Annotated in this window: 59 protein-coding genes (2 of these 59 running past the window's edge); 41 read left to right on the top strand and 18 right to left on the bottom strand. The window is 48.9% G+C overall.

Translation table 11 applies throughout. The features are described from left to right. Positions 1–765 carry the 5' portion of a methyltransferase gene (locus tag EA26_RS17010; RefSeq protein ID WP_039430327.1) on the bottom strand. The gene continues 366 nt to the left of window position 1, outside the view, so only the first 765 of its 1,131 coding nucleotides appear in the window; the start codon lies at positions 763–765; the stop codon falls past the left edge of the window. Positions 766–970: 205 nt separating this feature from the next. Here EA26_RS17010 and bolA point away from each other — a divergent pair, with 205 nt between their 5' ends. The 11 genes from bolA to dinB all read left to right on the top strand — a co-directional run bounded on the left by bolA (position 971) and on the right by dinB (position 10,533). Next, entirely contained in the window at positions 971–1,282 is a 312-nt protein-coding gene (bolA, locus tag EA26_RS17005) for a transcriptional regulator BolA (RefSeq protein ID WP_039430326.1), read from the top strand. Between the two features lie 484 nt (positions 1,283–1,766). After that, positions 1,767–3,107: a Na(+)-translocating NADH-quinone reductase subunit A gene (locus EA26_RS17000; protein WP_052079175.1), complete on the top strand. Its 1,341-nt coding sequence runs from the start codon at positions 1,767–1,769 to the stop codon at positions 3,105–3,107. Between the two features lie 5 nt (positions 3,108–3,112). Then, positions 3,113–4,357 (top strand): NADH:ubiquinone reductase (Na(+)-transporting) subunit B, encoded by a 1,245-nt coding sequence (locus tag EA26_RS16995; RefSeq protein ID WP_039430324.1) that lies wholly within the window; start codon positions 3,113–3,115, stop codon positions 4,355–4,357. Next, positions 4,347–5,114, top strand: coding sequence for a Na(+)-translocating NADH-quinone reductase subunit C (locus tag EA26_RS16990; RefSeq protein WP_039430323.1), 768 nt, complete (start codon positions 4,347–4,349; stop codon positions 5,112–5,114). The genes EA26_RS16995 and EA26_RS16990 overlap by 11 nt, the downstream gene beginning before the upstream one ends. Continuing rightward, positions 5,114–5,746, top strand: coding sequence for an NADH:ubiquinone reductase (Na(+)-transporting) subunit D (locus tag EA26_RS16985; protein WP_039430322.1), 633 nt, complete (start codon positions 5,114–5,116; stop codon positions 5,744–5,746). Before EA26_RS16990 ends, EA26_RS16985 begins: the two co-directional genes overlap by 1 nt. A 7-nt stretch (positions 5,747–5,753) precedes the next feature. Next, positions 5,754–6,350 (top strand): NADH:ubiquinone reductase (Na(+)-transporting) subunit E, encoded by a 597-nt coding sequence (gene nqrE, locus EA26_RS16980; RefSeq protein WP_039430321.1) that lies wholly within the window; start codon positions 5,754–5,756, stop codon positions 6,348–6,350. Positions 6,351–6,383: 33 nt separating this feature from the next. After that, on the top strand, positions 6,384–7,607 hold the full coding sequence (gene nqrF, locus EA26_RS16975) for an NADH:ubiquinone reductase (Na(+)-transporting) subunit F (protein WP_039430320.1): 1,224 nt from the start codon (positions 6,384–6,386) through the stop codon (positions 7,605–7,607). 153 nt (positions 7,608–7,760) lie between these two features. Further along, positions 7,761–8,765, top strand: coding sequence for an FAD:protein FMN transferase (locus EA26_RS16970; protein ID WP_039430319.1), 1,005 nt, complete (start codon positions 7,761–7,763; stop codon positions 8,763–8,765). A gap of 19 nt (positions 8,766–8,784) precedes the next feature. Beyond that, a complete protein-coding gene (gene nqrM, locus EA26_RS16965) occupies positions 8,785–9,018 on the top strand; it encodes a (Na+)-NQR maturation NqrM (RefSeq protein ID WP_039430318.1) in 234 nt (77 codons plus the stop codon). 121 nt (positions 9,019–9,139) lie between these two features. After that, positions 9,140–9,373: a DUF2789 domain-containing protein gene (locus tag EA26_RS16960; protein ID WP_039430317.1), complete on the top strand. Its 234-nt coding sequence runs from the start codon at positions 9,140–9,142 to the stop codon at positions 9,371–9,373. Between the two features lie 95 nt (positions 9,374–9,468). Beyond that, entirely contained in the window at positions 9,469–10,533 is a 1,065-nt protein-coding gene (dinB, locus tag EA26_RS16955; protein ID WP_039430316.1) for a DNA polymerase IV, read from the top strand. Here the strand turns inward: dinB and EA26_RS16950 are convergent. Continuing rightward, on the bottom strand, positions 10,520–12,439 hold the full coding sequence (locus EA26_RS16950) for a RecQ family ATP-dependent DNA helicase (protein WP_404975778.1): 1,920 nt from the start codon (positions 12,437–12,439) through the stop codon (positions 10,520–10,522). The two genes, dinB and EA26_RS16950, sit on opposite strands and share 14 nt — an antisense overlap. 213 nt (positions 12,440–12,652) lie before the next feature. On the opposite strand from EA26_RS16950, the gene EA26_RS16945 reads away from it, so the two are divergent. Together EA26_RS16945 and EA26_RS16940 are read left to right on the top strand one after the other, a co-directional pair. Then, positions 12,653–13,396, top strand: coding sequence for a YggN family protein (locus tag EA26_RS16945; RefSeq protein ID WP_039430314.1), 744 nt, complete (start codon positions 12,653–12,655; stop codon positions 13,394–13,396). A gap of 201 nt (positions 13,397–13,597) precedes the next feature. Then, positions 13,598–14,962 carry a sodium-dependent transporter gene (locus EA26_RS16940; RefSeq protein ID WP_039430313.1) on the top strand — a complete coding sequence of 455 codons (1,365 nt, stop codon included), beginning with the start codon at positions 13,598–13,600 and terminating at the stop codon, positions 14,960–14,962. A 114-nt stretch (positions 14,963–15,076) separates the two neighbouring features. Here EA26_RS16940 and EA26_RS16935 read toward each other — a convergent pair whose 3' ends face one another. The 5 genes from EA26_RS16935 to tsaA form a co-directional block, all read right to left on the bottom strand. Continuing rightward, a complete protein-coding gene (locus tag EA26_RS16935) occupies positions 15,077–15,268 on the bottom strand; it encodes a DUF4250 domain-containing protein (protein WP_011079741.1) in 192 nt (63 codons plus the stop codon). Between the two features lie 3 nt (positions 15,269–15,271). Continuing rightward, the gene (locus EA26_RS16930; protein ID WP_011079742.1) at positions 15,272–15,475 is read right to left on the bottom strand and encodes a YaeP family protein; all 204 of its coding nucleotides are present in this window, start codon (positions 15,473–15,475) and stop codon (positions 15,272–15,274) included. A gap of 120 nt (positions 15,476–15,595) precedes the next feature. Continuing rightward, a complete protein-coding gene (locus EA26_RS16925; protein WP_039430312.1) occupies positions 15,596–16,264 on the bottom strand; it encodes a tellurite resistance TerB family protein in 669 nt (222 codons plus the stop codon). Positions 16,265–16,383: 119 nt separating this feature from the next. Then, a complete protein-coding gene (locus EA26_RS16920; protein WP_039430311.1) occupies positions 16,384–18,099 on the bottom strand; it encodes a proline--tRNA ligase in 1,716 nt (571 codons plus the stop codon). An 89-nt stretch (positions 18,100–18,188) separates the two neighbouring features. Continuing rightward, positions 18,189–18,884: a tRNA (N6-threonylcarbamoyladenosine(37)-N6)-methyltransferase TrmO gene (gene tsaA, locus EA26_RS16915; protein WP_039430310.1), complete on the bottom strand. Its 696-nt coding sequence runs from the start codon at positions 18,882–18,884 to the stop codon at positions 18,189–18,191. A 124-nt stretch (positions 18,885–19,008) separates the two neighbouring features. On the opposite strand from tsaA, the gene EA26_RS16910 reads away from it, so the two are divergent. The 3 genes from EA26_RS16910 (at position 19,009) to EA26_RS16900 (ending at position 21,238) form a co-directional block, all read left to right on the top strand. Then, positions 19,009–19,272 (top strand): type B 50S ribosomal protein L31, encoded by a 264-nt coding sequence (locus EA26_RS16910; protein WP_039430309.1) that lies wholly within the window; start codon positions 19,009–19,011, stop codon positions 19,270–19,272. Between the two features lies 1 nt (position 19,273). Then, entirely contained in the window at positions 19,274–19,399 is a 126-nt protein-coding gene (gene ykgO / locus EA26_RS16905) for a type B 50S ribosomal protein L36 (protein WP_039430308.1), read from the top strand. A gap of 252 nt (positions 19,400–19,651) precedes the next feature. Continuing rightward, positions 19,652–21,238, top strand: a complete 1,587-nt coding sequence (locus tag EA26_RS16900; protein WP_039430307.1) for an AbgT family transporter — start codon at positions 19,652–19,654, stop codon at positions 21,236–21,238. Between the two features lie 76 nt (positions 21,239–21,314). Here EA26_RS16900 and EA26_RS16895 read toward each other — a convergent pair whose 3' ends face one another. Further along, positions 21,315–21,758, bottom strand: coding sequence for a YaiI/YqxD family protein (locus tag EA26_RS16895; protein WP_039430306.1), 444 nt, complete (start codon positions 21,756–21,758; stop codon positions 21,315–21,317). After that, the gene (locus tag EA26_RS16890) at positions 21,755–22,057 is read right to left on the bottom strand and encodes a hypothetical protein (RefSeq protein WP_039430305.1); all 303 of its coding nucleotides are present in this window, start codon (positions 22,055–22,057) and stop codon (positions 21,755–21,757) included. Before EA26_RS16890 ends, EA26_RS16895 begins: the two co-directional genes overlap by 4 nt. An 836-nt stretch (positions 22,058–22,893) precedes the next feature. Between EA26_RS16890 and EA26_RS16885 the strand changes: the two genes are divergently transcribed. After that, positions 22,894–23,397, top strand: a complete 504-nt coding sequence (locus tag EA26_RS16885; protein ID WP_039430304.1) for a GNAT family N-acetyltransferase — start codon at positions 22,894–22,896, stop codon at positions 23,395–23,397. On the opposite strand, the gene EA26_RS16880 is transcribed toward EA26_RS16885, so the two are convergent. Beyond that, positions 23,357–23,656, bottom strand: a complete 300-nt coding sequence (locus EA26_RS16880) for a DUF3301 domain-containing protein (protein ID WP_039430303.1) — start codon at positions 23,654–23,656, stop codon at positions 23,357–23,359. The two genes, EA26_RS16885 and EA26_RS16880, sit on opposite strands and share 41 nt — an antisense overlap. Before the next feature lie 6 nt (positions 23,657–23,662). Then, positions 23,663–24,700, bottom strand: a complete 1,038-nt coding sequence (locus EA26_RS16875; RefSeq protein ID WP_039430302.1) for a DUF3549 family protein — start codon at positions 24,698–24,700, stop codon at positions 23,663–23,665. A gap of 78 nt (positions 24,701–24,778) precedes the next feature. On the opposite strand from EA26_RS16875, the gene EA26_RS16870 reads away from it, so the two are divergent. Then, a complete protein-coding gene (locus EA26_RS16870) occupies positions 24,779–25,093 on the top strand; it encodes a YqcC family protein (protein WP_039430301.1) in 315 nt (104 codons plus the stop codon). After that, positions 25,093–25,821: a tRNA pseudouridine(65) synthase TruC gene (truC, locus tag EA26_RS16865; RefSeq protein ID WP_039430300.1), complete on the top strand. Its 729-nt coding sequence runs from the start codon at positions 25,093–25,095 to the stop codon at positions 25,819–25,821. Before EA26_RS16870 ends, truC begins: the two co-directional genes overlap by 1 nt. 50 nt (positions 25,822–25,871) lie before the next feature. Here truC and EA26_RS16860 read toward each other — a convergent pair whose 3' ends face one another. From EA26_RS16860 to map, 3 genes are all read right to left on the bottom strand, one after another. Next, positions 25,872–26,255 (bottom strand): DUF3461 family protein, encoded by a 384-nt coding sequence (locus EA26_RS16860; protein ID WP_039430299.1) that lies wholly within the window; start codon positions 26,253–26,255, stop codon positions 25,872–25,874. Between the two features lie 168 nt (positions 26,256–26,423). After that, complete coding sequence (glnD, locus tag EA26_RS16855; protein ID WP_039430298.1) at positions 26,424–29,045, bottom strand: bifunctional uridylyltransferase/uridylyl-removing protein GlnD; 2,622 nt, start codon at positions 29,043–29,045, stop codon at positions 26,424–26,426. Between the two features lie 92 nt (positions 29,046–29,137). Beyond that, positions 29,138–30,016 (bottom strand): type I methionyl aminopeptidase, encoded by an 879-nt coding sequence (map, locus tag EA26_RS16850; RefSeq protein WP_039430297.1) that lies wholly within the window; start codon positions 30,014–30,016, stop codon positions 29,138–29,140. 379 nt (positions 30,017–30,395) lie between these two features. On the opposite strand from map, the gene rpsB reads away from it, so the two are divergent. From rpsB to EA26_RS16745, 21 genes are all read left to right on the top strand, one after another. Next, complete coding sequence (gene rpsB / locus EA26_RS16845) at positions 30,396–31,124, top strand: 30S ribosomal protein S2 (protein ID WP_039430295.1); 729 nt, start codon at positions 30,396–30,398, stop codon at positions 31,122–31,124. 130 nt (positions 31,125–31,254) lie between these two features. Next, positions 31,255–32,097: a translation elongation factor Ts gene (gene tsf, locus EA26_RS16840; RefSeq protein WP_039430293.1), complete on the top strand. Its 843-nt coding sequence runs from the start codon at positions 31,255–31,257 to the stop codon at positions 32,095–32,097. Positions 32,098–32,306: 209 nt separating this feature from the next. Next, positions 32,307–33,029 carry a UMP kinase gene (gene pyrH, locus EA26_RS16835; RefSeq protein WP_039430292.1) on the top strand — a complete coding sequence of 241 codons (723 nt, stop codon included), beginning with the start codon at positions 32,307–32,309 and terminating at the stop codon, positions 33,027–33,029. Positions 33,030–33,129: 100 nt separating this feature from the next. Continuing rightward, positions 33,130–33,687, top strand: coding sequence for a ribosome recycling factor (frr, locus tag EA26_RS16830; protein ID WP_039430291.1), 558 nt, complete (start codon positions 33,130–33,132; stop codon positions 33,685–33,687). 96 nt (positions 33,688–33,783) lie between these two features. Beyond that, on the top strand, positions 33,784–34,539 hold the full coding sequence (gene uppS / locus EA26_RS16825; RefSeq protein ID WP_039430290.1) for an undecaprenyl pyrophosphate synthase: 756 nt from the start codon (positions 33,784–33,786) through the stop codon (positions 34,537–34,539). Positions 34,540–34,551: 12 nt separating this feature from the next. Then, a complete protein-coding gene (locus EA26_RS16820) occupies positions 34,552–35,394 on the top strand; it encodes a phosphatidate cytidylyltransferase (protein WP_039430289.1) in 843 nt (280 codons plus the stop codon). Positions 35,395–35,449: 55 nt separating this feature from the next. After that, positions 35,450–36,658: a 1-deoxy-D-xylulose-5-phosphate reductoisomerase gene (gene ispC / locus EA26_RS16815; protein WP_039430288.1), complete on the top strand. Its 1,209-nt coding sequence runs from the start codon at positions 35,450–35,452 to the stop codon at positions 36,656–36,658. Beyond that, positions 36,655–38,013 carry a sigma E protease regulator RseP gene (gene rseP, locus EA26_RS16810; RefSeq protein ID WP_039430286.1) on the top strand — a complete coding sequence of 453 codons (1,359 nt, stop codon included), beginning with the start codon at positions 36,655–36,657 and terminating at the stop codon, positions 38,011–38,013. Before ispC ends, rseP begins: the two co-directional genes overlap by 4 nt. Before the next feature lie 45 nt (positions 38,014–38,058). Continuing rightward, complete coding sequence (gene bamA, locus EA26_RS16805) at positions 38,059–40,473, top strand: outer membrane protein assembly factor BamA (protein ID WP_039430284.1); 2,415 nt, start codon at positions 38,059–38,061, stop codon at positions 40,471–40,473. 15 nt (positions 40,474–40,488) lie between these two features. After that, positions 40,489–40,998 carry an OmpH family outer membrane protein gene (locus EA26_RS16800; protein ID WP_039430283.1) on the top strand — a complete coding sequence of 170 codons (510 nt, stop codon included), beginning with the start codon at positions 40,489–40,491 and terminating at the stop codon, positions 40,996–40,998. An 8-nt stretch (positions 40,999–41,006) separates the two neighbouring features. After that, the gene (gene lpxD / locus EA26_RS16795) at positions 41,007–42,041 is read left to right on the top strand and encodes a UDP-3-O-(3-hydroxymyristoyl)glucosamine N-acyltransferase (protein WP_039430281.1); all 1,035 of its coding nucleotides are present in this window, start codon (positions 41,007–41,009) and stop codon (positions 42,039–42,041) included. 93 nt (positions 42,042–42,134) lie between these two features. Further along, the gene (gene fabZ / locus EA26_RS16790; protein WP_039430280.1) at positions 42,135–42,587 is read left to right on the top strand and encodes a 3-hydroxyacyl-ACP dehydratase FabZ; all 453 of its coding nucleotides are present in this window, start codon (positions 42,135–42,137) and stop codon (positions 42,585–42,587) included. Position 42,588: 1 nt separating this feature from the next. Further along, on the top strand, positions 42,589–43,377 hold the full coding sequence (gene lpxA / locus EA26_RS16785) for an acyl-ACP--UDP-N-acetylglucosamine O-acyltransferase (protein ID WP_039430278.1): 789 nt from the start codon (positions 42,589–42,591) through the stop codon (positions 43,375–43,377). Positions 43,378–43,470: 93 nt separating this feature from the next. Then, the gene (gene lpxB / locus EA26_RS16780; RefSeq protein WP_039430276.1) at positions 43,471–44,619 is read left to right on the top strand and encodes a lipid-A-disaccharide synthase; all 1,149 of its coding nucleotides are present in this window, start codon (positions 43,471–43,473) and stop codon (positions 44,617–44,619) included. 2 nt (positions 44,620–44,621) lie between these two features. Continuing rightward, positions 44,622–45,260, top strand: coding sequence for a ribonuclease HII (gene rnhB, locus EA26_RS16775; RefSeq protein WP_039430275.1), 639 nt, complete (start codon positions 44,622–44,624; stop codon positions 45,258–45,260). 75 nt (positions 45,261–45,335) lie between these two features. Beyond that, positions 45,336–48,815, top strand: a complete 3,480-nt coding sequence (dnaE, locus tag EA26_RS16770; RefSeq protein ID WP_039430273.1) for a DNA polymerase III subunit alpha — start codon at positions 45,336–45,338, stop codon at positions 48,813–48,815. 37 nt (positions 48,816–48,852) lie between these two features. Next, complete coding sequence (gene accA / locus EA26_RS16765; RefSeq protein WP_039430271.1) at positions 48,853–49,812, top strand: acetyl-CoA carboxylase carboxyl transferase subunit alpha; 960 nt, start codon at positions 48,853–48,855, stop codon at positions 49,810–49,812. 77 nt (positions 49,813–49,889) lie between these two features. Further along, a complete protein-coding gene (gene tilS, locus EA26_RS16760; RefSeq protein WP_039430270.1) occupies positions 49,890–51,200 on the top strand; it encodes a tRNA lysidine(34) synthetase TilS in 1,311 nt (436 codons plus the stop codon). Between the two features lie 109 nt (positions 51,201–51,309). Next, entirely contained in the window at positions 51,310–51,621 is a 312-nt protein-coding gene (locus tag EA26_RS16755) for a c-type cytochrome (protein ID WP_039430268.1), read from the top strand. Positions 51,622–51,760: 139 nt separating this feature from the next. Then, positions 51,761–52,099, top strand: a complete 339-nt coding sequence (gene glnB / locus EA26_RS16750; RefSeq protein WP_039431618.1) for a nitrogen regulatory protein P-II — start codon at positions 51,761–51,763, stop codon at positions 52,097–52,099. A gap of 67 nt (positions 52,100–52,166) precedes the next feature. Then, positions 52,167–53,030, top strand: coding sequence for an endonuclease/exonuclease/phosphatase family protein (locus tag EA26_RS16745; RefSeq protein ID WP_039430267.1), 864 nt, complete (start codon positions 52,167–52,169; stop codon positions 53,028–53,030). Here the strand turns inward: EA26_RS16745 and EA26_RS16740 are convergent. The 3 genes from EA26_RS16740 to gloB all read right to left on the bottom strand — a co-directional run bounded on the left by EA26_RS16740 (position 52,999) and on the right by gloB (position 56,101). After that, on the bottom strand, positions 52,999–53,688 hold the full coding sequence (locus EA26_RS16740) for a YIP1 family protein (RefSeq protein ID WP_039430265.1): 690 nt from the start codon (positions 53,686–53,688) through the stop codon (positions 52,999–53,001). The genes EA26_RS16745 and EA26_RS16740 overlap by 32 nt on opposite strands. Beyond that, complete coding sequence (locus tag EA26_RS16735; RefSeq protein ID WP_039430263.1) at positions 53,685–55,271, bottom strand: LysM peptidoglycan-binding domain-containing protein; 1,587 nt, start codon at positions 55,269–55,271, stop codon at positions 53,685–53,687. Before EA26_RS16735 ends, EA26_RS16740 begins: the two co-directional genes overlap by 4 nt. 71 nt (positions 55,272–55,342) lie before the next feature. Beyond that, positions 55,343–56,101 carry a hydroxyacylglutathione hydrolase gene (gene gloB / locus EA26_RS16730; protein WP_039430261.1) on the bottom strand — a complete coding sequence of 253 codons (759 nt, stop codon included), beginning with the start codon at positions 56,099–56,101 and terminating at the stop codon, positions 55,343–55,345. A gap of 40 nt (positions 56,102–56,141) precedes the next feature. On the opposite strand from gloB, the gene EA26_RS16725 reads away from it, so the two are divergent. Next, positions 56,142–56,903: a class I SAM-dependent methyltransferase gene (locus EA26_RS16725; RefSeq protein WP_039430259.1), complete on the top strand. Its 762-nt coding sequence runs from the start codon at positions 56,142–56,144 to the stop codon at positions 56,901–56,903. On the opposite strand, the gene rnhA is transcribed toward EA26_RS16725, so the two are convergent. After that, a protein-coding gene (rnhA, locus tag EA26_RS16720; RefSeq protein WP_039430257.1) for a ribonuclease HI crosses the window boundary here: on the bottom strand, positions 56,900–57,299 show its 3' portion. Its footprint extends 62 nt past the window's final position; 400 of the gene's 462 nt are visible here — the last part of the coding sequence; its start codon lies beyond the right edge, outside the window — the gene reads right to left on this strand; it ends in the stop codon at positions 56,900–56,902. The genes EA26_RS16725 and rnhA overlap by 4 nt on opposite strands.

Here is a 57,299-nt window from a genome sequence, read left to right as displayed (position 1 = left end):
AGCCTGTGGGTTGAGCCGCGCAGCTTTGACCGACAACACCCCGTTGCCGCAGCCTAAGTCAATGATGTGTTTGAGTTTCTCATCGCTTGGAATATGCTCCAGCATAAAGCGAGCGCCTAAGTCTAAACTTTCACCAGAATAGACATTTGGCAGGTTTTGCAGCGTCATGTGATGCTCTGGCACATCCCAACTGACGATCGCAGCAGGTGAGTCTGGTTGTGAACAGTTGGCGTGACAAAAGACAAGGCGATGTTTTTTCCACGCCAGTGAGGTCGTAGTGGTACCGAGATGTTTTTCAAACAGCTTGAGCGTGGAAGTGTGAATGTCTCTGGCCTTGTTGACCGCAATGACGGGCACATTGCTTGGGAGGGTTTGGCGAAGTTGGCTGAGTTGCCACACCAGATGGCGATTGCTTTTGGACAATTGCATCACCACCACGTGGGTGTCATTGGGTATGGCGTCCATTGACGTCAGGATAGTGACATTATGGCATTGATTCAATTGCAAATTGTGCACTGCTCCTTGATGAGAAATATAGGAATCGCTCATCAAGGTCACTTTATGTTTGGCTGAGAACCAGCAGGAAAGCGCCCCAAAATGGTCGTTCAACACCAGAATGTTCTGCCGCGGATTTAAGTCGAGCGCTTCGATATGATTGATCAGATACTCATCTCCGGCGTCCCACGCTTGCAGTGTTTCATTGGCTAATTTTGGATATCTGAAGAGGGTGAGGTTTCTGTCGTGAAGAGAAAGATCGGTTTTCATAAAATGGTGCGTGTCATATTGAGTTCTAACAATATTCTCGCAGATGGCTGACAAACAAGATAGGCGGAGCCTACAAAAAAACACAACGGATCTTCTTCTGTAGCGGTTGATGTTGATAGAATGTTCAGTCCTATTCTATTCATCAGATCAATGTCGGTGAAATAGGGTATATACTTGTAGGGTTCGTGAGCATAGGGGATGAAATATGATCCAAGAAGTCATAGAAACGAAGCTGCACAATACGTTTGAGCCAGATTATCTGAGCGTCGTGAACGAAAGTTACATGCACAACGTACCACCAGGCTCAGAAAGTCACTTCAAAGTCATTGTGGTGAGTAATAAGTTTGAAGGGCAGAGACTGCTTGCCCGTCATCGTCAAGTGAATCAAGCATTGGCCGATGAGCTGAATAATCATATCCATGCGTTGGCGATTCACACCTACACTGAAAAAGAGTGGCGATTAGAACGCGGCGGCGCACCAGACAGCCCAATGTGTATGGGCGGCAGCCGTGTTTAAAATCGGACGTTGTACCAAGGGCGGTTTGTTTGATGATTGAGGGAAAGATGGTGTAAGCCATCTTTTTTTATGTACATCAATAGTTCGCTTTCTTAGCGATACTGATTAAAAAATGTATTAACAGCGTTTCAACAAATGAGTGTAACAAATGATAGGTCGATATCGATAGTTTCTGCCTATGCCTGAAGTTTGCAATCCGGTTACCATTTGTGCGACGTGTCAAAGTTATGAACAATAGTTAGCCTATATCTCTCAATTCATTCGAAATAAAACGGCTAATGCGTTTATTGGTCATGGCATCAAGTTCGCAAAAGGTGCTAAAATATCGCACCTGATAAATCTCTCCAATTTCATGTGAAGAGATTTTTAAAAGGATGTTGCGATTTTGGCGTTTAAAACGACGTCAAAACCGGACACAAATGTCGTGTCTAAAAGTTACGCAATCAAAAGAATCTTTTTCCCGATAAAAGTAGTGCAAGTGCGTATGATTACAATAAAAAAGGGTTTGGACCTTCCTATCGCAGGAGCTCCTACCCAGGTGATTAATGATGGCAAAGCCATCAAAAAAGTCGCCTTGCTTGGCGAAGAGTACGTTGGCATGCGTCCTACGATGCATGTACGCGTAGGTGATGAAGTGAAGAAAGCCCAAATTCTTTTTGAAGACAAAAAGAACCCAGGCGTGAAATTTACTTCTCCAGTGAGTGGTAAAGTTATCGAAGTCAATCGTGGCGCGAAACGTGTCCTTCAATCTGTTGTGGTTGAAGTGGCAGGTGACGAGCAGATTACTTTCGATAAGTTTGAAGCTAGCCAACTGGCAGGTCTTGATCGCGCAGCGATCAAAACTCAACTGGTTGAGTCTGGACTTTGGACTGCTCTGCGTACTCGTCCGTTCAGTAAGGTTCCGGCAATCGAGTCTTCAACGAAGGCAATTTTCGTTACGGCAATGGATACCAATCCTTTGGCAGCGAAACCTGAGTTGATTATCAATGAACAAGCTGAAGCTTTCGTTGCTGGATTGGATGTGCTTTCCGCTTTGACTGAAGGCAAGGTTTACGTGTGTAAATCTGGCTCTAGCCTGCCACGCAGCGCGCAGTCTAATGTCGAAGAGCATGTATTTGATGGCCCGCATCCAGCTGGTCTAGCTGGCACCCACATGCATTTCCTTTACCCTGTAAATGCACAACACGTGGCTTGGAGCATTAACTATCAGGACGTTATCGCTTTCGGTAAACTGTTCCTGACTGGTGAACTGTATGCAGAGCGCGTCATTTCTCTGGCTGGTCCGGTTGTCAACAATCCTCGCTTGGTTCGTACCGTTATCGGTGCAAGCCTAGATGAAGTGACCGATAACGAGATCATGCCTGGTGAAGTGCGTGTCATCTCTGGCTCAGTACTTTCTGGCGTTCATGCAACGGGTCCTCACGCTTATCTGGGTCGTTACCACCTGCAGGTTTCTGTTCTGCGTGAAGGTCGTGACAAAGAGTTCCTTGGTTGGGCAATGCCTGGCAAGAACAAGTTCTCTGTTACCCGTTCATTCCTTGGTCACCTATTCAAAGGTCAGTTGTTCAATATGACAACTTCGACTAACGGTAGTGATCGTTCAATGGTACCGATTGGCAACTACGAAAAAGTACTGCCGCTCGACATGGAGCCCACGCTGTTGCTTCGTGATCTTTGTGCCGGTGATTCTGACAGTGCGCAAAGCCTAGGTGCTTTGGAGCTGGATGAAGAAGATCTCGCACTATGTACCTTTGTATGTCCAGGCAAATACGAGTACGGTCAGCTACTGCGTGAATGCCTCGACAAGATTGAGAAGGAAGGGTAATTTTCATGGGCCTCAAAAAGTTTCTTGAAGATATCGAGCATCACTTTGAGCCGGGTGGTAAACATGAAAAATGGTTTGCCCTGTATGAAGCTGTCGCAACAGTTTTCTACACACCGGGTCTGGTGACGAAAAAAAGCTCACACGTTCGTGATAGCGTTGACCTAAAACGTATCATGATCATGGTTTGGCTAGCCGTGTTCCCAGCGATGTTCTGGGGGATGTACAACGCGGGTGGTCAAGCAATTGCCGCGCTCAATCATATGTACGCTGGCGATCAACTTGCCGCAATCATTGCTGGCAACTGGCATTACTGGTTGACAGAAATGTTCGGTGGCACACTGGCCGCTGATGCAGGTTGGGGCAGCAAAATGCTGTTGGGTGCGACTTACTTCCTACCTATCTACGCGACGGTATTCATCGTTGGTGGCTTCTGGGAAGTGCTGTTCTGTATGGTGCGTAAACACGAAGTAAACGAAGGTTTCTTTGTGACTTCTATCTTGTTCGCACTGATTGTTCCGCCAACGCTTCCACTATGGCAAGCTGCACTGGGTATTACCTTCGGTGTGGTTGTTGCGAAAGAAGTCTTCGGTGGTACGGGTCGTAACTTCCTGAACCCAGCTCTCGCGGGCCGTGCATTCCTATTCTTCGCCTACCCAGCGCAAATCTCGGGTGACTTAGTTTGGACTGCTGCGGACGGTTTCTCTGGTGCAACTGCTCTGAGCCAATGGGCGCAAGGCGGTAACGGTGCGCTAGTTAATGCCGCAACTGGTCAAGCGATCACTTGGATGGATGCCTTCATTGGTAACATTCCTGGTTCAATCGGTGAAGTATCGACTCTGGCTCTAGCGATCGGCGCTGCGTTTATCGTTTACATGGGTATCGCTTCATGGCGCATCATCGCAGGTGTGATGATCGGTATGATTGCTCTGTCTACCTTGTTCAATGTGATTGGTTCAGACAGCAATGCGATGTTCAACATGCCTTGGCACTGGCATTTAGTTTTAGGTGGTTTTGCATTCGGTATGTTCTTCATGGCGACAGATCCAGTATCAGCTTCGTTTACCAACAATGCGAAATGGGCCTATGGCATTCTTATTGGCATCATGTGTGTGCTGATTCGTGTGGTCAACCCTGCATATCCAGAAGGCATGATGCTAGCGATTCTGTTCGCTAACCTCTTTGCCCCTCTGTTCGACCACATCGTTGTGGAGAAAAACATCAAGCGGAGACTAGCACGCTATGGCAAGTAATAACGATAGCATTAAAAAGACGCTGTTTGTTGTTATCGCGTTGAGCCTAGTGTGCTCAATCATCGTATCGGCAGCGGCGGTTGGCTTGCGTAGCAAGCAAAAAGCAAACGCAGTCCTAGATAAACAAAGTAAGATTGTCGAAGTAGCTGGCATTACAGAAAAAGGTTCTGTCCCTGAACTGTTTGCCAAATACATCGAACCACGTTTGGTTGATTTTAAATCTGGCGACTTTGTTGAAGGTGACGCATCCACATTTGACCAACGTAAAGCAGCGAAAGATCCTGCGGAATCGATCAAGCTATCAGCCGATCAGGATGCCGCAAAAATCCTTCGTCGTGCAAATACAGGTATTGTTTATCTTGTAAAAGATGGCGACCAAGTATCTAAAGTGATCATTCCGGTTCACGGTAACGGTCTGTGGTCAATGATGTACGCGTTTGTTGCAGTGGAAACTGACGGCAATACCGTATCTGGTATCACTTATTACCAACAAGGTGAGACTCCGGGATTGGGCGGCGAAGTAGAAAACCCTTCTTGGCGTGCGCAATGGGTTGGTAAGAAACTGTTTGATGAAAACCACCAGCCAGCGATCAAAATCGTCAAAGGTGGCGCTCCTGCAGGTTCTGAGCATGGTGTTGACGCTCTCTCAGGCGCAACATTGACCAGTAACGGCGTTCAACACACATTCGACTTCTGGTTAGGTGACATGGGCTTTGGTCCGTTCCTAGCTAAAGTTCGTGACGGAGGTCTGAACTAATGTCTAGCGCAAAAGAGCTGAAAAAGAGCGTGCTAGCGCCAGTATTGGACAACAACCCAATCGCGCTACAAGTTCTTGGTGTTTGTTCTGCACTTGCAGTGACCACCAAACTAGAAACGGCGTTTGTAATGACGTTGGCAGTAATGTTCGTTACTGCACTGTCTAACTTCTTCGTTTCCCTGATCCGTAACCACATTCCGAACAGCGTGCGTATCATCGTGCAGATGGCGATCATCGCATCTTTGGTTATCGTGGTTGACCAAATCCTGAAAGCGTACCTGTACGATATCTCGAAACAGCTGTCTGTATTCGTAGGTCTGATCATTACGAACTGTATCGTAATGGGCCGTGCAGAAGCGTTTGCGATGAAGTCTGCACCAATCCCATCGTTTATCGACGGTATTGGTAATGGTCTAGGTTATGGCTTCGTTTTGATCACCGTTGGTTTCTTCCGCGAGCTTTTAGGCTCAGGCAAACTGTTCGGTATGGAAGTGATGCCACTGATCAGCAATGGTGGTTGGTATCAACCAAACGGCCTAATGTTGCTGGCACCTTCAGCGTTCTTCCTGATCGGCTTCATGATTTGGGCGATTCGTACGTTCAAGCCTGAACAAGTAGAAGCGAAGGAGTAAGGTCGTCATGGAACATTATATTAGTTTGCTGGTTAAATCGATTTTCATCGAGAACATGGCACTGTCTTTCTTCCTTGGTATGTGTACCTTCTTGGCTGTATCGAAGAAAGTGAAGACATCGTTTGGTCTGGGTGTTGCGGTTGTGGTGGTTCTGACCATTTCCGTACCGGTTAACAACTTGGTGTACAACCTAGTGCTGAAGCCAGATGCATTGGCTCCGGGAGTGGATTTAAGCTTCCTGAACTTTATTACCTTTATCGGTGTAATTGCGGCACTGGTACAGATTCTGGAAATGATCCTCGATCGCTTCTTCCCGCCTCTGTACAACGCGCTGGGCATCTTCCTACCGCTGATCACAGTAAACTGTGCGATCTTCGGTGGTGTATCTTTCATGGTACAACGTGACTACAACTTTGCTGAATCTGTCGTGTACGGTTTCGGTTCTGGTGTGGGCTGGATGCTAGCTATCGTCGCTCTTGCAGGTATCCGTGAGAAAATGAAGTACTCTGACGTACCTCCTGGTCTGCGTGGTTTGGGTATTACCTTCATCACCGCGGGCTTGATGGCGCTAGGCTTCATGTCTTTCTCTGGTGTTCAACTGTAAGTCGGGTAAACCGCAACAATAAAGGAATAGTCAATGGACATTATTCTTGGTGTAGTGATGTTTACTCTGATTGTTCTAGCTCTAGTGCTGGTGATTCTGTTCGCCAAGTCTAAGCTGGTACCAACAGGTGACATTACAATCTCTATCAATGGCGATCCTGCAAAAGCGATCGTAACGCAACCAGGCGGTAAACTGCTGAGTGCGCTGGCTGGTGCTGGTGTGTTCGTTTCGTCTGCTTGTGGTGGTGGTGGCTCATGTGGTCAGTGCCGCGTAAAAATCAAATCTGGCGGTGGTGACATTCTGCCTACCGAGCTTGACCACATTACTAAAGGTGAAGCACGTGAAGGTGAGCGTCTGGCTTGTCAGGTAGCCGTGAAGAACGATCTGGATCTGGAACTGCCAGAAGAGATCTTCGGCGTTAAGAAATGGGAATGTACGGTTATCTCTAATGATAACAAAGCGACATTCATCAAAGAGCTTAAGCTGCAGATCCCTGATGGTGAGTCTGTGCCATTCCGTGCGGGTGGTTACATCCAGATTGAAGCGCCTGCTCATCATATCAAATACTCAGATTTTGATGTGCCGGAGAAGTTCCGTGGTGATTGGGACAAATTCAACCTGTTCCGCTATGAGTCTAAAGTGGATGAGCCAATCATTCGTGCATACTCAATGGCGAACTATCCGGAAGAATTTGGCATCATCATGCTGAACGTACGTATCGCAACGCCACCACCAAACAATCCAAACGTACCACCGGGTCAGATGTCTTCTTACATCTGGTCGCTAAAAGCGGGTGATAAGTGTACGATTTCCGGTCCATTTGGTGAGTTCTTCGCCAAAGATACCGATGCAGAAATGGTCTTCATTGGTGGTGGTGCAGGTATGGCACCAATGCGTTCACACATTTTCGACCAGCTAAAACGTCTGCAGTCTAAACGTAAGATGTCTTTCTGGTATGGTGCGCGTTCTAAGCGTGAAATGTTCTACGTAGAAGATTTTGATGGCCTAGCGGCGGAAAACGAAAACTTCGTGTGGCACTGTGCGCTGTCTGATCCGCAACCAGAAGATAACTGGGATGGTTACACTGGCTTCATCCACAACGTACTGTACGAAAACTATCTGCGCGATCACGATGCGCCAGAAGATTGTGAATACTACATGTGTGGTCCACCAATGATGAACGCTGCTGTTATCGGCATGCTGAAAGATCTTGGTGTTGAAGACGAAAACATCCTACTGGATGACTTCGGTGGTTAATTCCGCTAAGTGACTGAAACTATGGCTGGCCCTTGTGGGTCAGCCATTCTTTTTTCTTATTAAATGATTTTGACGCAACAGAGTTGATATAGAAAATGGAGGTCAAATATTGCACCTATTTTCTATATCCATTCCACAATAGGAGTTAAACAAGTGAAAAAGTGGCTTGTTGCATTTGCTTCTCTATTGATTCTCGCTGGTTGTGAAAAGCCTGCAGAACAAGTTCATCTTAGCGGCCCAACCATGGGCACCACGTATAATATAAAATACATCGTTCAACCCGACATCCCGAGCGCAGAAGCGATCCAAACCGAAGTGGATCGCTTGTTGGAAGAAGTTAACGATCAGATGTCGACTTATCGCAAAGATTCAGAGCTGAGCCGTTTTAACCAATACCAAGGTTCAGAGCCGTTTACTGTTTCTGAGCAAACCGCAACGGTAGTGAAAGAAGCCATTCGTCTTAATCAGTTGACCGAAGGTGCGTTGGATGTCACGGTTGGGCCGTTGGTCAATCTGTGGGGATTTGGCCCAGAAGCACGCCCAGAAGTGGTGCCGAGCGATGCGGAACTCGCCGAACGTAAAGCTAACACTGGCATTCATCATCTGAGTGTTGATGGCAATAAACTGAGTAAAGACCTGCCGCATCTGTATGTGGATCTTTCGACCATTGCTAAAGGTTGGGGGGTGGATGTGGTGGCCGATTACATTCAGTCGCAAGGCATTAACAACTACATGGTTGAAGTGGGCGGGGAGATTCGCCTAAAAGGCGTCAACCGTGAGGGTATTCCTTGGCGCATTGCTGTCGAGAAACCTTCTGTTGAAGAACGTGTGATTCAAGAAATTATTGAGCCGGGTGACATGGCGATTGCCACTTCTGGTGATTATCGTAACTACTTTGAGCGTGATGGGGTCCGTTATTCACATATTATTGACCCGACGACCGGTAAACCAATTGCCAATAAAGTGGTATCGGTGACGGTGCTGGATAAGTCGTCCATGACCGCCGATGGCTTAGCGACGGGGCTGATGGTGCTTGGCGATATCAAAGGAATGGAAGTAGCCAACCAAAACAACATCCCCGTACTGATGATTGTAAAAACGGATGACGGTTTTAAAGAGCTGGTTTCTAAAGCCTACCAACCATTTGTGAAAAAATGACAGGATTGAGTTTAAGCGTATGAGTACATTTCTAATTACCTTTGCGGTGTTTGTCGCGGTGATCGCCGCGATGGCTGTGGGTTATATCTTCCAGAAAAAAGTGGTGAAAGGAAGCTGTGGCGGTTTGGGCGCGGTTGGGATTGAGAAAGTCTGCAACTGCCCAGAACCGTGTGATGCGCGTAAAAAGCGTGAAGCACGAGAAGCGGCCCGGGCACAAAAACTCTCAGAGTGGGAAAAAGACCGCATAGCATAACCTTGTCATTACTCAACCCAGCTTCGGCTGGGTTGTTTTTTCGTTGCAGGGGTATGTGCTGGCACTTGGTTCTATACTTAGGAAATTGGACTTGAAAACCGTTGTGATGTCAGGAGGTACTATGCAACTTCATCAACACGGCATGGCTGATCTGTTTGAACAGTTAGGGCTTGGCAGTTCACCTAGGGAGATAGATGAGTTTATCGATGCTCACCGCCATCCACGCGACACCACACCACTGCACCAGGCCAGTTTTTGGACCCAAGCTCAAGCGAGTTTTCTGCGTGAAGCGATTGAAGAAGATGCCGATTGGGCGGAGTTAGTCGACCAGTTAGACGTGATGCTGCGCAAATAATGTTAGCCCATGGCGTGACATCAGCGACGTCTTGCTTTGCAAAATCGATCACCGTTATTATACTGTGTTTTTAAACAGTATTGTCTGGGCGCAAAATGTCAGAACGCGTGAGAAAAATCATTCACGTTGATATGGATTGTTTCTATGCCGCAGTAGAAATGCGTGACAATCCCGATTATCGTGGCCGCCCTTTGGCGGTCGGTGGACATGAAAAGCAGCGAGGGGTACTCAGTACCTGTAATTACGAGGCGCGTAAATTTGGCGTGCGCAGTGCTATGCCAACCGCGCAAGCACTCAAGCTTTGCCCATCATTACTGGTGGTGCCGGGAAGGATGCAGGTGTATGTCCAGGTCTCGCGGCACATCAGGGAAATCTTCTCCCGCTATACCGACCTTATCGAACCGCTTTCGTTGGATGAAGCGTACCTAGACGTCAGCGACTCAACCCAATGTCATGGTTCTGCCACGTTAATCGCACAAGCGATTCGGCGTGATATCTGGCAGGAACTGCAACTGACAGCATCAGCCGGAGTCGCGCCAATTAAGTTTCTGGCTAAAGTGGCTTCGGATATGAACAAACCCAACGGACAATTTGTGATTCCGCCAGAGAAAGTGCAGGAGGTGGTGGATAAACTGCCGCTGGAAAAGATCCCTGGGGTTGGCAAAGTGAGCCTAGAAAAACTCCATCAAGCAGGTCTCTATCGTTGTGAAGACATTAAAAACAGTGATTATCGCGAGCTGCTACGCCACTTTGGCCGTTTAGGGGGATCGTTGTGGAAACGCAGTCACGGCATTGATGAACGCGAAGTGGTGGTTGAACGTGAACGAAAATCCGTTGGCGTTGAGCGCACTTTTAGTCAGAACATTTCCAGTTATCAAGAGTGCTGGCAAGTGATTGAAGAAAAGCTCTATCCCGAGTTGGAAAAGCGTTTGCAAAAAGCCAACCCAGACAAAGCGATTATCAAGCAAGGGATCAAAATGAAATTTGCCGACTTCCAACTCACCACCATTGAACATGTGCACAGTGAGCTGGATTTGGCCTATTTTCGTCAGTTGCTACAAGATGTTCTGCAACGGCAAAAAGGGCGCGAGATTCGCCTGCTTGGATTGAGCGTGATGCTAAAACCGCAAGAACAAACGCGGCAACTTAGCTTTTTCTAAGCTGCTCTACTTGTTGGTAAACCTTGCTGTATGGCACGCTCTCAAGCTTGGCGAAACCCGTCAGCTTCTTGGCTTTCAGTTTGGTCAGCAATGGCGTATTGATGCCACAGAGAAAACGAGTGATCAACTCCGCGCTCAATGGCGTTGCACTTTGCGCTTGTAACTCATCGATCCAACCCTGCGCCTTGTCGTTTGGAAAAGTTTGCTCCATTTCAAGCGGCAGATGCGCCACTTGACCTCGGCACACCGAACAGTGTCCGCAGTGCTTTGGCGCTTGGCTGTCGGCAAAATAGCTGGCAAGGGTGTAGCTTAGGCAGGAATCTGCTTGGAAAAAGTCGAGCATCTGATGTATGCGAGCGACATCACTCCGCTCTTTCTCTTTGAACAGTTGATACAAGCGCTCAGCTAGCGTGCTGAGTGGCTCTTGAAACGGAAACACCCGATAGACATCGGTCATCTGTTTGCTTTCCAGTTCGATCCAACCTTGCTGATGAAAATACTCTAAGGCGGCCACGATGCGCTGCCTTTCGGCGCGGTAGGTGAGCCAAAGTGCTTCGAAATCGGTTTGACACCATACTCTGGATTGTGCAGAGCAGTGGAAAATGGCCTCCACAAACTGGCGTCTTTCACCGGAAAAGCGCTGCAAAATCGCATTGGCGCTGTCGATAAATTTGAAACGATAATCAGCAAAATAAGCAAACTGCGCTTCGATTTGCCCAGCCAGTTCGAGATAAACCAACAGCGTTTTTAGCGGCAGTTGACGGATATTAGCCTCATTTGCCAACCTATTTAGCATCACTTCCCATCGCTCACCCGCATTGGCAATTTGCCTCAGAACGTGTTCAATGTCGGCCAGCTCTGGGGTATCGCCGTAGACAAAGTTTTCCAGCACGCTCAAGCCATTTTGATTGGCGAGCAGAATGCACTGAGACGCCTTTCCATCACGTCCGGCACGGCCAATTTCTTGCGCATAATTTTCAATCGATTTGGGCAAGTCAAAGTGGATTACGCGGCGAATATCGGCTTTATCGACGCCCATGCCAAAGGCGATGGTAGCGACAATGCAATCGAGTTCGCCTTGCATAAACTGCCTCTGAATGGCGTCACGCACGCTGTGTTCGAGCCCTGCGTGGTAAGCCGCCACTTTCACACCCGCAGTTTGTAGCATTTGAGCGACAACTTCAGCCGTGTGCTGCAAAGTAACGTATACAATGGTTGGCGCATGAGGGTCTTGCGCCAGCAAACTTAACAAGGCCTCGCCTTTATTCTCCTCGCGACAAGGCGAGACACAGAGATCCAAGTTGGGGCGATAAAAGCCAGTAATCGTGACATGCTGTGGCGCGATGGCGAATTTATCCTGCATATCCTTGACCACTGCTTGAGTAGCCGTTGCGGTAAGCAGCAGCACTTGGGGAATGTTCAATGCGCGTTGGTATTGAGGCAGTTTGAGATAATCTGGGCGAAAATTGTGGCCCCATTCCGAGATACAGTGCGCCTCATCGACCACCATGAGCGAGATCGCCACTTCTGAGATAAATTGACGAAAGCGTTCGTTCTTCAGCCGCTCAACCGAGATCATCAACACCTTTATTTGCCCCTGTTTAACGGCGTTCATCACCGCCTGAGTCTCTTCTTTGGCTTGACCCGATTCAATCGCCGCAGCGGCAATGCCTTTGCTGTGGAGAAAGGCGAGTTGATCTTTCATCAAAGCAATCAGTGGGGAAACGACCAAAGTTAAGTGAGGTAGGCACAGGGCCGGAAGCTGATAGCAGAGTGACTTGCCAGAACCTGTGGGGAATATGGCCGCGGCCGAGTGTCCCGACAGTACGTTGTCTATCACGCTTTGTTGTCCGTGGCGCAAACGGTCAAAGCCAAATACTGATTTGAGTGTTGCTTCGAGGTTCATCTCGCTCATGTTCCATTCTCTCCAGTTACGTTCTTGATTATCATAACCGGAAAGCCAGCAAATCTCATGGTGTAGAAGAAGGACAATAGTATGAATCAAGGGGAGAAATCCGTCAGTTTACGGCCTTGATGTGTACGATAAGTTGTGACAATTTACTGACAAAATACCTATTACGAGCTGTTATAGTTTGGCGAAAATCGTTAAGGAAGCGTAATGAAAAAGCTAGCTGTTTTAATCTCCATGCTGACCACGTTCTCGGTTTCTGCGACGCAGTGCCGTGTTGATATAAAAAATGAGATCCGTCTTGATGGCGAAGCGGTGGAAATTCATCAACAAAATGGCGACAAAGCTCGTGTCGATAGCCAAAACAACCTCTATATTCACGGGGAAAAGATCGAACTCAGCCAAGATCAACAAGCCGCTATCGAATCTTATCGTGAAAACCTCAACGCCTATCTGCCAAAAGCAAAGCAATTAGCTGCCGATGGATTAGCGTTTGCCAATGATGTGATTGATGACGTCGCAGCCAGTTTGGACGCGCCTGGCGCTTTTGATAACGTCAAACAGGCGGTGGGCAAGTTCTTTGCCGAGGTTGAATCGCGTTATTACCAAGAGGGTGAATTGGTTCTGCCGGCGGAAAGTTTCTCTTCGATGACCCAATCTTGGCGAGAGGATTTTCAGCGCGCTCAAGAGATTTTCAATAAAGAGTTGTTTGCCAGCGCCTTTGAGGCTCTTTCGAGCAAAATGAAAGGCGAGGGTGGTTTTAACCTCTCAGCGCTCTCTGACAGCATGGCCGAGCTGAAGAAAAAGGTCGAAGAGAAGATAAAAGCGCATAGCAAAGAGGTGGAAAAGCAGACACAAGATTTCTGTGACTCACTGGATGACATGGCGGCGCAAGAGCAAGAGATACTGAAAAAAATCCCAGAACTGAAGAACTATCAAGTCTTTACTATTTAAAGCCAAGATTGGCTTAGCGAAGAAGCCACCATGAGAGCGCCACAGAGCGCTCTTTCTTTATTCTGCTGTACTGTTATTTTTACAAAGCGAATTGCTGCTTATTTTTCTATTTGCCGAAGATTTAACCAGCTGTGAATGGTTTGGCCGAAGAGCTTCTGATATTGTACTTGTTAACTAGTTCATGAGTGCAATTTTGATCGTATGTCACAGCAAACATCTTCTCAACCGCGGGAGCTTTTTGGCTCTCGTCTTGGTTTTATTCTTGCCGCCGCTGGTGCAGCGGTTGGTCTTGGCAATATCTGGGGCTTTCCTACACAAGCCGCGTCAAATGGTGGCGGTGCTTTCCTTTTAGTCTATTTAGTGATGATTTTGATCGTCGCTTTCCCGATGCTGGTGGTGGAGATGGCGATTGGTCGGCATGGTCAGGCCAACCCGGTCGACAGTATGCGTGCACTTACCAATCATCCTGTAGGTAAGAAAGTCGGTGGGCTGGTTGGTTGGATTGGTCTTAGCGTGCCCAGTGCCGTACTGGCGTTTTATTCCATCGTCGGTGGTTGGATCATCTGTTTTATGCTGGGAGCCATCACCGATCTGCTCAGTCTCGACGCAGCCAGTACGTGGTTTAAAGGCTTTAGCGTTGAGCGTAACCTGTTTGGTACCTTGGTTTTCTACGTATTGACGATTTTGATCGTGCAAGGTGGTGTTAAACAAGGGATCGAAAAGTGGTCAACCCGCTTGATGCCAGCGCTCTTTGTGCTGTTCGCTGTGCTGTTTATCTATATCATGACGCAAAAAGGCGCGATGGAAGGGTTAAAACACTATCTCGTGCCCGATTTCAGCAAAGTATGGGATAGAAAACTGCTCCTTGCGGCAATGGGGCAAGGCTTCTTCTCGCTTACCATCGGTGGCTGTTCGATGCTGATCTACGGCTCCTACCTGAGTAAGAAAGAGAACCTACCAAAAATGGCGATGAACGTTACCTTAGTCGACACCGCCGTGGCTTTTATCGCTGGCTTAGTTGTGTTGCCCGCGATGTTTGTCGCAATGCAAAAAGGGGTGCAAATTTATGCGGAAGATGGATCGCTACTTAGCTCAGATACGCTAGTGTTTACCGTGCTGCCACTGATGTTTGATAGCTTGGGGCTTCTCGGTCAGATATTTGCCGTGATATTTTTCTTGCTGCTGACGATTGCCGCCCTCACTTCTTCAATCTCCATGCTGGAGTGCCCTGTGGCGCTTGTAGGCGAACGTTTTAATACCAAACGCAGCACCACGAGCTGGGTCTTGGGGGGGCTAATTGCCCTGTTCAGTGTGGTAATTGTGTACAACTTCGGTGCGCTGTTTGGGCTGGTGGCAACCGTCGCGACACAATATCTGCAACCAACGGCCGCTCTGCTGTTCTGCTTGTTTGGTGGTTGGGTGTGGAGTCGTCACAGCAAAATCAAAGAGCTTGAACAGGGCAACCCTGAGTTCACTTTGGGTTGGTTTGGTAAAGTTTGGCCTTCGTATGTGAAGTTCGTTTGCCCGGTGCTGGTGGCAACGGTGATTTGGGCTTCCTTTGGTTAACGCCAGAGAGCAGTAGATAAAAAAGCTTGATGCGGTGGCATCAAGCTTTTTAATTAATCGAACCTCGAACCTCGAACCTCGAACCTCGAACCTATCGAACCTCGAACCTCGAACCTATCGAAACTGCCCAGCATCGGGCAAAAACTCAAAACCCGCGGTGGCCAATTTGGCTTCTAATGCTGCACGATCAATATCGAAATAACGCACGAGTTTATCGAGGTCACCGGCAAAATCGTCACGTAGCTTCATGTTGACGATGCTCATCAACATGATCGGATCCATGGATGCAAAGTTTGCCAAGTTCATCAGTCAGTCCTCAAAGTCTGAAATGAGTAAGTTGGCGGCGGCAAAAGCAGCTTTCTCACGTGTTTCTTTAGGTAGTGATTCATCTGCCGCAATATCATTCAGCGCTTTGACTGCACACGAGATTGCCTGTGGAATGTACCCTTGGTCACCACTACCAATTTGAGCATAAAGCTCACGAACTAACTCACAACAGCCGTATACTTGCATGGCGTTTTCCTTGAACTTAAACAAATGATAACTGCTCTCAAATATACACAGTGTGGTTTTGAAACTCAAAGCTCAGAGTTGTTTTGGCGCAAGTTAATGATCACCCTGAGCAAAGATTCATCAACGCAATTGCAGTTCAAGTTGTTCGATGACTTCAGGAGCCAGCTGTAGCTGCTTAGCCAGTTCTTGCAAATACGCTTTTTCCATAAAGCTTTGTTCGTCTGCGATGATCAGCGAGGCAAGGTAAATTTCACTTGCTTGCTGTGGTGATGTCGCCAACTTGGCAATGTCGGTTGGGTCGAGTGGTTTTTGCAGCTCTTGTTGAACGAGTTGTCGCACCTGTTCATCGGCGTTCATCTCACTGAGTGCTTGCTCAATCTGCGCCATTTCCTGCTGGTCAATATGACCATCTGCTTTGGCCATCGCAATCATCGCTTTGATGATCAGCAACGAGTGATGGTTGTTTTGTGGGTCGTAAGCTTCCGTCACGCCAGTGTTTGGTTGAGTTCCTTGCCAGTCGTTGTAAACCTTATAAGCCAACGCGCCTAAGGCCGCGGCGCCACCAATTTTGAGCGCATTCTTGCCAAGCTTCTTGGCCATCTTTGCGCTTTTTTTCGAACCCATCAGCATGCCGATGAGGCCGCCACCCAATGCGCCTGCACCGAGTGTTTTGAGTTGGCTAGCGTTGGTGTTGTTTTTGAGGTTTTGGGTTTGTTTGTTCAATGCCTCTGAACCTTGTTTTAAAAGATCAGAGTTGAGGGCTTGATTGAGAAGGCTTTTTAGATCCATGTCGACTCTCCTAACTAAACATGAAGCAAGCATAAAGAGGGGAATCTGAACCAAAGATTAATAGAAAAGGGATTGGTCTTGACCAATCCCCTTTAACTGTTGTTATAAAAGAGCTCGGGTTATTTCAGTTGCGCTTTGATGTGCTCAACGATATCCGCCATCGCGACAGGTGTTTTTTCACCAGAACGACGGTTCTTGTACTCAAAGTGACCTTCGTCCATGCTACGGTCGCCAATCACGATAGTGTGAGGGATGCCGATCAGTTCCATATCAGAGAACATTACGCCTGGGCGCTCTTTACGATCATCAAACAGCACTTCGATGCCCGCTGCGGTCAGTTCTGCATACAGTTTTTCTGCCGCTTCTTGAACGCGCTCAGATTTATGCATGTTCATTGGCACGATAGCCACTTGGAACGGAGCAATCGCATCAGGCCAGATGATGCCGTACTTATCGTTGTTTTGTTCAATTGCGGCTGCCACTACACGTGAAACACCGATACCGTAGCAACCCATCTCTAGGATGACGTTTTTGCCGTTTGAATCGAGAACGCCACAGTTCATCGCTTCCGAGTACACATTGCCTAGTTGGAAGATGTGACCCACTTCGATACCACGTTTCAGCATCAATGTGCCTTTGCCGCATGGACTTGGATCGCCTTCCACCACGTTACGTAGGTCAGCAACTTGGCCAAGCTCCACATCACGACCCCAGTTGATACCGAAGTAGTGTTTGCCGTCGATGTTGGCACCAGCGCCGAAATCGCTCATGACAGCAACCGAGCGGTCAACGATAAATGGTAACTTAAGGCCAACAGGGCCCAGAGAACCTGCACCAGCACCAATGAGTTCGCGCATCTCTTCTTCTGTTGCCATCTCTAAAGGCGTTGCAACTTCAGCAAGGTTTTCTGCTTTGATTTCGTTGAGTTCGTGGTCGCCACGGATGATCAGCGCCACGATAGGTGCATCAATGGCGTCCGACGCTTTAACGAATAGCGTCTTAACGGTTTTCTCGATTGCGATACCGTGCTGTTCAACCAGTTCAGCGATGGTTTTCGCGTTTGGCGTATCTACCAGTGTCATCTCTTGCGTTGGCGCTGCACGCTCAACCGCAGGAGCAACGGCTTCTGCTTTCTCGATGTTAGCGGCGTAATCTGATTCAGTCGAGAAGGCGATGAGGTCTTCACCACTTTCAGCCAGTACGTGGAACTCTTGAGAGCCGTTACCACCGATCGCACCTGAGTCTGCGAGTACTGGACGGTACTCAAGGCCCATGCGGTCGAATGCTTTACAGTAAGCATCGTGCATCGCTTGGTAAGATTTTTCTAAGCCAGCTTTGTCGATATCGAAGCTGTACGCATCCATCATGCAGAATTCACGTGCACGCATCACACCAAAACGAGGGCGACGCTCGTCACGGAATTTGGTCTGGATCTGGTACAGGTTGAGGGGAAGCTGCTTGTACGAGCTCACTTCGTTGCGAACCAACGCGGTAATCACTTCTTCTGCGGTCGGGCTTAGAACAAATGGACGAACGTGGCGGTCAGTAAAGCGAAGCAGTTCCGGGCCCATCTTTTCAGAGCGGCCTGTCTCTTCCCATAGTTCAAACGGCTGTACAACGGGCATCAAGGTTTCGATTGCACCTGCATTGTCGATCTCTTGACGAACGATGTTTTCGACTTTACGCAGTACACGCAGACCGGTAGGCAGCCAAGTATATAGACCTGAAGCCAGCTTACGGATCATACCTGCACGTAGCATGAGCTGGTGGCTCACTACTTCTGCGTCGTTTGGAGTCTCCTTCAGAGTTGAAAGAAGATATTTACTGGTACGCATTCTATGGTATCCGTTTCATCATGTTTAAAAGCCCCTCAGCAAAGAGGGAGTAAAATTAAGCCGTCTATGATATCAGCCATTACTCAATGTCAAAAGCGTTCAATAGAGGTAACCGTCACTAACTTGTCGGTTACGATAAATTTCACGTTCAAATCGAACAAATTTACCGCGTATTGCTTCTCATCGGCGCGACTTTTCTTATAAGCCGGGCGCGGATCTTGCGCTAACACCTGAGCGATAACCTCACGCTCGTGTGCGCCAGTGGCTCTCTTTTGCAGCGCCTGTTCGGCCTGATTGCTAAATTGCACCAAAGCCTGTTCGGGCGCTTGTTCTGCGTACCCACCTTGTGCCTCGGGAATGGAATCGGAGTAGGGGATGTAGGGTTTGATATCGATAATCGGCGTGCCATCAACCAGATCGACACTCCCCAACTCAAGATAGATCTGCTCACCCTGTTTGCTCACGCCTTTAAGCTCGACGGCTGACATACCGATGCCATTGGGGCGAAACGTTGAGCGCGAAGCAAACACGCCAACCCGCTCATTGCCCCCTAAACGCGGTGGACGCACGGTTGGCTTCCAGCCAGCATCAAGGTTTTGATCAAACAGAAACAGCAGCCAAAGGTGTGAGAACTGTTCTATCCCTCTGACCGCTTCTGGGCTATTGGTTGCGCCACTCAGCTTGACTCTGGCACTGGCAGCAGGCACCAACCTTGGCTGACGAGGGACGGCAAATTTTTCTTTATACGGACTTTGGATAATACCGATGGGTTCGATGGCGTACATAGCGTTTGTGGAGGCTGAATAAAGAATGCAGCAAAGCTACCACACTTTTTTACTTGCAACTCTTTTTGATAATAACTATCATTTGTTATGTTATATTGTAACACTTAATTGCGAAGGAAATTAAATGAAACCGGGAATCCATCCTCTATACCGCCAAGTGGTGTTTCATGACACCAGCGTCGATAAATATTTCTTGATCGGATCAACATTGCAAACCGATCGCACCATTGAGTGGGAAGATGGCCAGACATACCCTTATTTCACCATTGAGGTGTCATCGGAATCGCATCCGTTTTACACCGGCAAACAGCGTGTGGTGCAAAAAGAGGGGCGAGTGGCGAATTTCAACCGCCGTTTTGGCCAATTTAACAAAGAAACGGAGCAGTAACATGAAAGTATTATCGTCGCTAAAAAGTGCCAAAAGCCGCCACCCTGATTGCCAAATCGTCAAACGTAGAGGGCGCTTGTATGTGATTTGCAAATCCAATCCTCGTTTTAAAGCGGTACAAAAGTAGGCGAAGTATCAAATGGTTAGTTGTAAACAGATATCGTATGCAGTAATGATTTTCTCTTGATTATAATTCTGGTAAATATTTGTTTTATAGATGATGTGACCATTTATGAATCAGAATATGGTCATAAATACGGCTATTTTGCAATAATTTGTAACATTTGTAATTTTTATTTCCCTCCTTGCTCAAGTACCCTGCGCCAGCTTTTGACATTTCTGTCACATTTGCTCAGGAAAAACTACAAGGAGGGAACAGATGAGTTCATCTGCTTCAATAAATCAATCTTCACCAAAGAAGTCGCTGTTTACGCGTTTTCTTGATTCGGTGGAATATTTGGGGAACTTGTTACCCCATCCCATCACTCTATTTGCCCTTTTCTGTTTGGCGATCTTAATTTCATCTGGCATTGCTGGCTATTTCGAGGTGTCTGTCGCCGACCCTCGCCCTGAAGGTGCGAAAGGTCGTGCCGCCGATGGCATGATCCACGTGGTCAGCCTGCTCAATGCGGATGGTCTGGAACTGATCGTCACCAATCTGGTGAAAAACTTTGTTGGCTTTGCGCCGCTAGGGACGGTTCTGGTGGCGATGCTGGGCGTGGCGATTGCCGAATATTCGGGTTTATTGTCTGCGGCAATGCGTGGTCTGGTTATGGGCGCATCAAAGCGCATGGTGACGGTCACGGTGGTATTCGCGGGCATCATCTCCAACACGGCTTCTGAGCTTGGCTACGTGGTGTTGATCCCACTGGCTGCGATGTTATTCCATTCGCTTGGTCGCCATCCATTGGCCGGCCTTGCTGCGGCATTTGCCGGTGTGTCGGGTGGTTACTCGGCAAACCTGTTGATTGGTACGGTGGATCCACTGCTGTCGGGCATTACCGAAACTGCGGCACAAATGATTGATCCGAGCTACACCGTTGGCCCGGAAGTCAACTGGTACTTCATGTTTGTCTCAACGTTTGTGATTGCAGGTTTGGGCGCGTTTGTGACGGAGAAAATTGTCGAGCCAAAACTGGGCAAATACAACGATGAAGAAGCCTCAGAAGATCTTAGCCAAGACAAAATGGGCTCATTGACCGCGCTGGAAAAAAAAGCCCTCAAGCTTGCTGGTCTGGCAACGCTGCTGGTCTCGGCACTTTTGGCCTGGACCGTAGTTCCTGCCGACGGCATTCTGCGCTCTGATGCGGGCACGATTGCCGGCTCCCCATTTTTGAAAAGCATCGTCGCGTTCATTTTCGTCTTCTTCGCCGTACCGGGATTTGTCTACGGTAAAGTGGTCGGCACGATGAAAAGCGACCGTGATGTGATCAATGCGATGTCTAAATCGATGTCGTCGATGGGTATGTACATCGTACTGGTGTTCTTTGCGGCGCAGTTTGTTGCCTTCTTTAAATGGACTAACTTTGGTCAAGTATTTGCCGTTGCAGGCGCTGAATTCCTGCAAGAGATCGGCTTAACCGGTCCAATGCTGTTTTTTGCCTTCATCTTGATGTGTGGTTTTATCAACCTGATGATTGGCTCAGCCTCTGCACAGTGGGCCGTGACTGCACCCATTTTTGTACCTATGCTGATGCTGGTGGGTTATGCGCCAGAAGTGATTCAGGCCGCTTACCGTATCGGTGACTCGACCACGAACATCATCACGCCAATGATGAGCTACTTTGGCTTGATCCTTGCTGTTGCCACCCGCTACATGAAAAACCTTGGCATCGGTACCTTGATTGCGGTAATGCTGCCGTACTCCTTGGTGTTCATTGTTGGTTGGAGCTTGCTCTTCTACGTGTGGGTGTTCGTCTTTGGCCTGCCAGTTGGTCCGGGCGCAGCGACGTACTACACGCCTTAACGTACTGAATAAAAGAAAAAGCCTGCAATTTCGCAGGCTTTTTTCGATTCTCATCGAAGCAGCGCTTCGTATTGATTCAGCGCTTGGCCAAAATTCTGTCGAGATGATTAGCAAACTCGCGTCGTTCGGTTTGCGACAATGCCGCAGGTCCACCCGTTTGGATACCGCTTGAGCGCATAGTGTCCATAAAATCGCGGATATTGAGCCGCGCCTTGATGGTGTCTTTGGTGTAGAGCTCGCCTCTGGAACTTAGTGCCAGCGCGCCTTTACTGATCACCTCATCGGCCAGTGGGATGTCTGACGTAATCACCAAATCACCCGCTTCGGTGCGTTTGACTATCTCATTGTCAGCAATATCAAACCCGGATGGCACTTGAATGGAGTGGATATTTTGCCTTTTGGGCACAGGCACCACATGATTGGCGATAAAGGTGCACTCAACGCCGGTGCGCTCTGCGGCGCGGACAATGGTCTCACGAATCACTTTCGGACAGGCGTCCGCATCAACCCACAGTTTCATGCGCTTGTCTCCGCGTTGAGCTTTGCCTCTAAAGAGGCAAGACGCGAGACCAGTTCGGCCACGGTTTTTTCCAATTGGGCAATACGTTCGGCTTGGTCGGTTTCTGTTTGAGGCGCTGCCACTTCCACTTTGGGTACGCGCTGAGCACTCTTCCAACTTTTGATTGCGGCGATTAAGGCAGGCATCGGCACTGACGTGTTCATGCGTGCTCGCACTAGGGCGACGGTAGGCTCTTTGCCTTGTTGTTGCAACTGCTCCAGCACTGCTTGCAACTGTTCGGTAACGTCTTGAGTTAACATAATCGGTCTCTAATAACGATATATCCCTCATCATACGTTGAGGTTTGGCGTTTGGCGAATGGCAATTTCGGTAATTGCTTGTAAGAGATATCTCACACGCTTTGTAAGAAAAAGCTAATTCAGCGTACGTCATTCCATGAGTATTCTATGGTAACTTATTGATAATAAAAGGTTGTAAATGAAATGTAATGGATGTCATGGTGTTTTTTCTTAGTTAAACGATTGCTCCGATAGGGAAAAAAGGTAAATTAGACCCTGTCGGAAGGATGCTGACACGGAACAGGAAACGCCAAGGATTTGGTTATCGTCAGGAAGACGATTTGGTTGCTCAGGAAGAGGAATCAAGCAAGGAGCGCAGGACATTGTACGGACGCAATCACTAATAGGATGTTAGTGAGCAAGGAATGGCAATGGACCCCTCTAAGGATTGAGGTAAGGACCGCTTCAGGATGAAGCAAGGGACACCGCTCAGGGAACAAGTGATGCGCGCTAACGAGGAATGTTAGCAGTCGGGAAGACTCAGGACACCGCTAGGACGGCGACGTAAGGAATAGCTGAAGGATTCAGCCACTATTATGGATGATGCAGGGAGCATTATTAGTAGCCGGACTGCTGCGAGTAAGACTATAGCCCCGATACTCTGTATCGGGGCTTTTCTTATACTCAGCCCTTCGAACCTAGCCAGCGCTGCTGGCATCTTATAAAAATTCACAAACAACGTCTAAAAAACAATCTGGATCAATAACCTATTGTGCAAGTTGGTTTAATTTCGGCTTCTCTCTTTTGACACTCACGGCCGCTTAGTGTGCCGATGTCAAGGCTATCAAGGATACGATGTGACCATAGTAACCAGAAGAACGCTGCTTCTTCCTTACAATGATTCATTAAAGCTCGAGTTTGTTATGCTCAACTGCTGTGCGAAGAATCGCGCTGAGTTGGGCGGGCCTTATACGGTCGCGAACGCGAAACTGATGTTTGATAAAGTGCTCAATGATCCCAACATTCATGCCATGGCGGTCTTGGATAACTACAATCGTGAATACATGGGACATGTGTATATCAGCGACTGTGATTCGCAGCCAACGCTTGGGTTTCTATTTGACAAAGCCTATTGGAGCCAAGGGATTGCGACGGAAACCTTGAAAGCGTTTCTGCCCAAGGCGGTGTACGATTTGCAGCTCGATCAAGTCACCGCTTGGGTTAAACCGAGCAACAAGGCGGCAATCGCGCTGCTGAGTAAACTTGGTTTTTATCGCCAGCCACAAAGCGGCCAGCGAGAAGAAGCATGGCAGATGCTGTTTACATCCGATGTGGTGGCAGGAAAAAGTTCAGCGGCCTAAAACCGCTCATGATGAGATGACCTTGATAACAATCATCGCCAAGCGCTGAAAATTCAAAGTGATAGACTGTATGCCAACGCCAGACACCGTCTGGCGTTTTCAGTTTATGCGCGCCAAAAGCCACACTGATGAGCTGTAAATCCAGTTGTTCGCACTTGCGCACAATGGCGGATTTTGCCAGCTCCGACTGTTGCCGTTGCTGCCAAAACAGAAAGCAAAAGAACGCTAAGCCGAGAATGGCGAAAAGATCACCCATCATTTAACGTTATCCTTTCGTCGCCTGTTGCAGCTTGCGCAGTGCAGAGGAGAGCTCTTCACTTGGACTTGCGTGCAATAGTGGCAATAGCACCATGCGAAGTTCCGGTAACATCACCAGATCAGCAAATAGCTGGTTGAACAGAACCTGATTTCCTGTTTGTGCCAAACGGGTTAAAAAGCGCTCTGCCGTTTGGCTATCGCTGAGCCAGTGCCAAGCACGACCAGCAATGCCAATTAACACTTCTTGGTGGCTTAATCGGGCACTGGATAAAATGGTCTCCAACAGCGGTTTTATCTCTGAGGGTTTCGCTCCTGCGAGGGCGCGGGCGTAAGCGGAAATCAGAAATAGATCTGGGTTGGGCTGCGAAAGGGCCGATTGGGTCAGGTCAATTAAACGAGCCGCCAGCTTGTCGGGTAGCTCAGTGTGTTCCAAAGCACCTAACAAGGCGTACAGTGGCTGACTGGGCAGATGAGCGAGCGCTTTTCGCACCAGTACGCCATTTTGCTCACGATCCAGCCGGGCGCAGAGATCGGTGATTCCTTGCAAACCCACCGTTTGCCAATTATCCCAGCCCAATGAGCCAGCGAAATAAGCCTGTGCATGTTCATAGTATTGGCTGGCGGGTAGATCGAGTTGGGCGCGAAGCTTGCTATGAAATACCGCCATTTTGTCGTCTGCCGGTTTGAAGGTGTAGGGGTTATTCGCTAGTTTTTGCTGCTGCTCTTCTGACATCTCTTGCGATAAGCGAGTGCCCATCGCCTCAATGATGTATTTGATGAAGTTGCCGATGTCTGCTTGTTTGAGCAAGCCGCGCTCATCGAGTTCAAACTTTAAAAACCACACCCACGGTTGTTTTTGTTCGTTCCAGTAGGCAATGGCTAAATGCGCTTTTCTCTGCAGCGGGTAAGGGTAGGCCGCCGCGCCTTGCTCTATTTGCGCGAAATCGTGATTGGTGATGGTTTTGATTCGGCGTCCCAAATCAAAGACGGTGTACTCGCAGTGGCTGTTTTTCAGCAACTGGGTAAGGGTATGAATGGTATCCATTAACACTGATGTCCTAACTTTCTTTCCCCATTAGATGGTATCATTCGCGGCTAATTCAAGGTGAGGATGGAAAGATTAATGACCAGTCGCACACTTTTACCCTCTTTATTGGTTGAGTTGCAGGCGGAACTGAAAACCGCCGCACTGTGGCAAGAACGCATGCCGCCCACCAAGGCATTGCAAAGTGTTGAACCTTTTTCGCTGGATACCTTGGCCCCAGAGCAGTGGTTACAGTGGATTTTTATCCCGCGTATGCAGGCGCTGCTCGAGGCACAAAGCGCGACGCCAACGGGATTTGCTATCACTCCTTATTTTGAGCAGGTGTGGCAAGCGCAGCCAGAGCACAATCGAGTGATTGCCGTACTAAGAAAAATTGATGAGGTAAGCCGTTAATGTTGGAGATTATTTATCAGGACGAGCACTTTGTGGCGGTTAACAAGCCCGCAGGCATGTTGGTGCATCGTAGTTGGCTGGATAAGCATGAGACGCAATTTGTCATGCAGACACTGCGTGATCAACTGGGTCAGCATGTGTTCCCGCTGCATCGTCTTGATCGTCCAACATCGGGGGTATTGATGTTTGCTTTGTCTTCTGAGGTGGCCTCGCAGGCGATGCCAATGTTTGCCGGACAAGCCATGGAGAAAACTTACCATGCGATTGTGCGCGGTTGGATTGAGGAAGGGGGCGAGCTTGATTACCCACTCAAAGTCGAGCTGGACAAAATTGCTGATAAGTTTGCCTCTCAAGAAAAAGAAGCGCAGGAAGCGATTACTCACTATCAGCCGCTGTGCCGTGTTGAGGTGCCTTATTCGACCGGAAAATTTCCCACTACGCGTTATTGCTTGATGGCATTAAAACCGAAAACAGGGCGCAAGCATCAACTGAGACGCCATATGGCGCACTTGCGTCATCCGATCGTCGGTGACACTACCCACGGTGATGGTAAGCACAACAAGCTGTTTCGCGAGGAATTTGCAGCGCCAAGGTTGTTATTGCACGCTTCAGAGCTGCGTTTTGTCCATCCGTTTACTCAGCAAGTGGTGGTGATTCGCGCGGGCGTTGACGCGGTGTGGAAGCAGTTATTTATTCGATTTGCATGGGATTTAGCTGTGCTTAGCTAGGCTCGGTGAGTCAAACAAGGGTTGAACAGTCAACCCTTGTTAGTAGCGGGTTACTTTAACTTCTCTAAGTCGGCTTCAATTTCAGCAATCTTGCTTGATACGACTTTTTCTAAGTGTTTGAGGTCGGTTAAGATTTTCTGCTTAATGTCGCTTTCGCTCTGCTTCGGCGGCTTGGTGATGCGATTTAACTCGTCAATCACCAACGTCAAATTACGGTTAATCTCCGTCACCTCTTTATATTGGTGACTGCCGCTATCCACTAGCACATTTTTTATCTGGCGCGGGTACTTAAACTTAACGCTCTTGGCGAACAGTTCCCCTTTTTGCTTGTGAAAATAGATCTTGAGTACGTCTTTGTGAGCTTCTTGACGCAGTGAGTAACGTTCAATTTGGTTTGGATCGTGAATACCTAATCCGGTGAGGTGTGGATACATAGGCGACCTCTGTTGATGTATGACTGACAAGCTTCAATGTAGCAGCCAGTGCATAGAGTAGATAGCTGATATCTCACCAAATTGTTTAACTTGTGGACAAGATCGCGCTCGCTTGAGGATGGACGCTTCCCACCGTGTATGCGACGGGAATCGTATGATTGCAACTGTTTAAGGTGCGAGCTCGGCAATATTTTGCACCAGTTTCTCGCGCAGCAATTGCTCCTGCTCTTCGTTCAGTCGACCACCCAAATCGCCGGTAAGAATAAATAAGTCTTCCGCTCGCTCGCCAATGGTGGTGATTTTCGCCCCGTGCAGATTAAAGCCCATGTCGGCAAAGGTCGCGCCAACCACAGCCAGTAACCCGGGAGTATCGAGTGCCACCAGTTCCATCAAGGTGCGTTTTTTACTCTTGGTCGGTAGAAAATCGACTTTGGTTTTGACTTTAAAATGTTGCAACTTGTGCGGTATGCGGCGGGTTTTGATCTTGGTCGGCCGTCCGTCAGTCAGTACATGCGTGAGATGTTTGACCACGGCTTTGTGGCGGGTTTCATCGACCGCCTCGCCGTTTTGATCCAGTACCATAAAAGTATCAAGTACATAGCCATCTTTGCTGCTCATGATTTGCGCGTCATGCACGTTGAAGTTGCGTCTATCCAACTCCGCCACCACAGTGGCAAACAGGGCGTGCTGATCTTTGGTATACACAAATACTTCCGTGCCGCCGCGGGTGGCTTTTTTACTCATCAGCACCAAGGGTTGCTCGGGGTCTTGCATACGTAAAATATGCTCGCAATGCCAAGCGATCTGCTGATGGGTGTGGCGTAAAAAGTAGTCCGCTTTGAAACGTTGCCACAGCACCTCGATTTCACGCGCATTGAAGCCTTCTTTGCGCAGCAAGGCCGAAGCGAGTTGTTGATTGTGACGAATACGCTCGCGCACATCGACGGGATTTTCCAATCCACGACGTAAAGCTCTTTGGGTGGAGTAAAACAGTTCGGCAAGCAGAGTACGCTTCCAACTGTTCCAAAGCTCAGGGTTGGTGGCGCAGATATCCGCGACCGTTAGGCACACCAAGTATTCCAAGCGTTCCTCATCGCGAACCTGTTTGGCGAATTCGGTGATCACGTCTGGGTCATAAATGTCACGACGCTGCGCGGTGACGGACATCAGTAGGTGATTACGTACTAACCAAGCGACCAATTTGGCCTCTGGTTTGGATAAGCCGTGTTCAATACAAAACTCGTAGGATTCGGTTTCACCAATTTCAGAGTGATCGCCACCGCGCCCTTTACCGATGTCGTGGAAAATTGCAGCGAGAATCAATAGCTCTTTTTTCTGTAGTCTCGGATAGATTTCACAGCAGATCGGGTGCTTTTCGTGATTTTTGGCGTAACCGAAGGTATTGATATGGTTAAGCAGGCGAATGCTGTGTTCATCCACGGTGTAAACGTGGAACAGGTCAAACTGCATCTGCCCGACGATCTGGCTCCACTGTGGTAAATAAGCGGCAAGCACGCCGAGTTTGTGCATTAAACTAAAGGCACGGTGCAGCGCGTTGGGGTGGCGCACCAGTTCCATGAACTTCTCTCTTGCTTCGGGCAGGGTATGGAGAAACTTGTTCAGGCGGCGTCTGGCGGTGCGCAGTTGGCGTAAGGTCGGAGGGCTGACACTATCAATGGTGGAGTCGTTGGCGATGTGCAAGAACATGTCGAGAATGGTTTCTGGACGGGCTTGGAACAAGGCTGGCTTACGCGCTTCAATCAAGCGTCCGCGGCGCTGAAAGTCTTCATCAATAATGATGGCAGGTTCTGTCTCGCCACCATTGATGATCGCTTGATCAAACAGTTTGAGCAGCATTTTATTGAGTTCAGCGACACGACGCAGCGTGCGGTAGAACTCTTTCATCATCATTTCTACGCCGCGATTGCCTTCGCCGTGAAAACCTAAATGTTCGGCTACTTGCGCCTGATGCGCAAATGTCAGGCGGTTGTCGTAACGTCTTAACTCAATGTGCAGGGCAAAGCGCACACGCCAGAGAAAGTCTTGGCACTCCACCAGTTCACGATATTCCGCATCGGTGAGAAAACCATAGCGGCTCATCTCAAGCAAAGAGGTGGCACCAAAATGGCGGCGCGCAACCCAACTGAGGGTATGAATATCACGTAGCCCGCCTGGGGTGGATTTGATGTCGGGTTCGAGATTGTAGGTGGTATCGTGGTAGCGGGCATGTCGCTCACGCTGTTCTTGGATTTTCGCTTGGTAAAAGGTTTCGCTCGGCCAGAAAGAGTCCGACAGGACGACCTTTTTCAACGCTTGAAAGGTGTTTTCACACCCACAAATTAGGCGTGCCTCTTGGAGGTTAGTGGCCACGGTGAGGTCTTCTCGGCCAACATTGGCACACTCTACAACCGTGCGCACTGCATGGCCCACTTCCAAGCGCAAGTCCCACAGCAGGGTGATGAACTCGCTCACTTTGCTTTCAAGTTCGCGAGGAAGCTTATGTTGGGACAGCACCAGAATATCGATATCCGATAAGGGATGGAGTTCGCCTCGTCCATATCCGCCAACGGCCACCAAAGCGATGTTGTGAATATTGGCAAAACCGTAGTAGCGCCACAAACGAGTCAGAAGAAGATCCATGTATTCCGCTCTGGCGAGGACCAGATCGGTGACCGAATGGTGGTTAAGAAAGGCGTGCTTTTGCGCTTCGGCAAACTGCTCGAGCTGGTTTTTTAAATCCGGCACCACCAGTTGTTCGTCACTGAAGGCTAAAGGAGAGTGAAAAGGCATACTGTGCTGTCCATGCAATCATAATCTGCAGGAGACTGTAACAGAGTTGCGGACGATAAAAAATATCCCCGCGAGGCGGGGATATTGAGAGATCAGACGTTTTTCATCAAACGTGGAATGGTTTCTTCGCTGCGTAAAGTGAGCACTTCACAGCCTTCTTTGGTCACTACAATGGTGTGTTCCCATTGCGCCGAATTTTTGCCATCGCCAGTGTAGACTGTCCAGTCGTCTTGTGCATCGACAGTACAACCAAACTTTCCTGCGTTAATCATAGGTTCAATAGTGAAACACATCCCTTCTTTGAGCACGCGGCGGTCACTGTTGCGATAGTGCACGACTTGAGGCTCTTCGTGGAACTCATCGCCAATGCCGTGACCACAGAAATCTTTGACAATAGAGAACTTGTTACGTGGATTGTTCTTGTTGTTGTCTTTAATGTATTTCTCAATCGCCGTGCCGATATCGCCAACCGTTGCGCCTGGTTTCACTTGACGCATTCCCACGTACAGCGCTTCTTGAGCAACCATACATAAACGTTTGTTGGCTGGTGAAACCTCACCGACTAGGAACATTTTCGATGTATCACCGTGGAAACCTTGTGGTCGAACAGAGAGATCCGCCTTTTCATCGTCAGGAACGATGACGGTAATATCGACGTTGAGGATGTCCCCGTTTTTTAGCACAGCAGGCTTTAACTGACCGTTACTGCCAATCTCATCTTTGCTGGCTGGAATACCGTGACAAACGATGTGATTGATGGAGGTACAAATGGATTTAGGAAAACCGTGGTAGTTCAAAGGGGCTGAATACGCGCCTTTTTCTGTCGCATAGTCGTGGCAAATCTGATTGAGCTCATCGGTGGTCACGCCCTCTTTAATATGAGGTTCGATCATTTCCAAAATTTCAGCGGCCAGCGCACCTGCAAGTCGCATGCGCTCAATCTGTTGTGCGGTTTTGATTTTAATTGACATTGGCTTTCTCTACTTAAATTTGCGAGCACGGTTATGTGCCGATGGCGTATTCTATCAGGAACAAATGAGAATGTGTATTTGTTGAACTGATGCATGAGAGGTTGATAAAGCCCTGCAGGATTTGCACCATGGAGTTCAGCTCTAGGGGTTGGCCAATTTTTTTTTTGCCATAGAGAGGCAAAATATGGTATAAAGCGCGCCGGAAATGAAGTCTGTTCTCTTCGAATTTGCGATTTACGTTCGGCGAAGCGGGTTTTTTCCACTAAACTTTTTTTATTAAATCACACACATTCCGACACATGTTCCGGGGTGCCCGCCATAAAGGTTAGGGTCGGATGCATGGGGGATGTGGAGGCCTAACCCCATAGAGGATTTTAAAATGGCAACTGTATCAATGCGCGACATGCTGAAAGCGGGTGTTCACTTCGGTCACCAAACTCGTTACTGGAACCCAAAAATGAAGCCATTCATTTTCGGCGCACGTAACCGCGTTCACATCATCAACCTAGAAAAAACGGTACCAATGTTCAACGAAGCACTAGCTGAGCTAGTAAAAGTTGGCGAGAAGAAAGGTAAAGTTCTTTTCGTAGGTACTAAACGCGCTGCATCTGAAGCTGTTAAAGAAGCTGCTATCGCTAGCAACCAGTACTACGTAAACAACCGTTGGTTGGGTGGTATGCTGACTAACTACAAAACTGTACGTCAGTCAATCAAGCGTCTGAAAGAGCTAGAAGTTCAATCAACTGATGGTACTTTCGACAAGCTAACTAAGAAAGAAGCTCTAATGCGCACTCGTGAAATGGAGAAGCTTGAGAAATCTCTTGGTGGTATCAAAGATATGGGCGGTCTACCAGACGCTTTATTCGTAATCGACGCTGATCACGAGCACATCGCAATCAAAGAAGCGAACAACCTGGGTATTCCAGTATACGCAGTAGTAGATACTAACTCTAGCCCAGACGGCGTTGACTACATCATCCCAGGCAACGACGACGCAATCCGTGCAGTTCAACTATACCTGAACGCAGCGGCAACTTCTCTTACTGAAGGCCGTAACAAAGACGTAGCAGCAGTAGCTGAAAAAGACGGTTTTGTAGAAGCTGAATAATAGCGGCTCTGTGTCACACTTGGCCTGTTTGCAACCTGTTTGTAGCACAGGCTAAGTTATAGTTAGCATCAGGGGCCGAAAAGTAGGCCCCTGATTTTTACCGTATCCAGAATTAACTGAGGAATAGAGAATGGCTGTTACTGCTGCTCTAGTAAAAGAACTGCGCGAACGTACTGGCGCAGGTATGATGGAATGTAAGAAGGCGCTTGTTGAGACTGACGGCGACATCGAACTAGCGATTGAAAACATGCGCAAATCTGGCGCTGCAAAAGCGGCTAAAAAAGCGGGCAACGTTGCAGCTGAAGGCGCAATCTTCATCAAAGACGAAAACGGTGTTGCAGTACTTCTTGAAGTTAACTGTCAAACTGACTTCGTTGCTAAAGATGGTAACTTCACTGCATTCGCAGACAAAGTTGCAGTTGAAGCGCTGGCATCTAAAGCGTCTATCGAAGAGCTACAAGCTAAATTCGAAGAAGAGCGTGTTGCTCTAGTTGCTAAGATCGGTGAAAACATCAACATCCGTCGCGTTCAGTACGCTCAAGGTACTGCAATTGCTTCTTACCGTCACGGCGAGAAAATCGGTGTTGTTGTTGCTGGTGAAGGCGACGCAGAAACTCTGAAACACATCGCAATGCACGTAGCAGCATCTCGTCCTGAGTACGTAAATCCAGAAGACGTACCAGCAGACGTAGTAGCGAAAGAGCGTGAAGTTCAAGTTGAAATCGCGATGAACGAAGGCAAGCCTAAAGAAATCGCTGAGAAGATGGTTGAAGGCCGCATGAAGAAATTCACTGGCGAAGTTTCACTAACTGGTCAGCCTTTCGTTATGGAACCAAAGAAAACTGTTGCTGAGATCCTAAAAGAGCGCGGCGCATCAGTTTCTACTTTCGTTCGTCTAGAAGTGGGTGAAGGCATCGAGAAAGCTGAAGGCCTAAGCTTCGCTGAAGAAGTAGCACTGGCTCAGAAAGGTTAATCCTTAGAGATTTGTGCAAAGATTAGACCGTGGCCATGGCTGCGGTCTTTTTACGAATAAACGGCCTATTTATTAGCCGTCATGAATTGGGATTGCTCACTGCCGATGTAAAGTCACAGTGGCCAAGCGAAAAATGAAATTGGTGTGCTAGACACTCAATCTCAACCCATGACTGTTAATCGACAACTCTCTTTTGGAAGGTAAACTCCATGACTACGAACCCAAAACCAGCGTATCAACGTATTCTGTTAAAACTGAGTGGTGAAGCTCTGCAAGGCTCTGAAGGTTTCGGTATTGATCCTGCAGTTTTGGATCGTATGGCGCAGGAAGTCAAAGAACTGGTTGAACTGGGTGTGCAAGTCGGCGTGGTGATCGGTGGCGGCAACCTATTCCGTGGTGCTGGCCTTGCTGAAGCGGGCATGAACCGCGTTGTGGGCGATCACATGGGTATGCTGGCAACGGTCATGAATGGCCTAGCGATGCGTGATGCACTGCACCGTGCGTACGTAAATGCACGAGTGATGTCTGCCATCCCACTGAAAGGGGTATGTGATGACTATAATTGGGCAGACGCGATTCGCGAACTGCGTCAAGGCCGCGTGGTGATTTTCTCTGCGGGTACGGGCAACCCATTCTTCACGACCGACTCTGCCGCGTGTTTGCGTGGTATCGAAATTGAGGCCGATGTGGTTCTCAAAGCAACGAAAGTGGATGGCGTATTCAGCGCAGACCCGGTAGCCAATCCAGACGCAGAGCTGTATGATAAACTGGCTTACGCCGATGTTCTTGATAAAGAACTAAAAGTGATGGATTTAGCCGCATTTACTCTGGCTCGCGATCACAAAATGCCTATCCGTGTATTTAATATGAATAAGCCAGGCGCTCTACGTCGCGTGGTGATGGGTGAAGCAGAAGGTACGCTGATTAGCTAGTAAACCTGAGTTGGCGTCATTCGTGTGTCGGATGGCGTTTCGCTTTACTGAACCCTTGTAAGCTTTCTTCAGGAAAGATGACATTTTTTAAGGTGAAACCGTGATTAACGAAATCAAAAAAGACGCGCAAGAGCGCATGGAAAAAAGTGTTGAAGCGCTGAAAAATACTTTGTCTAAAGTTCGTACGGGTCGTGCGCATCCAAGCCTACTTTCTGGCATTTCTGTCGATTATTACGGTGCTCCGACACCACTTAACCAAGTGGCTAACGTAGTTGCTGAAGACGCTCGTACTCTGGCGATCACTGTTTTTGATAGAGAACTGACGCAGAAAGTCGAAAAAGCGATCATGATGTCTGATCTGGGTCTAAACCCAATGTCAGCTGGCACCATCATCCGCGTTCCACTGCCACCGCTAACAGAAGAGCGCCGTCGTGACTTGGTTAAAATCGTTCGCGGTGAAGCGGAAGGTGGCCGTGTTGCGGTACGTAATATTCGTCGTGATGCCAACGGCGATCTGAAAGCGCTACTAAAAGATAAAGAGATCTCTGAAGATGAAGAGCGTAAAGCACAAGACGAGATTCAAAAGCTGACCGATGCCGCAGTGAAGAAGATCGATGATGTTCTTGCTGCTAAAGAAAAAGAGTTAATGGAAGTCTAATACTTTCGTTTACATCACTGTTGGAAAACGCTGTGCTCGCAGCACAGCGTTTTTTTGTGTTACCCTGTCCAACTGATGGAACTCGACTAATTCTCTATGCAAAATTCTCAACTCTTCGTGGAATCTCTTCCAAAGCATATTGCCATCATCATGGACGGTAATGGCCGCTGGGCCAAGTCCAAAGGTCAACCACGCGTTTTTGGTCATAAAAAAGGCGTTAGTGCAGTACGTAAAACCATCGCAGCGGCCTCTAAACTCAATATTCAAGCCATCACACTTTTTGCGTTCAGTAGTGAAAACTGGCGTCGTCCCGAAGACGAAGTCGGCTTACTGATGGAGCTTTTTATCACTGTGCTCTCCAGTGAAATAAAAAAGCTACATAAGAATAACTTACGTTTACGCATCATCGGCGATACCAGTCGCTTTAGCGAACGACTACAAAAGAAAATTGCCGAGGCGGAGACACTCACCGCAGGCAACACTGGGATGATGATTAATGTTGCCGCGAATTATGGCGGGAAGTGGGATATCGTTCAGGCGGTGCAAAAACTCGCACAACAGGTCGAGCAAGGAAAGCTCGCTGCCAGCGATATCGATGAGGACAAGATTGCTCAGCATCTGACGATGGCCGATTTACCGGATGTCGATCTTCTGATTCGCACCAGTGGTGAATGCCGCATCAGCAACTTTATGCTTTGGCAAATGGCCTACGCAGAAATGTACTTTACGCCGGTCTATTGGCCGGATTTCGGTGAAGATAGCCTCGTGGAGGCGATCACTTGGTTTGTCAATCGTGAGCGACGTTTTGGTTTCACTGGCGAACAAATCAAAGCCCTGATGAGTACACAATAAGGATCATTCAGTTTGAAACAAAGAATAATAACCGCACTCATTCTTGCACCTTTGGTCATTTTAGGGATTTTTCAGTTATCTCTGCCGTTATTTATCGTCGCGTTAACCTTAGTGCTACTCGCTGGTTTTTGGGAGTGGACACAATTTGTCGATGCAGGCTCTCGTGTGAAAGCAATGATCCCAGCAGTCATTGCCACCGTGGCAAGTTTTTTTCTCATCTCTCCCGAATCGGTCAGTCTTAACCATATTGGTTGGCCGCATCTGCTGATACTGAGTGCGGGCACAACATGGTGGCTCTATGCCAGTGTGCTTGCGATTACTTACCCCAAGTCGACACAAACATGGCAAGGCAGTAAGCCATTGCGCCATCTGTTTGGCTTTCTCACTCTGATCCCTTTTTTGTGGAGCGTGATCATTTTGCGCGCGAGTGAGATAGATACTTCTCCGTACCATGGTGCTAAGTTAGTGATGTTTGTCTGCTTGTTGGTCTGGGCTGCAGACAGCGGTGCCTACTTTGCTGGTAAAAGTATGGGTAAGCGTAAAATGGCGCCCAATGTGAGCCCTAACAAAACGATTGAGGGTTTAGTTGGTGGCATCATTACCGCGATCGTGGTCGGCTGGATTTTTTCCAAACTGTTTGACATCCACTTTGCCAGCCCGGTGCACATGATTCTGATTACCTTTGCCACAGTGGTGATTTCCGTACTGGGTGATTTGGTGGAAAGTATGTTTAAGCGCGAGTCTGGAATCAAAGACAGCAGCAATATGATCCCAGGTCATGGTGGAATTTTGGATCGCATTGACAGCTTAACAGCAGCGTTTCCTATCTTCGCCCTTCTTTATCTCTTGTTCTGATTTTTAAGGGGGAGATGAGGCATTTCCCCTTTGCTTCTTTATTCGGTCAACAGTTATGCAAAAGCTAACGATTCTTGGTGCAACAGGCTCAATTGGAGCCAGCACACTAAAAGTGGTGGAACAAAACCCAGAACACTTTGCTGTGGTCGCTCTAGCTGCGGGTTCCAATGTGGAAAAAATGCAGCAGCTTTGCGAAAAATGGCAACCACAGTATGCAGTAATGGCTTCGGCGGAAGCGGCGCAGCGTTTACAGCGCTTACTGGTCAGTTCGTCGCCTCAGACCCAGGTTTTAGCAGGGGAAGAAGCGATGTGTTACGTGGCATCGCTTGATGAAGTCGACTGCGCGATGGCTGCGATTGTCGGAGCTGCTGGTTTGTTGCCAACGATGGCTGCCGTTCAAGCGGGTAAGCGCATTCTGCTGGCCAATAAAGAAGCGCTGGTGATGTCTGGGCAACTCTTTATCGATGAAGTCGCTAAATCAGGCGCACAATTGCTACCAGTCGACAGTGAACACAATGCGATCTTTCAGTGTTTGCCACAGGCAGTGCAAACCAATTTGGGCCGCTGCGATCTCGCTATGCACGGCATTAACCACATTCTGCTCACGGGTTCTGGCGGCCCATTTCGTTATACCGATGTCGCAGCGTTAGAAAGCGTGACCCCTGAGCAGGCGATTGCACACCCTAACTGGTCTATGGGACGAAAAATTTCGGTCGATTCCGCCACCATGATGAACAAAGGGTTGGAATACATCGAGGCCAAATGGCTGTTTAATGCCAGCAAAGAGCAGCTTAAAGTGATCATTCACCCCCAATCAGTGATTCACTCCATGGTGCAGTACATCGATGGTTCGGTACTGGCGCAGATGGGAGAACCTGACATGGTGACCCCAATCGCGTTGACGCTATCCTATCCCGAGCGTATCCCCACTAATGTGAAACCACTGGATTTTAGCCAAGTTGGCGAGCTAACGTTCATTCAGCCCGATTTTGCCCGTTATCCTTGCCTCGAATTGGCGATGGATGCGTGCTACCTCGGCCAGCAGGCGACCACGGCGCTCAATGCCGCCAACGAAATCACTGTGCAAGCCTTCTTAGAGCATCAACTTAAATTTACAGACATTGCTCGTATTAACGAGCGAGTACTCAACCGCATTTGCCAACAGAGTTCAGCGCATCATGTGGATAACTTGGAAAGCTTGCTTGAGCTGGATAAAATAGCCAGAGCCTTTGCCGTTGAAGCCATTAGAGAGTGTGTACGATGACGGATATTGTATGGAATTTAGCCTCTTTTATTGTTGCCCTGGGCATTTTGGTGGCAGTGCATGAATTTGGCCATTTTTGGGTGGCACGTCGCTGTGGCGTGAAGGTGGAGAAGTTCTCCATTGGTTTTGGCAAATCAATTTGGAGTAAGACGGGCCAAGATGGCACCGAGTACAGTATTGCCATTATTCCACTCGGTGGCTATGTCAAAATGCTCGATGGCCGAGTCGATGAGATTGAGGAGGCAGAGAAACAGTTTGCGTTTGATCGCAAGCCGTTGTGGAAACGCGCAGCGATTGTCTCCGCTGGCCCAATCTTTAATTTCCTGTTTGCTATTTTTGCCTATTGGCTGGTTTTTTTGATTGGTGTACCCGCGGTTAAGCCGGTGATTGGTCAGGTAACCAGCAGTTCTATTGTCGCTCAGGCAGGAATTGAGCCAGGCATGGAACTTAAAGCGGTTTCCGGTATCAAAACACCCGATTGGGAATCAGTTAACATGCAGTTAATCTCTCATATTGGCGATTCCAGTATGACATTGACGGTGTCGCCAGCCGACGAGGTTGGCTTTGAGCGAACCCTTGTCGTCGATATCCGCAACTGGGAATTTGACCCAGAAAACGAGTCGGCGATGCAATCTCTTGGCTTTAGGCCTTACACCCCAGAGATAATGACCCGGTTGGCGAATGTATCTCAAGGGAGTGCGGGTGAGCGAGCAGGGCTACAAATCGGTGATAAGTTTATCTCGATAAATGGCCAAGCGATCACGGCTTGGGAACAAGTGGTGAATTGGGTGCGCAGCAATCCTGGCCAAACCCTTGAGGTTGAAGTGGAGCGCAATGGCACCACGCTACATCTCACCATCACGCCGGATATCCGAGAGATCAAAAGTGGTGAATCGATCGGTTTTGCAGGGATTGCTCCTGAAGTCGCACAATGGCCAGAAAGTTATCGCTTCGATTTGCAATTTGGTGTATTCGAGTCTTTCGGCAAAGCCGTAGAGAAAACGGGGCAGGTGATTGACTTGACGGTCAGTATGCTGAAAAAGCTGATCACGGGTGATGTGGGGCTGAATAATCTGAGTGGGCCGATTTCCATCGCTAAAGGCGCTGGAGCAACCGCCGATTACGGTTTGGTCTATTTTCTCGGCTTTTTGGCGCTGATCAGTGTCAACTTGGGCATTATTAACTTGGTGCCACTGCCGATGTTGGACGGTGGACACCTGCTGTTTTTCGCCATTGAAGCCGTCATCCGTCGTCCTGTTCCTGAAAAAGTGCAGGAAATGGGGTACCGTATCGGTGCGGCGGTGATTTTTTCGCTCATGGCGTTAGCCTTATTTAACGATTTTACGCGTCTGTGATGGTTCAGAGACAAAGAGCAGTAGCAAGGAACAATTAGAACAATTATGGCGATCAAGCAAATTCTGTTCGCAACATTATTGGCCACCAGCGTATCCGCGAACGGCGCCCAAAACTTTGTTGTACAAGACATTAAAATTGAAGGTTTACAACGTGTTGCACTGGGTGCGGCACTGCTGAAAATGCCAGTCCGTGTGGGTGACACGCTAGAACAGCAAGACGTCGCCGGCATCATTCGTGCGCTTTACGCTTCCGGCAACTTTGAGGATGTGAAAGTGCTGCGTGATGGCAATGTACTGGTTGTGCAAGTGAAAGAACGCCCAACTATTGCCAGCATCTCTTTTTCTGGCAACAAAGCGATCAAAGAAGAGCAACTTAAGCAAAACCTTGATGCGTCTGGCATTCGTGCTGGTGAAGCGCTCGATCGCACCACGTTAAGTAACATCGAAAAAGGGCTGGAGGATTTTTACTATAGCGTAGGTAAATACAACGCTTCGGTAAAAGCAGTCGTCACGCCCCTGCCTCGCAATCGCGCAGATCTGAAGTTTGTCTTCAGTGAAGGTGTGTCCGCCAAAATTCAGCAGATCAATTTTATCGGCAACGAAGTGTTTTCTGATGAAACCCTGTTGTCGCGTTTCAACTTGAACGTGGATGTGCCTTGGTGGAATTTCCTCGCTGACGAGAAGTACCAAAAGCAGGTGCTTGCAGGCGATATTGAAGCGCTGAGAACTTATTACTTGGATCGGGGTTATCTCAAGTTTGCCGTCGATTCCACCCAAGTTTCTATCTCTCCCGATAAAAAAGGCGTGTACATTACGTTGGGCCTTAAAGAAGGTGAGCCTTACTCAGTGAAAGAGGTGAACTTTCGTGGTGAACTGATCGGTAAAGAAGATGAGTTCAAAGCGCTAGTGCCATTTGAGTCGGGTGAAACCTACAACGGTTCTATGGTCACCACACTAGAAGAAAACATCAAACGCGTTTTAGGTGAAGCGGGCTACGCTTACCCGAAAGTCAGCACCATTCCTGAGTTCGATGACGAAAACAAGCAAGTCTCGCTGGTCATCCATGTTGAAGCGGGTAATCGAATCTATGTGCGTGACATTCGTTTTACCGGTAACAACTCGACACGTGACGAAGTGCTGCGACGCGAAATGCGCCAGATGGAAGGCAGCTGGCTCAACTCCAAAGCGATTGAAACGGGTAAGAGCCGATTGAACCGTCTTGGTTTCTTTGAAACCGTGGACGTGCAAACTGTGCGTGTTCCTGGCAGTGACGATCAGGTGGATTTGGTTTACAACGTCAAAGAGGCCAACTCAGGAAGCGTCAACTTTGGGGTGGGCTTTGGTACGGAATCTGGCGTCAGTTTCCAAGTCGGTCTACAGCAAGACAACTTCCTTGGTTCCGGTAATCGCGTTGGCATCAGTGCGATGACCAACAAGTACCAAAAGAATATCAGCTTAGATTATCGCGACCCTTACTGGAACCTAGATGGTGTCAGCTTAGGCGGGAAGGTTTTTTACAACGAATTTGAAGCGTCTGAAGCGGGTATCGTTGACTATACCAACCAAAGTTACGGTGCCAACTTAACTTGGGGCTTCCCATTTGATGAGCTCAACCGTTTCGAACTTGGTGTGGGCTATACCCATAACAAGATCGGTAACTTGTCGCCTTACCTGCAAGTTGAGCAGTTCCTGCAAGCGCAAGAGTCGAATATTGATTCGAGTGGAGCACTCAATACCAACGATTTTGACATTACACTGTCGTGGACGCGCAATAACCTCAACCGTACCTACTTCCCAACGGCGGGGAACCATCAGCGCGCGTTTTACAAAGTGACCGTTCCGGGCTCTGACGTGCAGTACTTTAAGATGCAGTACGACGTGAGACAGTATGTTCCATTGACCAAAAAGCACGAGTTTAGCCTGCTACTGCGTGGACGTTTAGGTTATGGTAACGGCTATGGCAAAACTGATGGCAACGACAACCTGTTCCCGTTTTATGAGAACTACTACGCAGGCGGCTTTACTACCTTGCGCGGTTTCGGCTCAAACTCGGCGGGGCCGAAAGCAGTCTATCGTGATTACAGCGGCTCAAATAACGGCTCTGATACCGCAACCGACGACTCGGTCGGCGGCAACGCCATTGCACTGGCGAGCATTGAGCTGATTGTCCCTACGCCATTTGCCTCGGACGAAGCACGCAGCCAAGTTCGTACTAGCCTGTTCTTTGATATGGCGAGTGTGTGGGATACCGAGTTTGATTACCGCAGTTCAGGTGCGGATTACGGTAACCAGTATTACTACGACTACTCAGATCCGACTCAGTACCGTTCATCCTATGGTGTGGCGTTGCAATGGATGTCACCGATGGGACCACTGGTCTTCTCCTTGGCTAAACCCGTTAAAATTTACGAAGGTGACGACGAAGAATTCTTCACTTTCACAATCGGCAGAACCTTCTAAACAGAGGATATAATTTTGAAAAACATGATCAAAGCGGCTGGAGTTAGCCTTCTACTTCTGAGTTCTTCTATGTTTGCCAATGCGGCACAAGCAGCACAAAAGGTTGGTTACATCAATACCGCTCAGGTATTTCAAGCTTTGCCGCAGCGTGAAGTCGTACTACAGAAATTACAGGAAGAGTTCAAAGATAAAGCGGCTGAGCTACAAGCGATCCAAGCGGAAGCAAAGATTAAAATTGAAAAATTGAAACGTGACGGTGAACTGCTTGGCCAAGAGGAAGTGGAAAAACTGCGCATTGAAATTGGCCAGCTCGACAGCAAATACAAAATCAAAGCACAGGCTTTAGAGCAGGCAAGCGCTCGCCGTGAAGCGGAAGAGAAGCAAAAGCTATTTAAAGTGATTCAGGATGCGGTGAAAGCCGTGGCTGAAAAAGAAGGCTATGATTTAGTGATTGATACCACAGCGCTTCAATATGGTAACCCTGAGTACAACATCTCAGAGAAAGTGATTAAAGCAATCAAATAGTAATCCTTATGATGACACTGACATTAGCTGAATTAGTAGCAATAACCGGGGGAGAGTTACACGGCGATGCAACGGCAACCGTATCGCAGGTAGCTCCAATGGATAAGGCGCAAGAAGGGGACGTGACCTTTCTGTCGAATCCGAAATATGCCAAACACTTAGCTGACTGCCGTGCCACGGTGGTCATGGTTAAAGCCGATCAACTCATGCATTGCAGTGGCAATGCGCTGGTGGTGAATGACCCTTACGTCGCTTTTGCAAAAGTGGCACAAGCATTAGACACCACACCAAAACCCGCGGAGGGCATCGCGCCGTCTGCGGTGATCGCGGCGGATGCTAATCTCGGGCAAAACGTTGCCGTTGGGGCCAACGCTGTGATTGAAAGCGGGGTTGAACTTGGCGATAACGTCATTATTGGTGCAGGCTGTTTTGTTGGCAAAAATGCCAAGTTAGGCAACAACACGAAGCTTTGGGCTAATGTCACTATTTATCATCAAGTACAAATCGGTACAGACTGCCTGATTCAATCGGGAGCGGTGATTGGCTCGGATGGTTTTGGCTATGCCAATGATAAGGGTGAGTGGATCAAAATTCCTCAGCTTGGCACTGTTCGCATTGGCAACCGGGTGGAGATCGGCGCTTGTACCACCATAGATCGCGGTGCGCTCGACGATACTGTGATTGAAGATAACGTCATCCTAGACAACCAGTTGCAAATCGCGCACAACGTGCACATCGGATATGGTACCGTAATGCCCGGTGGTACAATCGTCGCCGGCAGTACTAAGATTGGTAAGTACTGTGCTATTGGTGGCGCTTCCGTGATCAATGGGCATATTTCCATCGCCGACGGTGTCACCATTACTGGCATGGGCATGGTGATGCGCAGTATTGATGAAAAAGGCATGTACTCGTCTGGTATCCCGCTTCAAACCAACAAAGAGTGGCGTAAAACCGCCGCTCGTGTTCATCGCATTGATGAGATGAACAAACGTTTGAAAGCGGTTGAAAAGTGCCTTGGCGAGCAAGAGAAAGCAGAATAATTAAGTGATTTCTCTGTAAAGACTCGCGAACTGCGAGTCTTTTTCTTCTATAATGGCGCGCTATATATACAGTATTGATATAGGAATAAGACTTTGACTACTGAAAAGAGAACGATGAATATCACTGAAATTCAGGAGCTTTTACCTCATCGCTACCCATTCTTGATGATTGACCGTGTTATCGACTTCCAAGAAGAAAAATATCTTCACGCTATCAAGAACGTTTCGGTAAACGAACCTCAGTTTACAGGTCATTTTCCTCAACTTCCGGTTTTTCCAGGCGTGTTGATTCTGGAAGCCATGGCTCAGGCAACTGGCCTGCTGGCCTTTAAATCATTTGGCGCTCCGGCTGAAAATGAGCTTTACTACTTTGCTAGTGTAGATGGCGCCAAGTTCCGCAAGCCTGTTCTGCCAGGTGATCAACTGATCATTGAAGTGGAGTTCTTAAAAGAGCGTCGTGGTATTGCGGCTTTTACGGGTGTAGCGAAAGTCGACGGCGACGTGGTTTGCTCCGCAGAACTGAAGTGCGCGCGCAGAGAGTTTTAATATGATTGATGCAACGGCACAAATCCACCCAACCGCAGTGATCGAGGCTGGCGCTGTCATTGGCGCGAACGTCAAAATAGGTCCATTTTGCTACGTAGACAGTAAAGTGGAAATTGGTGAGGGCACTGAACTGCTCTCTCATGTGGTTGTGAAAGGCCCAACCAAAATTGGCAAAGACAACCGCATTTTTCAGTTTGCTTCGATTGGTGAAGCTTGCCAAGATCTCAAATACGCAGGTGAAGATACTCAACTGATTATCGGTGATCGCAACACCATCCGTGAAAGCGTGACCATGCATCGTGGCACGGTGCAGGACAAAGGCATCACCATTGTCGGCAGTGACAACCTGTTTATGATTAACGCCCACGTGGCGCACGATTGTGTGATTGGCGACCGTTGTATCTTCGCCAACAACGCGACGCTGGCTGGCCACGTTAAAATCGGCAATCAAGCCATCATCGGCGGTATGTCAGCGATTCACCAGTTCTGCCATATCGGCGATCACTGTATGCTGGGCGGTGGCTCTATTGTGGTACAGGATGTGCCACCATATGTGATGGCGCAAGGCAACCACTGTGCACCTTTCGGTATTAACGTTGAAGGGCTTAAGCGCCGTGGTTTCGAGAAGAAAGAGATCTTGGCGATTCGCCGTGCATACAAAGCGCTTTACCGCAGTGGTTTAACGCTCGAAGCGGCCAAAGAAGAGATCGCCAAAGATGTAGAGGAATTTCCAGCGGTGGCTCTGTTCCTTGATTTCTTGGAAAAGTCGCAGCGTGGCATTATTCGCTAATCACGCTTTGCTGCAATAATGATTAAAAGATCGCCGTCTGAGATGGCGGTCTTTTTGCGTTTTTAGCGTTCGATAAAAAGAAGGTGAGCAAACATGCTAAACAAGCCACTACGAATTGGTATCGTTGCGGGCGAACTGTCAGGAGATACCTTAGGTGAAGGCTTTATTCAAGCAGTGAAAGCGCGCTACCCGGATGCCGAGTTTGTCGGCATCGGCGGACCAAAAATGATCGCGCAAGGCTGTCAGTCACTATTCGACATGGAAGAGTTGGCGGTTATGGGCTTGGTGGAGGTTCTTGGCCGATTGCCACGTCTGCTCAAAGTGAAAGCTGAGCTAGTTCGCTACTTCACGCAAAATCCACCAGATGTGTTTGTTGGCATTGACGCGCCTGATTTTAACTTGAGCTTAGAGCTTGATCTCAAAAATGCAGGCATCAAAACTGTGCACTATGTCAGCCCATCCGTCTGGGCATGGCGTCAAAAACGCATCTTCAAGATAGAGGCTGCGACCAACCTAGTTCTTGCTTTTCTACCGTTTGAAAAGGCGTTTTACGACAAGTTCGATGTGCCTTGTGAGTTTATCGGCCACACCTTGGCGGATGCCATTCCTTTGCAATCTGAGCCAGCGGCAGCCAGAGCATTGCTTGGCCTTGAACAAGAGAAAAAGTGGCTGGCGGTACTTCCCGGCAGCCGTGGCAGTGAGCTGAAAATGTTAGCGCCGACCTTTATCGAAACCTGTAAATTGCTGCATCAGCAATATCCTGATCTCGGTTTTGTGGTGGCGCTCGTCAATCAAAAACGCCGCCAGCAGTTTGAGCAAGCATGGCAGCAATATGCGCCGGAGCTGGAGTTCAAGTTAGTCGATGACACCGCGCGCAATGTTATTACCGCCGCGGATGCCGTGATGTTGGCTTCGGGGACCGTTGCACTCGAATGCATGTTACTCAAACGGCCAATGGTGGTGGGTTACCGCGTGAACGCATTGACGGCCTTTTTAGCTAAACGTCTACTGAAAACGGAATATGTCTCACTGCCGAATATTTTAGCTGGTGAAGAGCTAGTCAAAGAATATTTGCAAGATGACTGTACGCCGCAAAATCTGTGTGCGGAAGTCTCGCGCTTACTTGAAGGCAACAACCAATCGATGCTGAACAAGTTTACCGAAATGCACCATTGGATTCGCAAAGACGCGGATCAGCAAGCCGCCAACGCGGTATTGAACCTGATTGAAAATAGAGATTAAACATGGCGGTTAAAGCGAAAACAACCAAGGCGAAAGTAGAATTTCCACCGTTCGAATACCCAGCAGGTTACCAGTTTGTGGCGGGCGTTGACGAAGTGGGCCGTGGCCCATTAGTGGGGGATGTCGTCACTGCGGCGGTTATCCTAGACCCGAACAATCCGATTGCAGGGCTCAACGATTCGAAAAAACTGAGTGAAAAAAAACGCTTAGCCTTGTTTCCTGAGATCAAAGAGAAAGCACTCGCTTGGGCGGTGGGCCGTTGTACGCCGGAAGAAATTGACCAGCTCAATATCTTGCAAGCCACTATGGTGGCGATGCAGCGTGCGGTTGCTGGCTTAGCCGTGACGCCCGATTTGGTGCTGATTGACGGCAACCGCTGTCCTTCTCTTGCCATGGATAGCCAGGCCGTCGTCAAAGGCGATTTGCGTGTCGCTGAAATCAGCGCCGCATCGATCATCGCCAAAGTGGTACGCGACCAAGAAATGGAGGCGCTCGATAAGCTTCATCCTGAATTTGGTTTCGCCCAACACAAGGGCTATCCAACCGCTGCCCATTTTGCGGCCATCGAGCAGCACGGCGTGATTGCACAGCATCGAAAAAGTTTTGCCCCCGTTAGAAAAGCGCTCGAAAAGAAGCAGTGAAGAGGGCTGCTGGGTGGTAAACTCGCGCTCCGATAGTAGAATTAACCTGAAAATTAGTACAAACGGTATCGATTGATGTCAGATCCCAAATTTATCCATCTTCGCATTCACAGTGACTTTTCGATGGTGGACGGTATTAACAAAGTGCCGCCTTTGGTGAAGAAAGTAGCGGAACTTGGTATGCCAGCCATGGCGCTCACCGATTTCACCAACCTCTGCGGTTTGGTGAAATTCTATGGAGCTGCACATGGTAACGGCGTCAAACCGATCATTGGCGCAGATTTCAAAATGCAGTCCGACGAATTTGGCGAAGAGTTGACCTGCCTCACTGTGTTGGCGACCGATAACATAGGCTACAACAATCTTACCTTATTGATCTCAAAGGCCTATTTACGCGGCCACGTGCAGCATCAACCCGTGATTGACAAAGCTTGGCTAGCGGAGCTTTCGACTGGATTGATTGTGCTGTCTGGGGCGCGTAATGGCGAAATTGGTAAAGCGCTGCTCAAAGGCAACAGTGCCTTAGTCGACAGTTGCGTGGCGTTTTATCAGCAGCATTTTCCGGATCGCTTTTATCTAGAGCTAGTGCGCACCGGACGTAGCGACGAAGAAACGTATCTACATTTTGCGGTTGAACTGGCAGAACAAACCGATCTGCCCGTGGTTGCCACCAACGAAGTGGTGTTTATCAGCGAAGATCTGTTTGATGCGCACGAAATTCGTGTGGCCATTCACGATGGCTACACGTTAGAGGACCCGCGTCGTCCGAAAAATTACAGTCCGCAGCAATACTTGCGCAGCGAAGAAGAGATGTGCGAGCTGTTTGCTGATATCCCAGAAGCGTTGGAGAACAGCGTCGAAATCGCGAAACGCTGCAACGTGACCGTTCGCCTCGGTGAATATTTCCTACCCGCTTTCCCAACCGATGGCATGGCGGAAACCGACTACTTAGTGATGAAGTCCCGCGAAGGATTGGAAGAGCGTTTAGAGTTCCTGTTCCCCGATCCAGAAGTGCGCGCCCAGCGCCGACCTGAGTATGACGAACGTCTGCAAGTCGAGCTGGACGTGATCAACCAAATGGGTTTTCCCGGCTACTTCTTGATCGTGATGGAGTTCATCCAGTGGTCAAAAGACAATGCGATTCCCGTCGGTCCTGGTCGTGGTTCGGGTGCCGGCTCTTTGGTCGCTTACGCGCTGAAAATCACCGATCTGGATCCGCTTGAATACGATCTGCTGTTTGAACGTTTCCTCAACCCAGAGCGGGTATCCATGCCCGATTTCGACGTCGACTTTTGTATGGATAAGCGCGATCAAGTCATTGATCACGTTGCCGAAATGTATGGCCGTGATGCGGTATCGCAGATCATCACCTTCGGTACTATGGCGGCAAAGGCGGTAATCCGTGACGTTGGTCGTGTTCTTGGTCATCCATTTGGTTTCGTCGATCGTATTTCAAAACTGGTGCCGCCCGATCCGGGCATGACGCTAGAAAAAGCATTTAAAGCCGAACCAGCGCTGCCTGAGCTGTATGAAGCCGATGAGGAAGTGAAAGAACTCATCGACATGTGCCGCATTTTGGAAGGTTGTACGCGTAACGCCGGTAAACACGCCGGTGGTGTGGTCATTTCTCCGACCACAATTACCGACTTTGCGCCGATCTATGCGGATGCGGAAGGGCACTTCCCCGTTACTCAGTTTGATAAGAACGACGTCGAAACGGCGGGGCTGGTTAAGTTTGACTTCTTGGGGCTGCGAACTCTCACCATTATTGACTGGGCGTTAGGGTTGATTAACCCGCGCTTGGAGAAAGAAGGCAAACCGCCCGTCCGAATTGAATCCATCCCTCTGGAAGATCCGGCGTCGTTTCGCTTATTGCAAAACTCAGAGACCACCGCTGTATTCCAGCTCGAATCGCGCGGGATGAAAGAGCTGATCAAGCGACTTCAGCCCGACTGTTTTGAAGACATCATCGCATTGGTGGCCTTGTTTCGTCCGGGGCCGTTGCAATCGGGCATGGTGGATAACTTTATCGACCGTAAACATGGCCGAGAAGCGATCTCTTACCCAGATGAAAAGTGGCAACACGAATCACTAAAAGAGATCCTCGACCCGACGTACGGCATCATTCTCTACCAAGAGCAGGTTATGCAAATCGCTCAGGTCTTATCGGGTTATACCCTAGGCGGTGCAGACATGCTACGCCGGGCGATGGGTAAGAAAAAGCCGGAAGAGATGGCCAAGCAGCGTGCCACTTTTGAAGCTGGTGCGGTGAAAAACGGTGTTGACGGCGAGTTGGCGATGAAAATCTTTGACTTGGTGGAAAAGTTCGCCGGGTATGGATTTAACAAATCGCACTCAGCCGCCTATGCGCTGGTTTCTTACCAAACCTTGTGGTTGAAAACCCACTATCCTGCCGAATTCATGGCCGCGGTAATGACGGCCGATATGGATAACACCGAAAAAGTAGTAGGCTTGGTCGACGAATGTTTCCGCATGAAACTGACCGTCTTGCCGCCAGACATCAACTCAGGGCTCTACCGCTTCAACGTGGATGAAAACGGTGCGATTGTTTACGGCATCGGGGCCATCAAAGGGGTGGGTGAAGGACCGATTGACGCTATCTTAGAAGCGCGCAATAAAGGTGGTCACTTTAAAGATCTATTTGATTTCTGCGCGCGTATTGACCTTAAAAAAGTTAACAAGCGGGTGATTGAAAAGCTGATTTACGCAGGTGCGCTAGACAGGCTAGGCCCGCATCGCGCGGCGATGATGGCCTCGCTGGATGACGCGGTCAAAGCGGCGAGCCAGTACCACCAAGCGGAGGCGTTTGGTCAGGCGGACATGTTTGGCGTGTTGACGGATGCGCCTGAAGAGGTCGAACACAAGTACATTCAGGTTGAACCTTGGCCGGAAAAAGTGTGGCTGGAAGGCGAACGTGAAACGTTAGGCCTTTATCTGACTGGGCATCCGGTGAATGCTTATCTGTCGGAACTTAATAAGTACACCAGTTGTCGATTAAAAGACGCGACGCCGACTCGGCGCGATCAATCGTTGACTTTAGCCGGGCTGGTGATCGCCGCGCGAGTGATGACCACCAAGCGCGGTACGCGCATCGGTATCATGACCTTAGATGATCGCAGTGGTCGCATGGAAGTGATGTTGTTCTCAGATGCACTTGAACGGTATGCAGAACTGCTGGAAAAAGATAGAATTCTGGTGGTTTCCGGACAGGTCAGCTTTGATGACTTCAATGGTGGCCTTAAAATGACGGCTCGCGAAGTCATGGACCTCGGTTCGGCGCGGGAAAAATACGCCCGAGGCGTGTCCGTTTCTGTCACTGCATCACAGATTGATGACCAGTTTTTTGCGCGCTTTAGTCGGATCTTAGAGCCACATAAAGCCGGAACGGTTCCTGTCAATGTATACTACCAGCGTGCCGACGCCAGAGCGCGGTTAACATTGGGCACGGAATGGCGAGTAACGCCTAGTGATACATTACTTGATGACTTAAAGATGTTACTTGGTAAAGACCAGGTAGAACTCGAATTTAACTAAATTTGGCGTAATATGCCGAATCAACAAGGATTCATAGATGAGCCTGAACTTTCTAGAATTTGAAAAGCCGATTGCTGAACTAGAAGCAAAAATCCAAGCCCTGCGTGATGTCTCGCGTCACGGAGGCGACTCAGCCATTGACCTTGGTAAAGAGATTGAGCAGCTTGAGAAGAAAAGCTTAGAGCTGAAAAAGAAAACCTTCGCCGATTTAGGGGCTTGGGAAACAGCACAATTGGCACGTCATCCACTGCGTCCCTATACGCTGGATTACGTTAAGCACGTTTTTGAAGAGTTTGACGAGTTGGCGGGCGACCGTGCTTACGCTGATGACAAAGCTATCGTGGCGGGTATGGCACGCCTAGAAGGTCGCCCGGTGATGATCATCGGTCATCAAAAAGGTCGTGAAACCAAAGAGAAAGTGAAACGTAACTTTGGTATGCCAAAACCAGAAGGCTATCGTAAAGCGCTGCGTTTAATGAAAATGGCAGAACGCTTCAATATGCCAATCATCACCTTTATCGATACCGCAGGGGCTTACCCAGGTGTTGGTGCTGAAGAGCGCGGTCAATCAGAAGCGATTGCCACCAACCTTAAAGAGATGGCAGGCCTAACGGTTCCGGTTATTTGTAACGTGGTGGGTGAAGGTGGCTCTGGCGGCGCGCTGGCGATTGGTGTCGGTGACTATGTCAACATGCTGCAATACTCAACTTATTCGGTTATTTCACCAGAAGGCTGTGCGTCGATTTTGTGGCGCGATTCTGATAAAGCGCCACAAGCTGCTGAAGCGATGGGCCTAACTGCGCCACGTTTGAAAGAACTTGAACTGATTGATGAGATCATCGAGGAACCTCTGGGCGGTGCGCATCGCGATCACGTGCAGATGGCCGCGAACATGAAAGCTACTTTGCTTCGCCAGTTGGCTGAACTTGAGCAGTTTGATAAAGACGTGTTGCTAGAGCGTCGTTACGCGCGTCTGATGAACTACGGTTACTGCTAATTTAACCACTATCTTATACAATCAAGGGCTGAACATTCTCGTTCAGCCCTTTTTATTTTTGTCCACGAGAAGAATGCATGGAGTCTATCTATCACCGTTTCACAAACGTCATTGCAGATCATTTGCTGCCAGCCTCGCGCCTAGTTGTCGCTTTTAGTGGTGGTGTCGACTCAAGGATCTTGCTTGAGTGCGCTGCACGTTTCGCTTTCGAGCAGCAAAGGCAATGTGTTGTGGTGCATGTCCATCATGGTTTAAGCGACAATGCCGACCTGTGGAGCCAGCGCTGTGTCGAATGGTGTCAGGAGAAACAGCTCTCGTGTGTGGTGGAGAAAGTGCAACTTGAACTGATGGTAGGCGACAGCGTAGAAGAGCGAGCCAGACAGGCGCGTTATCAGGCGCTCGCTAAGCATCTTGAGCCGGGCGACCTGCTTCTTACGGGGCAGCATGCCGATGATCAAGTCGAAACCTTTCTCCTTGCCCTCAAGCGCGGCAGCGGTCCGAAAGGGCTTTCAGCGATGGCCCAATGTACGCCGTTTGCGCAAGGATTTCTGCTCCGCCCCTTGCTGTCGGTCGCACGCTCGGAGATTGAGCTTGCCGCTAGGCAGCTGAGTTTAGAATGGGTCGAAGACGAAAGTAACCTAGATACGCGCTACGATCGCAATTTTCTGCGCCAAGAGGTGCTGCCGAAAATTACGCAGCGTTGGCCCGGTTTCTCTGGCGCAGTGCAGCGCAGCGCGCATCTGTGTGCCGAGCAAGAAAGTTTGTTAGATGAGCTTTTATCGCCCGTTTTAGAGAGCGCTTTACAAGCGGATCACAGCCTAGCGTTAGCGGTGCTTTGCCAACAAAGCGAGCAAGCGCGACTTCGTTTGTTGCGTATGTGGTTGGCTTCGCTCGGTCAGCCGATGCCAAGCCGTCACAACTTGCAGATTCTCTGGCAGCAAGTTGCGCTTGCTAAGGCCGATGCCAATCCGATCTTGCAGCTCGGGCAAGGACAGGTGCGCCGATTCAATCAGCGTCTCTATTTTGTGGCGCAGAGTCGCGATATCAGCCAGTGGCGCGCTGAGATTAAACTGAGCCAATCCTTGGCTTTGCCAGATCATCTTGGCGTTTTAACCTTAGAGTCTACTCCCGGCGAAGGCCGCTTGGCACTTCCTCCTGCTGGCGAAAAGCTCTATGTGACTTTTGATCCGGAGGGATTAAGCGCCCATCCAGCAGAGCGTGGACATCGGCGCAAAATGAAGAAACTGTTTCAAGAATACCAAGTGCCGAGCTGGCTACGACGCCGCACGCCGATACTTATGTGTGCGGATAAAGTGGTTGCGGTTGCCGGGTTGTTTGTTGACCGTGAATTTATTGGTCAGGATTGTGAGCTCTTTTGGCGCAAGTAATCCAAATTCATGTAAAAATCGCAAGGATATAAGTTTTGGGCGCCGTCTGGTTAGATCGTCGGTGGTATTGCCCATAAACCTTGACCAATACAGATAAAAAGGAAAAGCAATGAAGAAAGTCGCAATCGGTCTGGCTCTTGGATTGGGCCTGATGAGTGGAAGTGTAATGGCAGGTGATATCGCTGCAGGGCAAGCTAAATCGGCCATTTGCGCGGCGTGTCATGGCGCGGATGGGATAGCGGTGATTCCAGGGTACCCGCACCTGAAAGGTCAGAATGAGCAGTATCTGGTCTCGTCGATTAAAGCCTACAAAAACAAAGAGCGTACAGGTGGTTTGGCCGTGGTCATGCAAGCGCAGGCTGCGATGCTCAGTGATGCCGATATTGCTAACGTTGCCGCTTACTACGCCAGCTTGAAGTAGTGATTGCAAAAACCAATACTCATCGCCAGAGCTTATGCTCTGGCTTTGTTATTAAGCCAAAGGAAACGTGGTTTTCTGATTGAATGTTGCTGATTGCTCATGAATAATAAGCAAATCAATGAAAGTTTAAGGGATGAACATGAAAAAGATTGAAGCGATTATCAAGCCATTTAAGCTCGATGATGTCCGTGAAGCGTTGGCGGAAGTTGGCATTACTGGTATGACGGTGTCTGAAGTTAAAGGTTTTGGTCGTCAGAAAGGCCACACTGAGCTTTATCGCGGCGCAGAGTACATGGTGGACTTTTTGCCGAAGGTGAAGCTGGAAATCGTGGTGAATGAGGACGTCGCGGATAAATGCGTCGAGACCATTATTGAAACCGCGCAAACGGGCAAGATCGGCGATGGTAAGATTTTCGTCACTAACGTCGAGCGGGTAGTACGTATCCGTACTGGCGAAGAAGACGAAGACGCAATCTGATTCAAAGCAACATAAGGAGCCGTCTGGCTCCTTTTCTTTTTGTCCAACACTAAGCTGCGTGATTGCAATGAAAAAACGTTCCCTGCTCCTGTATCCTACTTTTTTGGTTGTTGCGGGCTATTTTGCCTTTCACACTATCTTCACCATTCCCGAACAGCCAGAGATGGTCACCATCGCTGATGGGGCAATTAATTTGCAATTAGATTGTCTGCAAAGCCACAGCAGGCAGAGTATTGACCAGCAGGGTGAACTGACACTGTTGGTGTGGAATATTTACAAACAAAACCGCCGCAATTGGAACACAGCATTGAGCGAGTACGCTGATGGGGCGCAACTGGTACTACTGCAGGAAGCGAGCTTAGATGATCCCCTCAAACGTTGGCTCGCTTCTGAAGGTTGGCATGCACAACAAGTGAATGCGTTTAAGGCGTTTAACAAAAGTGCGGGGGTTTTGACTTTAGCCAAGCACAAACCGGTTTTAGCGTGCGGTTACACCCAGTTAGAACCTTGGTTACGTCTTCCCAAATCGGCACTCTATTCCGAATACCCACTCTCCAATGGCAGCACGCTGGCGGTGGCCAATATTCATGCGGTGAATTTTACCTTGGGCGTGCAAGCCTACCAGCAGCAAATTGATGCCTTAGTTAACGCGCTGACCAAGCATCAAGGCCCAGTGATTCTGGCGGGCGATTTTAATAGCTGGAATGAGGAGCGCTGGAGCACATTGCAGGATATCGTTGAGAAATTAGCGCTGCAAGAAGTGGTCTTTCAGCCTGATTTACGCACCCGTTTTATCACTGGCCGAGTGTTGGACCATGTTTTCTATCGAGGACTCACGCTAGAGAAAGCGAAAGCGCCCAAAACGGACGCTTCCGATCATAATCCTTTATTGGTGAGCTTTAAAATATCAGCACAGACAGCGCCCAAATAAAGTAATAACCCAGCCAAGGTAGGGCAGAGATCACCAGAGCTTGCCCGCGTTCAAACTCGGTCCAGGTCAGCACGGCCGCATAACCCAGCACAATGTACCAGGGCAGAAGCAAAGGCAATCCGCCCGCAAACGATGACCATTCGCTGGTCAGTGGTAATTTGATCAAACCATTTAAGCTGTTTAAGTCAGCCGCGTAGCTGACTACTTGGCCATGTTTGAGTAGCAAACTGGCGTAACTGGCGAGATCGCCAATCAAGGCAGGAAAGGTAATGACAGAGGCTGCGGCAAACCACTTCCAAAAACCATGCTGATGTTGACTCGGTTTGGTGGCTAAAGTGAACCAAAAAGCTAAGAACAAAATTGTCAGCGTTCGACTAAGAATGTCACTGATGATCTCACTGGCCATCAACGTATTGGGATCGTCGAGGAATTTTATCTGTTCTGGATTGATCTGCTCAAATTGTGGCGAAAGTACCGAAGTCAACCATTGAAAATCCACGTTAGAGAAATAAGCCCCCCAAAATAGAAAAGGGCTAAGAATCAGCAGAACATAGGGCAGCCATCCCCAAGCGCCTCGTTGATAGAGTGCTAAAAAGCACGCTGTCGGCGAGCGGAAGATGTCAAAGAGCATGACAAAAGGGTTACTGGATGGATTCATACACTTACCTTAGTAACATCAACATAAAGTTTAAGTTTTTGACCTGGTTTCAGGTATTTTTGATTTTGCAGAGCATTCCATTTAACAATATCGGTGCTCTTTACTTTGAATCGGCTGGCGATCGCGCTGATGGTGTCACCAGCCCGAACTTGATAAAAAACCGTGCGGATCACCGCGCCTTCACTGCTGTCTTTCCAGATCACCAGCTCTTGCCCAACGCGCAGTGTGTCTCTTGGCCCCATTCCGTTCCATTTCGCCAAGGCTTGATGGGAGACTTTGTTTGCTTTGGCAATGCTCCACAAGCTATCCCCATTTTGCACCACATGAGTCAGCTTGTACTTACCACGCGCCGTGGCTTGGGTTTTCGCCAAGCGGTTTTGCGCTGAGAGAGTGTAAGCGCTGACGTCTTTGGTTGACGTTGGGATCATCAAGTACTGACCGACGCGAATGGTATTGCCAGTTAACGTATTCGCGGTGCGAATCACGTCGCTGGTGGTGTTGTATTTACTTGCCAGCTCGCTCAGAGTATCGCCTGAGCGCACTTTATAACGCACCAATTTCAATCCTTTACCGCGATTTTCTTCCACCTTGGCGAGAAAGTGCTCACTTTTGTCGATGGGAATCAGCAGTTGAAACGGACCATCAGGGGCGGTTGACCACTGATTGTAGGCTGGGTTGTAACTCTGTAACTCTTTGACTGGCATGCCCGCGTATTGCGCAGCAATCGCCAGATCGAGCTGTTCTCCCGGATCGACCAATTGCAGCACTGGCTGATTGGCGATGGGCGGAATTTCTATACCATACTTCTCTTGATTGGCGACAATGTCAGCCAATGCGAGTAGTTTCGGCACATAGCCACTGGTCTCTTTAGGCAGATCGAGCGAGAAAAAATCGGTTGGCTTACCCAGCTTGAGATTTTTACGAATCGCACTGGAGACTCGACCGCCACCGCTGTTGTAAGCCGCGATCGCATGATTCCAGTTGCCATCAAAACGATTGTTGAGGTAAGTGAGGTAGTCCAATGCGGCGTCGGTTGCCGCCGCGACATCACGTCGGCCGTCATACCAGAAGTTTTGCTCAAGGCCATACATCTCTGCGGTGCCGGGCACAAACTGCCACAAGCCAGCCGCGCTGCCATGCGAGTAGGCGAAAGCGTCAAACGAGCTTTCCACCACGGGCAGAAGGGCCAGCTCCAGCGGCAGTCCACGCTGCTCAATTTTCTCAGTGATGAGGTAAAGGAATGGTTTGGCACGCTCTGAGACGGTTTTGAGATGATTTGGATGATTGAGATACCAAGTTCGATAGTAATCGACTTTTTTATGCTGCGGTACTTCCAGCGTCAGTTGCATGGCGATGCGCTGCCAGATATCTGCTTGGGTTTGCGGTGTGACAATCGGTTGCTCGACCTGAGTGTCGTTTTTCACCTTGCCGCTTTGGCCGGGAGGATTGTCCGTTGCCACGGAAGTGTGTTGCTCCGCATCCGGGCTATTGGTTTCAGGTGTTGAACTGATATTGCTATCTGGCTGCGTGATCTGACAGCCCGCCAATAAGAGTGCCAACACCCAACTGTACTTTAAACGCATGGGTCCAGCCTGTTAACTTTTGGGCTGCTGATAATACTTGCCTCCTTAGTCAGGAGACAAGCAGCAAAAGGTTAAAATTCGTTCTTCCACTCACGCAAAGCAGTAAAAATCGAAACTGGATCGCTATTTTGTGCCCGGCTCGCGACGGAATTGATCACGCTGGGCTGCTGATAGCGCAAAAATGGGTTGACCATTTTTTCGCGTTTTAGCGTTGTAGGCAGGGTGGGCGCGTTTTGTGCTCGCAGACGATTGACTTCATCACGATACTGCTGCAACTCAAGATTATCTGGCTCCACGGCTAAGGCAAAGGCCAGATTGCTGGCGGTGTATTCATGCGCGCAATAGATTTTCGTCTCATCAGGCAGAGCTTGCAGCTTGCTAAGAGAGTCAAACATTTGCTGTGGCGTGCCTTCAAAAATGCGCCCGCAGCCAGCCGAGAACAGCACGTCACCGCAAAACAGTTTGCCATCGCCGACATAACCAATGTGGCCGAGGGTATGACCGGGCAAGGTGATGACGTGGAAGCGCTCACCAAACAATTCGATCTGATCGCCCTCATCCACGGGGTGAGTCAGGGTTGGGATCGGCTCATGCTGCGGCCCGACGACATTCACGTTGGGATAGGCTCTGACGAGGTCGGGCACGCCGCCAATGTGATCATTGTGATGGTGGGTAATAAGGATGGCCTCTAACGTGAAGCCGTGTTGCTTGAGGTAGTGAAGCACTGGAGTGGCGTCGCCCGGATCGACCACAGCACACCCAAGTTCACTATTGTGAATCAGCCAGATGTAATTGTCGTTAAATGCGGGTATGCTTTTGATCTCTAACATGATTGATTCTCCGCTCGCTCTAATATAGGTCAGGTGGTTAATGAAGCCAGCATTAAGCAGTAAAAAACTCCCGCATCCATATACTTGGGACGGAATGAACAACGGACAATGGGTCCGTGAGTCGATTCAGACCCGGCTTGATGAGTGGTGTCCGAAGCTGTTCGGCTACCATCTGCTGAAATTGGGCGGCTTGAGCTGCGAATTAACCAGCGCAGTATGTAACATTCAACACCAAGTTAATCTCGATATCCAGAACCCATTGCATAATGTGATTGCAGATGGTTACGAATTGCCCTTTTTAGAGAAAAGCTTCGATGTGGTTATCTTGGCTCATCAACTCGATTACGCCAATGATCCGCACCGTTTGTTGCGAGAAGTTGACCGCGTGATGATGGATGATGGCTATCTGATTATCAGCGGCTTTAACCCGCTCAGCTTGACTGGCATCGCCAGTTTAATGCCATGGCGCCGCCGCACTCTGCCCTGGAGCGGACGCATGTTCACCCCCAACCGGATTAAAGACTGGCTCAGTGTGCTCAACTACCAAGTGGTCCATTGTGATCGTTATGCGCTGTTTCCTATGAAAAAATACCAAACGATGTGGACTTGGCTGGAAAACGGTTTAGGTGATTGGGCCAACCCGGCAGGCAGCCTCTACTTTATTGTGGCAAGAAAACGCACCTATCCGCTCAAGCCAATTAAACCCCATTGGCAGTTGAAACGTCGTTTGTCGCCGCTTGGGGTAATGAATCGTGAACAGGACGCCTTACGAGAACGTCATCCGCCGGCGAGTTCGTCTTAAGGTTGATAGCCAGTATCGTCTTCGGTAGGATTTTCGGCGGCGCTACGGGCGAGCTCGTCACACATCTCATTTTCTCTATGGCCCGCGTGACCTTTCACCCAATGCCACTCTACTTGGTGGCGCTGGGTCTCTTTATCGAGCGCTTGCCAAAGATCGGCGTTTTTGACCGGCTTTTTGTCAGCGGTTTTCCAGCCGCGTTTTTTCCAGTTGTGGATCCATTGGGTAATGCCTTGGCGAACATATTGGCTGTCTGTAGTGAGAATCACATGGCATGGCTCTTTCAGTGCTTGCAGAGCGACAATCGATGCCATCATCTCCATGCGGTTGTTGGTGGTGAGGTGAAAACCCTTTGCTAAGGTTTTTTCCGTCTGTTTGTAGCGTAAAACCACACCATAA

The organism is Vibrio navarrensis, assembly GCF_000764325.1.
In the GTDB taxonomy this organism is placed as follows: Bacteria; Pseudomonadota; Gammaproteobacteria; order Enterobacterales; family Vibrionaceae; genus Vibrio; species Vibrio navarrensis.
Note: the sequence above shows the minus strand (reverse complement) of the source record. Positions and strands in the feature narration are given on the sequence as shown.

Coding starts and splice junctions, on each gene's coding strand:
- bolA (WP_039430326.1), top strand. CDS start 971: ATGATCCAAGAAGTCATAGAAACGAAGCTGCACAATACGTTTGAGCCA.
- EA26_RS17000 (WP_052079175.1), top strand. CDS start 1,767: ATGATTACAATAAAAAAGGGTTTGGACCTTCCTATCGCAGGAGCTCCT.
- EA26_RS16995 (WP_039430324.1), top strand. CDS start 3,113: ATGGGCCTCAAAAAGTTTCTTGAAGATATCGAGCATCACTTTGAGCCG.
- EA26_RS16990 (WP_039430323.1), top strand. CDS start 4,347: ATGGCAAGTAATAACGATAGCATTAAAAAGACGCTGTTTGTTGTTATC.
- EA26_RS16985 (WP_039430322.1), top strand. CDS start 5,114: ATGTCTAGCGCAAAAGAGCTGAAAAAGAGCGTGCTAGCGCCAGTATTG.
- nqrE (WP_039430321.1), top strand. CDS start 5,754: ATGGAACATTATATTAGTTTGCTGGTTAAATCGATTTTCATCGAGAAC.
- nqrF (WP_039430320.1), top strand. CDS start 6,384: ATGGACATTATTCTTGGTGTAGTGATGTTTACTCTGATTGTTCTAGCT.
- nqrM (WP_039430318.1), top strand. CDS start 8,785: ATGAGTACATTTCTAATTACCTTTGCGGTGTTTGTCGCGGTGATCGCC.
- EA26_RS16960 (WP_039430317.1), top strand. CDS start 9,140: ATGCAACTTCATCAACACGGCATGGCTGATCTGTTTGAACAGTTAGGG.
- dinB (WP_039430316.1), top strand. CDS start 9,469: ATGTCAGAACGCGTGAGAAAAATCATTCACGTTGATATGGATTGTTTC.
- EA26_RS16950 (WP_404975778.1), bottom strand. CDS start 12,439: ATGAACCTCGAAGCAACACTCAAATCAGTATTTGGCTTTGACCGTTTG.
- EA26_RS16945 (WP_039430314.1), top strand. CDS start 12,653: ATGAAAAAGCTAGCTGTTTTAATCTCCATGCTGACCACGTTCTCGGTT.
- EA26_RS16940 (WP_039430313.1), top strand. CDS start 13,598: ATGTCACAGCAAACATCTTCTCAACCGCGGGAGCTTTTTGGCTCTCGT.
- EA26_RS16935 (WP_011079741.1), bottom strand. CDS start 15,268: ATGAACTTGGCAAACTTTGCATCCATGGATCCGATCATGTTGATGAGC.
- EA26_RS16930 (WP_011079742.1), bottom strand. CDS start 15,475: ATGCAAGTATACGGCTGTTGTGAGTTAGTTCGTGAGCTTTATGCTCAA.
- EA26_RS16925 (WP_039430312.1), bottom strand. CDS start 16,264: ATGGATCTAAAAAGCCTTCTCAATCAAGCCCTCAACTCTGATCTTTTA.
- EA26_RS16920 (WP_039430311.1), bottom strand. CDS start 18,099: ATGCGTACCAGTAAATATCTTCTTTCAACTCTGAAGGAGACTCCAAAC.
- tsaA (WP_039430310.1), bottom strand. CDS start 18,884: ATGTACGCCATCGAACCCATCGGTATTATCCAAAGTCCGTATAAAGAA.
- EA26_RS16910 (WP_039430309.1), top strand. CDS start 19,009: ATGAAACCGGGAATCCATCCTCTATACCGCCAAGTGGTGTTTCATGAC.
- ykgO (WP_039430308.1), top strand. CDS start 19,274: ATGAAAGTATTATCGTCGCTAAAAAGTGCCAAAAGCCGCCACCCTGAT.
- EA26_RS16900 (WP_039430307.1), top strand. CDS start 19,652: ATGAGTTCATCTGCTTCAATAAATCAATCTTCACCAAAGAAGTCGCTG.
- EA26_RS16895 (WP_039430306.1), bottom strand. CDS start 21,758: ATGAAACTGTGGGTTGATGCGGACGCCTGTCCGAAAGTGATTCGTGAG.
- EA26_RS16890 (WP_039430305.1), bottom strand. CDS start 22,057: ATGTTAACTCAAGACGTTACCGAACAGTTGCAAGCAGTGCTGGAGCAG.
- EA26_RS16880 (WP_039430303.1), bottom strand. CDS start 23,656: ATGATGGGTGATCTTTTCGCCATTCTCGGCTTAGCGTTCTTTTGCTTT.
- EA26_RS16875 (WP_039430302.1), bottom strand. CDS start 24,700: ATGGATACCATTCATACCCTTACCCAGTTGCTGAAAAACAGCCACTGC.
- EA26_RS16870 (WP_039430301.1), top strand. CDS start 24,779: ATGACCAGTCGCACACTTTTACCCTCTTTATTGGTTGAGTTGCAGGCG.
- truC (WP_039430300.1), top strand. CDS start 25,093: ATGTTGGAGATTATTTATCAGGACGAGCACTTTGTGGCGGTTAACAAG.
- EA26_RS16860 (WP_039430299.1), bottom strand. CDS start 26,255: ATGTATCCACACCTCACCGGATTAGGTATTCACGATCCAAACCAAATT.
- glnD (WP_039430298.1), bottom strand. CDS start 29,045: ATGCCTTTTCACTCTCCTTTAGCCTTCAGTGACGAACAACTGGTGGTG.
- map (WP_039430297.1), bottom strand. CDS start 30,016: ATGTCAATTAAAATCAAAACCGCACAACAGATTGAGCGCATGCGACTT.
- rpsB (WP_039430295.1), top strand. CDS start 30,396: ATGGCAACTGTATCAATGCGCGACATGCTGAAAGCGGGTGTTCACTTC.
- tsf (WP_039430293.1), top strand. CDS start 31,255: ATGGCTGTTACTGCTGCTCTAGTAAAAGAACTGCGCGAACGTACTGGC.
- pyrH (WP_039430292.1), top strand. CDS start 32,307: ATGACTACGAACCCAAAACCAGCGTATCAACGTATTCTGTTAAAACTG.
- uppS (WP_039430290.1), top strand. CDS start 33,784: ATGCAAAATTCTCAACTCTTCGTGGAATCTCTTCCAAAGCATATTGCC.
- ispC (WP_039430288.1), top strand. CDS start 35,450: ATGCAAAAGCTAACGATTCTTGGTGCAACAGGCTCAATTGGAGCCAGC.
- rseP (WP_039430286.1), top strand. CDS start 36,655: ATGACGGATATTGTATGGAATTTAGCCTCTTTTATTGTTGCCCTGGGC.
- bamA (WP_039430284.1), top strand. CDS start 38,059: ATGGCGATCAAGCAAATTCTGTTCGCAACATTATTGGCCACCAGCGTA.
- lpxD (WP_039430281.1), top strand. CDS start 41,007: ATGATGACACTGACATTAGCTGAATTAGTAGCAATAACCGGGGGAGAG.
- lpxA (WP_039430278.1), top strand. CDS start 42,589: ATGATTGATGCAACGGCACAAATCCACCCAACCGCAGTGATCGAGGCT.
- lpxB (WP_039430276.1), top strand. CDS start 43,471: ATGCTAAACAAGCCACTACGAATTGGTATCGTTGCGGGCGAACTGTCA.
- rnhB (WP_039430275.1), top strand. CDS start 44,622: ATGGCGGTTAAAGCGAAAACAACCAAGGCGAAAGTAGAATTTCCACCG.
- dnaE (WP_039430273.1), top strand. CDS start 45,336: ATGTCAGATCCCAAATTTATCCATCTTCGCATTCACAGTGACTTTTCG.
- accA (WP_039430271.1), top strand. CDS start 48,853: ATGAGCCTGAACTTTCTAGAATTTGAAAAGCCGATTGCTGAACTAGAA.
- tilS (WP_039430270.1), top strand. CDS start 49,890: ATGGAGTCTATCTATCACCGTTTCACAAACGTCATTGCAGATCATTTG.
- EA26_RS16755 (WP_039430268.1), top strand. CDS start 51,310: ATGAAGAAAGTCGCAATCGGTCTGGCTCTTGGATTGGGCCTGATGAGT.
- glnB (WP_039431618.1), top strand. CDS start 51,761: ATGAAAAAGATTGAAGCGATTATCAAGCCATTTAAGCTCGATGATGTC.
- EA26_RS16745 (WP_039430267.1), top strand. CDS start 52,167: ATGAAAAAACGTTCCCTGCTCCTGTATCCTACTTTTTTGGTTGTTGCG.
- EA26_RS16740 (WP_039430265.1), bottom strand. CDS start 53,688: ATGAATCCATCCAGTAACCCTTTTGTCATGCTCTTTGACATCTTCCGC.
- EA26_RS16735 (WP_039430263.1), bottom strand. CDS start 55,271: ATGCGTTTAAAGTACAGTTGGGTGTTGGCACTCTTATTGGCGGGCTGT.
- gloB (WP_039430261.1), bottom strand. CDS start 56,101: ATGTTAGAGATCAAAAGCATACCCGCATTTAACGACAATTACATCTGG.
- EA26_RS16725 (WP_039430259.1), top strand. CDS start 56,142: ATGAAGCCAGCATTAAGCAGTAAAAAACTCCCGCATCCATATACTTGG.